This is a genomic window from Nocardia brevicatena NBRC 12119, assembly GCF_000308495.1.
GTDB lineage: Bacteria > Actinomycetota > Actinomycetes > Mycobacteriales > Mycobacteriaceae > Nocardia > Nocardia brevicatena.
Window position 1 is genome coordinate 1 of sequence record NZ_BAFU01000072.1, and the last position, 57,436, is coordinate 57,436.

57 protein-coding genes, 1 tRNA gene and 1 pseudogene (1 of these 59 cut by a window edge) are annotated in these 57,436 nt (G+C 66.6%); 26 read left to right on the forward strand and 33 right to left on the reverse strand.

What is annotated here, in order from left to right; genetic code table 11:
* On the forward strand, positions 1–886 hold an 886-nt coding region (locus ON20_RS20700; RefSeq protein ID WP_040837852.1), incomplete at its 5' end, for an RNA polymerase sigma-70 factor.
* Positions 887–1,080: 194 nt separating this feature from the next.
* Here the strand turns inward: ON20_RS20700 and ON20_RS20705 are convergent.
* Positions 1,081–2,013 (reverse strand): alpha/beta fold hydrolase, encoded by a 933-nt coding sequence (locus ON20_RS20705; RefSeq protein ID WP_083865106.1) that lies wholly within the window; start codon positions 2,011–2,013, stop codon positions 1,081–1,083.
* 113 nt (positions 2,014–2,126) lie between these two features.
* Between ON20_RS20705 and ON20_RS20710 the strand changes: the two genes are divergently transcribed.
* Positions 2,127–2,978, forward strand: a complete 852-nt coding sequence (locus tag ON20_RS20710) for an AraC family transcriptional regulator (protein WP_218002579.1) — start codon at positions 2,127–2,129, stop codon at positions 2,976–2,978.
* Between the two features lie 176 nt (positions 2,979–3,154).
* Positions 3,155–3,367 (forward strand): annotated as a pseudogene (locus tag ON20_RS20715) (MFS transporter); the annotation flags it as partial.
* 175 nt (positions 3,368–3,542) lie between these two features.
* Here ON20_RS20715 and ON20_RS20720 read toward each other — a convergent pair.
* The 11 genes from ON20_RS20720 to ON20_RS36620 all read right to left on the reverse strand — a co-directional run bounded on the left by ON20_RS20720 (position 3,543) and on the right by ON20_RS36620 (position 10,769).
* Complete coding sequence (locus ON20_RS20720) at positions 3,543–4,715, reverse strand: phage tail tip lysozyme (protein WP_040837855.1); 1,173 nt, start codon at positions 4,713–4,715, stop codon at positions 3,543–3,545.
* A 231-nt stretch (positions 4,716–4,946) separates the two neighbouring features.
* On the reverse strand, positions 4,947–5,360 hold the full coding sequence (locus ON20_RS20725; RefSeq protein WP_040837857.1) for a PIN domain-containing protein: 414 nt from the start codon (positions 5,358–5,360) through the stop codon (positions 4,947–4,949).
* Positions 5,357–5,575 (reverse strand): type II toxin-antitoxin system VapB family antitoxin, encoded by a 219-nt coding sequence (locus tag ON20_RS20730; protein ID WP_040837858.1) that lies wholly within the window; start codon positions 5,573–5,575, stop codon positions 5,357–5,359. The genes ON20_RS20725 and ON20_RS20730 overlap by 4 nt, the downstream gene beginning before the upstream one ends.
* Positions 5,576–6,098: 523 nt before the next feature.
* On the reverse strand, positions 6,099–6,515 hold the full coding sequence (locus tag ON20_RS20740; protein WP_040837859.1) for a PIN domain nuclease: 417 nt from the start codon (positions 6,513–6,515) through the stop codon (positions 6,099–6,101).
* A complete protein-coding gene (locus ON20_RS20745) occupies positions 6,512–6,763 on the reverse strand; it encodes a type II toxin-antitoxin system VapB family antitoxin (RefSeq protein ID WP_040837861.1) in 252 nt (83 codons plus the stop codon). The genes ON20_RS20740 and ON20_RS20745 overlap by 4 nt, the downstream gene beginning before the upstream one ends.
* Before the next feature lie 218 nt (positions 6,764–6,981).
* Positions 6,982–7,368, reverse strand: coding sequence for an Imm53 family immunity protein (locus ON20_RS20750; RefSeq protein ID WP_040837863.1), 387 nt, complete (start codon positions 7,366–7,368; stop codon positions 6,982–6,984).
* Positions 7,368–7,583, reverse strand: a complete 216-nt coding sequence (locus ON20_RS20755) for a hypothetical protein (protein ID WP_040837864.1) — start codon at positions 7,581–7,583, stop codon at positions 7,368–7,370. The genes ON20_RS20750 and ON20_RS20755 overlap by 1 nt, the downstream gene beginning before the upstream one ends.
* A gap of 302 nt (positions 7,584–7,885) precedes the next feature.
* The gene (locus ON20_RS36610) at positions 7,886–8,725 is read right to left on the reverse strand and encodes a hypothetical protein (RefSeq protein ID WP_157228924.1); all 840 of its coding nucleotides are present in this window, start codon (positions 8,723–8,725) and stop codon (positions 7,886–7,888) included.
* A 586-nt stretch (positions 8,726–9,311) separates the two neighbouring features.
* A complete protein-coding gene (ychF, locus tag ON20_RS20760) occupies positions 9,312–10,391 on the reverse strand; it encodes a redox-regulated ATPase YchF (protein ID WP_040837865.1) in 1,080 nt (359 codons plus the stop codon).
* Between the two features lie 12 nt (positions 10,392–10,403).
* On the reverse strand, positions 10,404–10,565 hold the full coding sequence (locus ON20_RS36615; RefSeq protein WP_157228925.1) for a hypothetical protein: 162 nt from the start codon (positions 10,563–10,565) through the stop codon (positions 10,404–10,406).
* A gap of 30 nt (positions 10,566–10,595) precedes the next feature.
* Complete coding sequence (locus ON20_RS36620) at positions 10,596–10,769, reverse strand: hypothetical protein (protein WP_157228926.1); 174 nt, start codon at positions 10,767–10,769, stop codon at positions 10,596–10,598.
* Between the two features lie 118 nt (positions 10,770–10,887).
* Here ON20_RS36620 and ON20_RS20765 point away from each other — a divergent pair, with 118 nt between their 5' ends.
* Both ON20_RS20765 and ON20_RS20770 read left to right on the forward strand, forming a co-directional pair.
* Entirely contained in the window at positions 10,888–11,730 is an 843-nt protein-coding gene (locus ON20_RS20765) for an AraC family transcriptional regulator (RefSeq protein ID WP_040837866.1), read from the forward strand.
* A gap of 4 nt (positions 11,731–11,734) precedes the next feature.
* Positions 11,735–12,163 (forward strand): VOC family protein, encoded by a 429-nt coding sequence (locus ON20_RS20770; protein WP_040837867.1) that lies wholly within the window; start codon positions 11,735–11,737, stop codon positions 12,161–12,163.
* Positions 12,164–12,185: 22 nt separating this feature from the next.
* Here the strand turns inward: ON20_RS20770 and ON20_RS33330 are convergent, their stop codons facing one another.
* The gene (locus ON20_RS33330) at positions 12,186–12,692 is read right to left on the reverse strand and encodes a DUF1648 domain-containing protein (protein WP_157228927.1); all 507 of its coding nucleotides are present in this window, start codon (positions 12,690–12,692) and stop codon (positions 12,186–12,188) included.
* Between the two features lie 371 nt (positions 12,693–13,063).
* On the opposite strand from ON20_RS33330, the gene ON20_RS20780 reads away from it, so the two are divergent.
* The gene (locus ON20_RS20780) at positions 13,064–14,524 is read left to right on the forward strand and encodes a class I adenylate-forming enzyme family protein (protein WP_040837869.1); all 1,461 of its coding nucleotides are present in this window, start codon (positions 13,064–13,066) and stop codon (positions 14,522–14,524) included.
* Here the strand turns inward: ON20_RS20780 and ON20_RS20785 are convergent.
* Positions 14,521–14,775, reverse strand: a complete 255-nt coding sequence (locus ON20_RS20785) for an acyl carrier protein (protein ID WP_051162965.1) — start codon at positions 14,773–14,775, stop codon at positions 14,521–14,523. The two genes, ON20_RS20780 and ON20_RS20785, sit on opposite strands and share 4 nt — an antisense overlap.
* 82 nt (positions 14,776–14,857) lie before the next feature.
* Here ON20_RS20785 and ON20_RS20790 point away from each other — a divergent pair, with 82 nt between their 5' ends.
* The gene (locus ON20_RS20790; RefSeq protein ID WP_040837871.1) at positions 14,858–16,120 is read left to right on the forward strand and encodes a hypothetical protein; all 1,263 of its coding nucleotides are present in this window, start codon (positions 14,858–14,860) and stop codon (positions 16,118–16,120) included.
* A 227-nt stretch (positions 16,121–16,347) separates the two neighbouring features.
* On the opposite strand, the gene menD is transcribed toward ON20_RS20790, so the two are convergent.
* Entirely contained in the window at positions 16,348–17,991 is a 1,644-nt protein-coding gene (gene menD, locus ON20_RS20795; RefSeq protein WP_040837873.1) for a 2-succinyl-5-enolpyruvyl-6-hydroxy-3-cyclohexene-1-carboxylic-acid synthase, read from the reverse strand.
* A 194-nt stretch (positions 17,992–18,185) separates the two neighbouring features.
* Between menD and ON20_RS20800 the strand changes: the two genes are divergently transcribed.
* The 7 genes from ON20_RS20800 (at position 18,186) to ON20_RS20830 (ending at position 24,776) form a co-directional block, all read left to right on the forward strand.
* Positions 18,186–18,258 (forward strand) — tRNA-Lys (locus ON20_RS20800).
* Between the two features lie 216 nt (positions 18,259–18,474).
* Positions 18,475–19,563, forward strand: coding sequence for a DNA polymerase III subunit beta family protein (locus ON20_RS20805; protein WP_051162967.1), 1,089 nt, complete (start codon positions 18,475–18,477; stop codon positions 19,561–19,563).
* Positions 19,560–20,072 (forward strand): hypothetical protein, encoded by a 513-nt coding sequence (locus tag ON20_RS20810; protein WP_040837874.1) that lies wholly within the window; start codon positions 19,560–19,562, stop codon positions 20,070–20,072. The genes ON20_RS20805 and ON20_RS20810 overlap by 4 nt, the downstream gene beginning before the upstream one ends.
* Positions 20,073–20,208: 136 nt before the next feature.
* Positions 20,209–22,473, forward strand: a complete 2,265-nt coding sequence (locus ON20_RS20815) for a carbon starvation CstA family protein (protein WP_040837876.1) — start codon at positions 20,209–20,211, stop codon at positions 22,471–22,473.
* Positions 22,466–22,675 (forward strand): YbdD/YjiX family protein, encoded by a 210-nt coding sequence (locus ON20_RS20820; protein WP_245547360.1) that lies wholly within the window; start codon positions 22,466–22,468, stop codon positions 22,673–22,675. Before ON20_RS20815 ends, ON20_RS20820 begins: the two co-directional genes overlap by 8 nt.
* 74 nt (positions 22,676–22,749) lie before the next feature.
* On the forward strand, positions 22,750–24,234 hold the full coding sequence (locus ON20_RS20825; protein WP_040837880.1) for an Ada metal-binding domain-containing protein: 1,485 nt from the start codon (positions 22,750–22,752) through the stop codon (positions 24,232–24,234).
* Positions 24,234–24,776, forward strand: coding sequence for a methylated-DNA--[protein]-cysteine S-methyltransferase (locus tag ON20_RS20830; protein WP_438803425.1), 543 nt, complete (start codon positions 24,234–24,236; stop codon positions 24,774–24,776). Before ON20_RS20825 ends, ON20_RS20830 begins: the two co-directional genes overlap by 1 nt.
* A gap of 99 nt (positions 24,777–24,875) precedes the next feature.
* Here ON20_RS20830 and ON20_RS35795 read toward each other — a convergent pair whose 3' ends face one another.
* From ON20_RS35795 to ON20_RS20840, 3 genes are read right to left on the reverse strand one after another with little or no spacing between them, the layout of a single operon-like run.
* The gene (locus ON20_RS35795; RefSeq protein ID WP_086009041.1) at positions 24,876–25,025 is read right to left on the reverse strand and encodes a DUF2191 domain-containing protein; all 150 of its coding nucleotides are present in this window, start codon (positions 25,023–25,025) and stop codon (positions 24,876–24,878) included.
* Positions 25,026–25,073: 48 nt separating this feature from the next.
* A complete protein-coding gene (locus tag ON20_RS20835; RefSeq protein WP_040837882.1) occupies positions 25,074–28,439 on the reverse strand; it encodes an AAA family ATPase in 3,366 nt (1,121 codons plus the stop codon).
* Positions 28,436–29,641 (reverse strand): exonuclease SbcCD subunit D, encoded by a 1,206-nt coding sequence (locus ON20_RS20840; RefSeq protein ID WP_040837884.1) that lies wholly within the window; start codon positions 29,639–29,641, stop codon positions 28,436–28,438. Before ON20_RS20840 ends, ON20_RS20835 begins: the two co-directional genes overlap by 4 nt.
* A gap of 200 nt (positions 29,642–29,841) precedes the next feature.
* On the opposite strand from ON20_RS20840, the gene ON20_RS20845 reads away from it, so the two are divergent.
* Positions 29,842–30,681 carry a DUF6542 domain-containing protein gene (locus ON20_RS20845; RefSeq protein ID WP_040837974.1) on the forward strand — a complete coding sequence of 280 codons (840 nt, stop codon included), beginning with the start codon at positions 29,842–29,844 and terminating at the stop codon, positions 30,679–30,681.
* An 87-nt stretch (positions 30,682–30,768) separates the two neighbouring features.
* On the opposite strand, the gene ON20_RS20850 is transcribed toward ON20_RS20845, so the two are convergent.
* Positions 30,769–31,776 (reverse strand): 4-hydroxy-3-methylbut-2-enyl diphosphate reductase, encoded by a 1,008-nt coding sequence (locus ON20_RS20850; RefSeq protein WP_040837886.1) that lies wholly within the window; start codon positions 31,774–31,776, stop codon positions 30,769–30,771.
* An 86-nt stretch (positions 31,777–31,862) separates the two neighbouring features.
* On the opposite strand from ON20_RS20850, the gene ON20_RS20855 reads away from it, so the two are divergent.
* From ON20_RS20855 to ON20_RS20865, 3 genes are all read left to right on the forward strand, one after another.
* Positions 31,863–32,582, forward strand: coding sequence for a lipid droplet-associated protein (locus ON20_RS20855; RefSeq protein WP_040837887.1), 720 nt, complete (start codon positions 31,863–31,865; stop codon positions 32,580–32,582).
* 101 nt (positions 32,583–32,683) lie between these two features.
* The gene (gene xseA / locus ON20_RS20860) at positions 32,684–33,904 is read left to right on the forward strand and encodes an exodeoxyribonuclease VII large subunit (RefSeq protein WP_051162997.1); all 1,221 of its coding nucleotides are present in this window, start codon (positions 32,684–32,686) and stop codon (positions 33,902–33,904) included.
* Between the two features lies 1 nt (position 33,905).
* Entirely contained in the window at positions 33,906–34,160 is a 255-nt protein-coding gene (locus ON20_RS20865) for an exodeoxyribonuclease VII small subunit (RefSeq protein ID WP_040837888.1), read from the forward strand.
* Positions 34,161–34,193: 33 nt separating this feature from the next.
* Here the strand turns inward: ON20_RS20865 and ON20_RS20870 are convergent, their stop codons facing one another.
* Positions 34,194–34,760 (reverse strand): DUF4245 domain-containing protein, encoded by a 567-nt coding sequence (locus ON20_RS20870; RefSeq protein WP_040837889.1) that lies wholly within the window; start codon positions 34,758–34,760, stop codon positions 34,194–34,196.
* A 131-nt stretch (positions 34,761–34,891) separates the two neighbouring features.
* Between ON20_RS20870 and glpX the strand changes: the two genes are divergently transcribed.
* From glpX to ON20_RS20885, 3 genes are all read left to right on the forward strand, one after another.
* Positions 34,892–35,935, forward strand: a complete 1,044-nt coding sequence (gene glpX / locus ON20_RS20875) for a class II fructose-bisphosphatase (protein WP_040837890.1) — start codon at positions 34,892–34,894, stop codon at positions 35,933–35,935.
* 224 nt (positions 35,936–36,159) lie between these two features.
* A complete protein-coding gene (locus tag ON20_RS20880) occupies positions 36,160–36,780 on the forward strand; it encodes an LGFP repeat-containing protein (protein WP_051162969.1) in 621 nt (206 codons plus the stop codon).
* 155 nt (positions 36,781–36,935) lie between these two features.
* Positions 36,936–37,820 carry an acyl-ACP desaturase gene (locus tag ON20_RS20885; RefSeq protein WP_040837891.1) on the forward strand — a complete coding sequence of 295 codons (885 nt, stop codon included), beginning with the start codon at positions 36,936–36,938 and terminating at the stop codon, positions 37,818–37,820.
* 118 nt (positions 37,821–37,938) lie between these two features.
* Here the strand turns inward: ON20_RS20885 and ON20_RS20890 are convergent, their stop codons facing one another.
* The 5 genes from ON20_RS20890 to ON20_RS20910 all read right to left on the reverse strand — a co-directional run bounded on the left by ON20_RS20890 (position 37,939) and on the right by ON20_RS20910 (position 43,030).
* Positions 37,939–39,339 (reverse strand): class II fumarate hydratase, encoded by a 1,401-nt coding sequence (locus tag ON20_RS20890; protein WP_040837893.1) that lies wholly within the window; start codon positions 39,337–39,339, stop codon positions 37,939–37,941.
* Positions 39,340–39,444: 105 nt separating this feature from the next.
* The gene (locus ON20_RS20895) at positions 39,445–40,317 is read right to left on the reverse strand and encodes a protein kinase family protein (protein WP_157228928.1); all 873 of its coding nucleotides are present in this window, start codon (positions 40,315–40,317) and stop codon (positions 39,445–39,447) included.
* Positions 40,318–40,424: 107 nt separating this feature from the next.
* Entirely contained in the window at positions 40,425–40,703 is a 279-nt protein-coding gene (locus ON20_RS20900) for a hypothetical protein (protein ID WP_040837895.1), read from the reverse strand.
* A 244-nt stretch (positions 40,704–40,947) separates the two neighbouring features.
* Complete coding sequence (gene phoH2, locus ON20_RS20905) at positions 40,948–42,297, reverse strand: RNA 5'-3' helicase PhoH2 (protein ID WP_083865110.1); 1,350 nt, start codon at positions 42,295–42,297, stop codon at positions 40,948–40,950.
* Positions 42,298–42,760: 463 nt separating this feature from the next.
* Positions 42,761–43,030 carry a DUF488 domain-containing protein gene (locus ON20_RS20910; RefSeq protein WP_438803426.1) on the reverse strand — a complete coding sequence of 90 codons (270 nt, stop codon included), beginning with the start codon at positions 43,028–43,030 and terminating at the stop codon, positions 42,761–42,763.
* An 899-nt stretch (positions 43,031–43,929) separates the two neighbouring features.
* Here ON20_RS20910 and ON20_RS20915 point away from each other — a divergent pair.
* Positions 43,930–44,202 (forward strand): hypothetical protein, encoded by a 273-nt coding sequence (locus tag ON20_RS20915; RefSeq protein ID WP_040837896.1) that lies wholly within the window; start codon positions 43,930–43,932, stop codon positions 44,200–44,202.
* A gap of 96 nt (positions 44,203–44,298) precedes the next feature.
* Here ON20_RS20915 and ON20_RS20920 read toward each other — a convergent pair whose 3' ends face one another.
* The 4 genes from ON20_RS20920 to ON20_RS20935 form a co-directional block, all read right to left on the reverse strand.
* On the reverse strand, positions 44,299–44,712 hold the full coding sequence (locus tag ON20_RS20920; protein ID WP_040837898.1) for a DUF779 domain-containing protein: 414 nt from the start codon (positions 44,710–44,712) through the stop codon (positions 44,299–44,301).
* Positions 44,712–46,229, reverse strand: coding sequence for an aldehyde dehydrogenase (adh, locus tag ON20_RS20925; RefSeq protein ID WP_040837900.1), 1,518 nt, complete (start codon positions 46,227–46,229; stop codon positions 44,712–44,714). Before adh ends, ON20_RS20920 begins: the two co-directional genes overlap by 1 nt.
* A gap of 138 nt (positions 46,230–46,367) precedes the next feature.
* Positions 46,368–46,784, reverse strand: coding sequence for a limonene-1,2-epoxide hydrolase family protein (locus ON20_RS20930; protein WP_040837902.1), 417 nt, complete (start codon positions 46,782–46,784; stop codon positions 46,368–46,370).
* Positions 46,785–46,835: 51 nt separating this feature from the next.
* Positions 46,836–47,561 carry a TetR/AcrR family transcriptional regulator gene (locus tag ON20_RS20935; RefSeq protein WP_040837904.1) on the reverse strand — a complete coding sequence of 242 codons (726 nt, stop codon included), beginning with the start codon at positions 47,559–47,561 and terminating at the stop codon, positions 46,836–46,838.
* Positions 47,562–47,673: 112 nt separating this feature from the next.
* On the opposite strand from ON20_RS20935, the gene ON20_RS20940 reads away from it, so the two are divergent.
* Entirely contained in the window at positions 47,674–48,879 is a 1,206-nt protein-coding gene (locus ON20_RS20940; RefSeq protein ID WP_040837905.1) for an FAD-dependent monooxygenase, read from the forward strand.
* 113 nt (positions 48,880–48,992) lie between these two features.
* Here ON20_RS20940 and glyA read toward each other — a convergent pair whose 3' ends face one another.
* Positions 48,993–50,288, reverse strand: a complete 1,296-nt coding sequence (gene glyA, locus ON20_RS20945; RefSeq protein WP_040837906.1) for a serine hydroxymethyltransferase — start codon at positions 50,286–50,288, stop codon at positions 48,993–48,995.
* 338 nt (positions 50,289–50,626) lie between these two features.
* On the reverse strand, positions 50,627–51,826 hold the full coding sequence (locus tag ON20_RS20950; protein ID WP_040837907.1) for a hypothetical protein: 1,200 nt from the start codon (positions 51,824–51,826) through the stop codon (positions 50,627–50,629).
* 718 nt (positions 51,827–52,544) lie between these two features.
* On the opposite strand from ON20_RS20950, the gene coaA reads away from it, so the two are divergent.
* Positions 52,545–53,477 carry a type I pantothenate kinase gene (coaA, locus tag ON20_RS20960; RefSeq protein WP_040837910.1) on the forward strand — a complete coding sequence of 311 codons (933 nt, stop codon included), beginning with the start codon at positions 52,545–52,547 and terminating at the stop codon, positions 53,475–53,477.
* Between the two features lie 609 nt (positions 53,478–54,086).
* Here coaA and ON20_RS20965 read toward each other — a convergent pair.
* Positions 54,087–54,875: an isoprenyl transferase gene (locus ON20_RS20965; RefSeq protein WP_086009042.1), complete on the reverse strand. Its 789-nt coding sequence runs from the start codon at positions 54,873–54,875 to the stop codon at positions 54,087–54,089.
* Between the two features lie 153 nt (positions 54,876–55,028).
* On the opposite strand from ON20_RS20965, the gene trhA reads away from it, so the two are divergent.
* On the forward strand, positions 55,029–55,700 hold the full coding sequence (gene trhA, locus ON20_RS20970) for a PAQR family membrane homeostasis protein TrhA (RefSeq protein ID WP_368853935.1): 672 nt from the start codon (positions 55,029–55,031) through the stop codon (positions 55,698–55,700).
* A gap of 106 nt (positions 55,701–55,806) precedes the next feature.
* On the forward strand, positions 55,807–57,315 hold the full coding sequence (locus ON20_RS20975) for an adenylate/guanylate cyclase domain-containing protein (protein ID WP_040837980.1): 1,509 nt from the start codon (positions 55,807–55,809) through the stop codon (positions 57,313–57,315).
* Positions 57,316–57,358: 43 nt separating this feature from the next.
* Here ON20_RS20975 and ON20_RS20980 read toward each other — a convergent pair whose 3' ends face one another.
* Positions 57,359–57,436, reverse strand: partial view of a thioredoxin domain-containing protein gene (locus ON20_RS20980; protein WP_051163000.1) — the end only. The gene runs 2,013 nt beyond the window's last position; the window shows 78 of its 2,091 coding nt (coding positions 2,014–2,091); its start codon lies beyond the right edge, outside the window — the gene reads right to left on this strand; its stop codon occupies positions 57,359–57,361.

Sequence of the window (57,436 nt, forward strand, 5' to 3'; positions counted from 1 at the left end):
GGACCGCCGCCCCGACCTCGCCACCGAGGCATTCGTCACCCACCGCAACCTACTGTTCACCGTCGCCTACGAGATGCTCGGCTCGGCCGCCGACGCCGAGGATGTCCTGCAGGAGACCTGGTTGCGGTGGAGCGACGTCGACCTCGACACCGTGCGGGACCAGCGCGCATACCTGGTCCGGATCGCCACCCGCCAGGCACTGGGCCGGCTGCGTACGCTCGGCCGCCGCAAGGAGTCCTACGTCGGCCCCTGGCTACCCGAACCGCTGCTGACCACACCCGACGTGGCCGAGGACGTCGAACTGGCCGAGAACGTCTCGATGGCGATGCTGCTGGTGCTGGAGACGCTCGCCCCGACGGAGCGGGCGGTGTTCGTGCTCCGCGAGGTGTTCGATCTGCCCTACGACGAGATCGCCGAAGCCGTCGGCAAAACCCCGGCCGCGGTCCGCCAGATCGCTCACCGGGCCCGAACCCATGTCGCCGCACGCCGACCGCGCGGAGTGGTCTCCCAGGCCGAGACCCGAGGCGCGCTCGAGGCGTTCCAACGGGCGGTCGAGACCGGCGATATGCGGGAGCTGCTCGATATCCTCGCCCCGGATGTCGTCTTCCTGGGTGACGGTGGCGGAATCAAACAGGCGGTGCTGCGGCCCGTCGCCGGAGCCGACAAGGTGGCCCGCATACTGGCCGCCGGCCTGAGCACGATCGCGACCATGTCGCTGCAGCCGGCCCACGTCAACGGCTATCCCGCGCTGATTCTCCGATCCGACGGCGAAATCGACACGGTCATGGCGCTGCGCATCGACGACGGTCTCCTCACCGGCGTCTACGCCGTACGCAACCCCGAGAAGCTGTCACATATGCAGCGTGAAACCGCCCTGTGCCGCTGAATCAGGTCAGCGGAGGTGAGGCGCCGGAGTCGGTGATGTGCCGGCACCTCGGCCTCCATCCGGGGCAGCCCCTGCCGGACGAGGAGAGCGGTGAAGGATTCCGTGATTTCCTGGACCGCCTGGGGTCGCGCCCATGGCCGCCATCGGGCATGGGCGCCCCTCCCCTCGCCCAGGCGTCCTTCCTTCGCGTGTATTCAGTGATGTTCGGCGAAGTCGCGGATGAGGGTGCCGGTGGTGTCCGGCTCCTCGATCATCGGCGTGTGGCCACAGTCGAGGGTCTCGATCCGAACGTGTGGGACTCGGCGGTAGTCCTGGAAGGAGGCCGGCTGCCATCGCCGATCCCGGGAGCCGTAGAGCACCATGACGGGCAGGCCGAGGTCGGCGAGTCGGTCCGGTACGGGCCGTTCCCGCAGGTAGGTATCCGATGCGTCCGATGTCGCGGTGAGGCTGCGATATGTCATGCCTCGGACGTCGGTGACGATCTGCTCGGGAACTTGGATCTCGCGGGCGAACGCGGTGCTCAGGGAGCTCCGAATGGCGGCGTCGGGCAGCAGCGGCCACAGGGGTTGTCCTATCGCCGGGATCATCAACACATTGCCGACCGGCCCGTTGTCGGTGAATGCGTCCGACCGGGGACCGGTGTCGACCAGCGCCACCGCTGTCACCAGGTCCTGGCGCTGTTCGGCCAGTGAGGTGGCCACGTAGCCGCCGGTGGAGTGCCCGACGACTATCGCGTGGCGCACGCCGAGTCGGTCTAGTACGGCCCCGACTCGGCGCGCCTGTTCGGCCATACCGTAACCACTGTCCGGTTTATCCGATTTGCCGTGACCGAGCAGGTCGATCCGCACCACGTACCTATTTCGCAATGCGGGCATCACCGGGTCCCACCATGCGGTCGATCCGGCCAACCCGTGCAACAGCACCAGCGCGCGTGTGTTGGGTGCACCGCTGGAGACAACGTGGATGTCTCCGTCCGGAAGATGCACCATGCGCTCCTGGGAATCGTTCGGCGTGGCGGTCGAGACACCTGTCGTGCCGCCCACGATCAGGGCGGCCAACACACCGACGATTATCCGCCCGATGTGTCGCCGCCGACTCGATATTGCGTCGGCGCCGGTCGCAACCATGGGTCCTCCTTCGGTCGATCTGCGATGACACCACCTTGCCGGGCGACCATGAGATATGTCTTGAAGAAATGTCGGCGTCCGCGGCCGATATGCGATACCCATACAATCGGTGCGTGGCCTGGGAGATCGCGCGACCATCGCGGACACCCGCACTGCGCGGAGTCGATATGGCCGGATTCCGTATTCACGGTGACGGCCCGGAGCAGCTGCGCGCCATCCCCCACCCGGCCGTCACGGTCATCGTCGAGTTCGGTGACCGTTGCTTCGATGTCCGCGACTCGACAGGCCGAAAGCACTCGGGCAGCCTGGCTCTCGGTCTCACCGGCAGCGCGGCCCCGGTGCGCGTCGAAGCCATCGAGTGTGTCCAGGTGCGCCTGTCGCCGGTCGTCGCGAACACCATCCTCGGATGTCCGCTTGCCGAGTTGGGCGAGGAAATCGTCGGTCTCGAGGACCTTTGGGGCCGCGACGTAACGCGGCTGCGTGAGCGCCTACACGATACGCACAGCTGGCAGGAACGATTCGCACTGGTGGATGCGATGCTGTCGGCGCGGTTCCGAGACGACCTCCGGGTCGACCCGGAGATTGCCTGGGCATGGCGCCAAATCACCGTCGGCCGGGGTCGGCTCCGAGTCGGGCACCTCGCCGCTCGACTCGGGTGGAGCCGCCAACGGCTGTGGTCGCGTTTCGGCACCCAGATCGGCCTGACACCCAAACGCGCCGCCATGCTGGTTCGTTTCGACCATGCCGTGCATCGGCTGGTCCGGGGGCATTCGCCTGCGCACGTGGCAGCCGACAGCGGTTACGCGGACCAGTCCCATCTCTACCGCGACGTCCGCGGCTTCACCGGCGCGCCCCTCACATCGGCGGTCGGCGAGCCATGGCTCGCCGTGGACGACAGGGCCTGGCCGTCGAGCACTGTCGGCCGAACGAGCGTTGCCGGCACCCGGACGCCACACCGGTCCTGAGCCGCCCCGGCCGTTCTCACGGAATGCCGTGTCGACGTCGCGACGGGCTGCCGGCCATCGGCAGCTCCATGCCGGCGGCCCGCCATCGATTGCCGGGAATCCCGCTCGGTCCACGACGCCGCTTCTCACCCCAGCCGTCGGCGGCGGGGTTTCCGAGGGTCTGCCAGGATGGCCGCATGAGAACCATGGCTCGGCCCGGCATGATCCCCGCCGGGACTCTGGTTCTGTTGACCGCGCTCTATTTCGCGCAGGGACTGCCGTACGGGTTCTTCACCCAGGCGCTGCCCGTGGTGCTCCGCGAATCCGGTTTCTCGCTGATCGAGATCAGCGCCACCGGAATCCTGTTCGCGCCGTGGGCACTGAAATTCCTGTGGGCGCCCTACGTGGACCACTGACGATCCCGGGCCTGGCCCATATCCGCGGCCGAGGCCGCGACCTGGGCGTGGAAGCGAAAACGTACCTGGGCACCGTTGTGGCCGGGTTTCCCACGGCGCCGGTCGGTCGCCGTCGGTACAGAGCAGATGCCACTGGTGCGGTCCTCGGTGCGCGCTAACATATCCGGCTTCAGACGGCGAGAGCCGTCTGGGACTGGTTCCACTCCTCCAGAAGGCCGGCTGCGTAACTGCGCCGCTTCTCGATCGTGCTTCCGGAGCTTTTCTCGTAATACCGGTCGAAGTACTCCGCCACCGCGCGGGGATCGTCCTTGGTCGCGTAGACAAGCTGTCTGCCCTGCATAATTTTTGGGTCTTTGCTGTGGTTCAGTTCATCGACCATGTAATCGACGTGAGTCCTCCAGTCGCCGAGACTCTCGCCTGGCTTTTTCGCGTAAGCCAGGAGATTATCCTGCCGGTCGAAACGCCATTGGAACAGGCCGCGGGCCGTTTCTCCGTCACCTGTTGCCCCGACCTTGAAACCTGACTCGAACTTCGCGTTGGCGACGATCCCCGCTGCCTGCGCCGGGGTGAAATGGTGTTCCTTGATGAGGTACTCCATCATGGCCTTGGCGGTGGGTATGTCTCCGGTGGGAATTATCGCGGTGCCCGTCGTATCCGAGACGGGGGTCCACGGGGTGTTTCCGCTGTACTCCGAGGGCGAGTACGACACCGGTTGAATGCCGCCGCCGTTGTTATTATGTGTGGGGGTAAATTTCGGCTCGTCCTCGCGGATTTTGATCGCCTCGGCCGCTACCCGGTCGGAAACACTGCTGACCTGGGTGTATGTCGTGTTCAACGTATCCCAGACACCTTCGAACAGACCGTCGACTATGTCTTTCGGCATCATCTTCTTGATATGGCCTTGCTCGTCCTTCACCGGCCGGCAGGTCTTCGGATCGATCACGGGCTGCAACGCACCGTAGGAGGCGGTTATCTTCTCGTTGAGTTCCCCCACCGAGGTGTCGATGGCATCGTAGGCATTCGTCACAGCCTTGCCGATCCCGGCGGTCCTCTTGACGATGCCATCGTCCTTGCGATGAATACCCGATATGACCTTCTCTACCCCCTTTTGGTGCTCGGTATATCGCTCGATCATTATCGATTGGTCCTCGGGTTGAGCGATCCCCTTATCGCGCAGCAACTTGTGCAGATCAGGGGCCTCGGACGGCTTTCCCGACCCCAGCTTGTCGATCTGGGTTTGGATAACCCCCTCGGCCAGGGTGAACAGAGCTTTCAGTCCCGGTGGCGCGCAAGGCGGAAGCTCCTTCAAATCGCCCAGCCGCTTGGTGCCCTTGGTGCTCATCGACGCCTCGCTTTCACCCGGGCAGACACCGTCGCCACATGTCGATTATCGGATGTTCCCGGACGTGGGAACGACTGTCGAGTCGAGGACAGTTGAGCACTTCGATGGTCGGTATCGCCCGAACACCGGACTCCTCGACGAGGTGGCCACCCCTATCCCTATCGAGCAGTCCGCGAACAGCAGGCTCAGACGTTGAAGCGGTACTCGACCACATTCCGGCACCAAGCAACGTCATGGCGAAGGTGCGATGTACTCGCACTGCAGGTCGGATACCCTCGCGATGTGCTCGAAGTCGTGGTCCGCGGCAAGCACCGTCGCATCGTTGACGATGGCGTAGCCGGCGATGAGGATGTCGAGCGAGCCGGCCGCACGGACGAGCCCCGCATTCCACAGTGCTGCCTGAATATCGAGCACGAGCGATTCGTCGGGCGCGTGCTCAAGCGGGAATCCGAGGGAAATCTGTTCTCGGTAGTGTGCGTACTTCTCGGGCGTCCGGGCGCTGTGGCAGAACTCGAGCACCTGCGGCGGGCAGGTGACGAATAGGTCGGCCGGCGCTCGCTCGATGCGCCGCAGCCGCGCAGTGATGCCCGCGTCTCCAGTGGCCAGCCTTGCCCAGACCGAATTGTCGACCAGGTAGTCGGTCACGCAGACTCGGACTCGCTCGGAGAGACCACCGGCGCGCCGAGCTCGCTCTCGAGGTCGGTCAGCCCTGCGATGCCGTCGATCATCGCGCCCTTCTGCTTCGAGGCGATGAGCCTGCGCAACGCGAGGTCAAGAACGGCTCGGTTCGATCGCTCGCCCGTGAGCGCCCTGGCACGCTCGATCAGCCGCGGATCCAGGTCGACGCTGGTAATCGCCATTATTTACCCCTTACGTTGGCTATATAACTGATTATATAGCCAACGGCGTCAGGAGACCACCCATTCGTGCCGGGGACTCCTGCTCGCGGGCGGACCGCGCTATCGGACGTTGAATCGGAACTCGACTAGACGTTGAACCTGAATTCCACCGCGTTCCGGCACCAAGCAATGTCATGGCGAAGGTGCGATGTACTCGCACTCCAGGTCGGATACCCTCGCGGTGTCTCGAAGTCGTGGTCCACGGCAAGCACGGTCGTATCGTTCACGATGGCGGAGCCGACGACGAGTACTAGGACTTGCTCCGAGAGAGCGTTGATGCGCCGAGCTCATTATCGAGGTCGGTCAGTCCTGCGATACCGCGGATCGTCGCGCCCTTCTGCTTCGAGGGGGATGAGCCGGCGCAACGCGAGGTCGAGGACGGCTCGTTCGACCGCTCGCCCGTCAGCGCTCCGGCACGCTCGAGGAGCTGCGGATCCATGCTTCGTGCCGCTGTGGACATGCGGAACGACTCGGTCGACGTCGCTCAGTCGGCGGTGCCGGGTTCGACGACCCATTCGGCTTGTAACCCGCTCACCGAGGAGATCATGTCGAAGTCGCCGTCGTAGTGCAGAACCGTGGCCCGGTGCCGCTCGGCCGTTGCCGCGATAAGGACGTCGGCCAGCGACAGTGCCCGGTGAAAACCGGCGTTCAATGCCAGCCCCTGGATCTCAAGCGCGCGCTCGAATTCCTCGTCATTACAGGGCAGGTAGTCGAAACCGCGGAGCAGGGTACGCAGGCGCAGCGCCTCGGGCTTGCCGCGCGCCGAGTACAGCACCTCATACTCGGTCGGGGCACACACCGCGAGGAGCCCCGCGTGGTCCAGCACATCCAGTCGCTGCCGCACTGCGGGCGTGCTCCGGCGGGCCAGCGCAGACTTGTCGATCAGGTAGCGCCCCTTCACGCCACCGAGGCTCCCTTTCCACGCTCGAGGGAGCCGTCCGGCTTTCGCGGCCCGGTCTGTGACCGGATCTCCGCGAACGCGTCCTCGAACTCACCCTCGTCGATGGCGTCGAAGAGCTCCCGACGTAGCCGCAGCTTCACCCCCTCCTCCATCGCCGCCCGTACTGCCGCCGCCTTGGTCGTCACCCCGTATACCCGCATCGCCTGCTCGACGATCTCCTCGTCCAGATCGATGACAGTCCTGGCCATTAGTCATCCCTCCTCAGCTCACCCCCTCATCCACGATATCAATTCGATCCATGAAATGATATCGCATAGCATCTAGCTTTCGTTCACCGACTGATCACCGCCACCAGCCTGAACCAGGTCGTCGCCTGATCTGTCGCGGGCGCCCGTAGAAGCCACTGCTCGGGACCCGACCAGCGTTCCGAAGCCAAATAACCTCTGCCCGCAACCTGCGGATGCCCCTACTCCCGGCTATCACTTGTCCAGGCGCGGAACAGCATGAGTGACTCGGTCAGGTTTTCCGGACCGCACGCGAGATGGAATGACCGCTCGTCGGTCCATGCGTGTACCCAGTCGTGCTCACCCCGAGCGACCTGTTTCCGGCGAAACTCCCGGTGCGCCGGCCCCGAGCCGACGGTGAACGGAGCGCCGGTGAGGGCAGCGCCGACAGGCCCGAGATCACAGATGATGGCATCGCCGGATAACAGTTCGCTGACCACCTCGACAATGATGTACTGGCGCCGGATGCGGTGGTAGTCGTCGGAACTGACGATCAGACACAGCATCCCACCGGGCAGGACCGAACCGGACCGGGCGTTCCTCACCTCGCCGAATCGGGGTGAGGCCATCAGCTAACGGTTCGACGCTGCGCGATCAGGCTCGCGGTCAGCGCGGACGCACGGTCAGGGGTGTACCCGGCGGCGTTCAGGGTGGCACTGTCGGCTGCGATTCGGCGCCGCAGGTCGTCACGGGGGACCCACTGAGCCAGGTACGCGGAGCGGTCCAGGTTCACCTCCGCCGCACGACGCGCGAGGATCTCCAGAGTCTCATCAAGTCTCATCATCGAACGATACCGATGTCTTCCGTCCAGCCATGCACATAAGCATACCGCCGATGGCGGTATGCTCACCGTGTGTAGCCGGTTATCCGCCCCGTGACCGGCGCTGTCCTGGTTGTCACCGTCCCCGCTGTCCGGCTGGTTATCCGCGGCACGGATTGGCCGAACAAGCCATTATTCTGAGCCCACATCGGGCAAGTGCCGGTAAGTTCGTTGAATACTGCCGGCTATCGCAGACGACGAGCCAGAGCATCCATCATCCACCACGCCGTACGGCGTAACCACTTCCGTCCATATGAGACGACCTCTTACCGTTCGACTACTACAGCCGTGCGGTTCAGAATTACCCAGTCCCCCACGCTACGGACATAGTAGGCGTCACACTCGCCTGTGACAGCGGCAAACCGCCCCTCGTCCCCCAGTACTTTTTTGCGCACTTTTAATTCCTCTGTCCTTCTGACTACTTCGCTATCCTGTGGAAACTTGCCCAGGCTCCGCAATTCTCTGTCGATGGCTCTCAACGCTTTTTGTTGCTTAGAACACAGCTTCGAGTAGGATATTATTCGAGCATCGGGTCGCAGCGCCATCCGGAGTATTCCACCCGGCCCCGCATAGTCCGATGCCACGGATCTATCTCTCGATGCGTAGGTTCCATTGCCGAATACTCCTAGTCCCGGAAAGAATCGACCCGACTTGAACTCCGTAATATGAGAATCGATCTGAACCCCTCGGAACAACTCGATGCCACCTGCGGCGACCACCTCGCGGATACCCTCCGGCCCGACTACCTTTGGCGGGCCATCGAATCCTTGTCGTTGGACGATATGCAGTAGCCCCCCATCACCCTGAAAATCGCCCGGAGCCCCGTAGATGGTCAAGTTGTGCAGCTCATGATAATCGAGATCATCGGTCAGATCACGGCCATGAACAATGTGACCTAATTCCGAAGAACCGGCAGCCCGTGGTCCGTCTCCATCGAAATCGAACCCGTCTTCAAGGTGCCGGTTGCGAGCGTCCTCGTGATCGAGAATTCGAGCTGATTCTTTTGCACCGCCGCTGGGCCCCTTGATTCCTTCCGATAGGACATTGCCGACCTTTTTGATAGCCCCATTCAATTTTTCTCGAGCAGCGGATATCGCTTCGATCACTTGTCTACTGATCACAATAATCTGTACCGCCTCGACCCGGATCCACCGGCCAGTGTATCGAGAGGGCGAGCATACAGAAAGAAGATGTTTGCTACCAGAACCTTGCCGCTGATGGCCGCACCTCGGATCGTGAGTCTCCCCAAGGTTCGTGTCAATGCCATTAACTTTGGCTGTTTGCCCAGGTCGATGTATGTAGTCGGCGCTTGTATGCTGTGTTATGAGAGTTGCTGTGCGGCAGTTGTTTTCAAGATACGGTGCCGGTTCGTGGCGCAGGTGGATGCAGCGGGCCGGTTGACCGATCGGACCGGGCTAGGTGTGGTCGATGAGGCGCCGGCCGAGACCGGGTGGACCGTGCAGCGGCGGGGTGGCTTCCCTCAGCCGCCGCTCCACATCCGGTATCCGCAGTCTGGACGGCTGCGCACAAGGCGTCGCCCCGGACCCCACCGCGCGCCGCGAAGGCAGGCACTCCCAGAGAGCTCGGGGACGCAAGATCCCATACGGCACGTAAGGTCCGCCCAGCCGAAATCCGATGGTAAGCCGGATCTAACCACCCGATCAAGGCGCTTTCCGCCGGACAGATGAACGATCAAATGCTAAACCTGAACCCGACTACGTCGCCGTCGGCCATAACATAGTCCTTGCCCTCCATCCGGACCTTCCCCGCCGCCTTCGCCGCGGCCATGGAACCGGCCTCGATCAGGTCGTCGTAGGCAACCACTTCGGCCTTGATGAAGCCGCGCTCGAAGTCGGTGTGGATGACGCCGGCTGCCTTCGGTGCGGTATCGCCCTGGTGGATGGTCCAGGCGCGGGCTTCCTTCGGACCGGCGGTGAGATAGGTTTGCAGGCCGAGCGTGTGGAAGCCGGCGCGAGCCAAAGCGTGCAGACCGGGCTCGGACTGGCCGATGGACTCCAGGAGCTCGGCCGCGGATTCGGCGTCGAGTTCGAGGAGTTCGGCCTCCACCTTGGCGTCGAGGAAGACCGCGTCGGCGGGCGCGACCGAGGCTTCGAGCTCGGTGATCTTTGCCTCGTCGCCGAGGACGGTTTCGTCGGCGTTGAACACGTAGAGGAACGGTTTGGTGGTGAGCAGCGACAGCTCTTTGAGCAGTTCGGTGTCGACCTCGCCGGCCGCGGCGAAAAGGGTGCGGCCCTCGTTGAGGATTTCCTGGGCCTTCTTGGCCGCCTCGGCGACGGGTTTGCGGTCCTTTTTGACCTTGGCTTCCTTCTCCAGGCGGACCACCGCCTTCTCCAGGGTCTGCAGGTCGGCGAGGATCAGTTCGGTTTCGATGATCTCGATATCGGCGGCCGGGTCGACCCGGCCGTCCACATGTACCACATCGTCGTCGGAGAAAACCCGGACGACCTGGCAGATGGCGTCGGCTTCGCGGATGTTGGCGAGGAATTTGTTGCCGAGCCCGGCGCCTTCGGAGGCGCCCTTGACGATGCCGGCGATATCGACGAACGAGACCGTGGCGGGCACGATGCGGGCGGAGCCGAAGATCCCCGCGAGCTCGTCCAGACGGGGGTCGGGCAGCGGGACCACCCCGACGTTCGGCTCGATGGTCGCGAACGGGTAGTTCGCGGCGAGTACGTCGTTGCGGGTCAGCGCGTTGAACAGCGTGGACTTTCCGACGTTGGGCAGGCCGACGATTCCGAGGGTGAGACTCACGAGGATAGAAGTCTACGCGCGCGACGGCTCGGCTCGGCCGGCGCCCGGGCCGCGCCTACCTGCGAGCGCACGCGGGCCCGCTCGTAGTCCGGCGGCGTATACCGCGAAGGCCGTCCGGTCGCCCGGGCGCTCGGTGATCTCCAGGAGTTCCCCGGCCCGTTCGTGCTGGACCATCCGGTCCACCGTACGCTGTTTGCGCGCCCGCTAACCCGTATACACGTGCTCGGTGAAGGATGCGGCGATCATGGGGTGCAGGGTCTGCAGCGTCACCGCTCGCGGGAGCACGATCAGAAAGCGGCGGTCTCCGAGGTAGCGCCGCAGCAAGGAGTCCGGATCCGGTGCGAGCACTGTTTTCCCGCTGGTCGATCGCATACGCACCCACAGGTTCCGGTCGCGACCTATACTTGCGACGTCATGAGAGTAATTTATTATCTTCTCTCAAGGCGGTCCGGGATTCCGAAAGATAACCGGCCGGGAGCCGGCGTAGCGTGACGCTATGAAGTCGACCTCGCAGGCGGTGGCGGCCCAACCGGCGCCGCCACTGGCCGCCTTCATCGACCGGTACATGGGCTACCACCTGTCCGGATTCGCACCGGGGCTACATCGCGGCCTTCCCTCCCGGCATATGACCTTCATCGTCGCCATCGGCCCGTCCATCGATGTGGTGACCCAGGCCGATACCCGCCAGGGACCGGACAGCTACCGCTGCGTCCTGAGCGGACTCCAGGACGGCCCGGCGCTGATCGCCCACCACGGCATCCAAGAAGGCGTCGGCATCGAACTCACCCCATTGGGCAGCCGCGCGCTGTTCGGTATGCCCGCGAGCGAACTGTGGAACACCTCGGTCGAGTTCGCCGAGGTGGCCGGGCCGATAGGACGACAGCTGTGGGAAGAACTGCACGAGCACAGCTCCTGGCCCGAACGCTTCGCCGCGTGCGACCGGGTGCTGACCCAACTCCTGGTCCCCGAGCGAACGGTCGCTCCCGAGCTCGCCTGGGCATGGCGGGCGGTGGTGGACTCCGACGGCGCGGTGGCGGTCGGTCCGCTCGCCGAACGCATCGGCTGGAGCCGGCAGCACCTGACCCGGCGGTTCAGCGTCGAATTCGGGTTGAGCCCGAAGCTCGCGGCACGGATCGCCCGGTTCGAGCGCGCCAAACGAATGCTGTCGCACACCCCGTCGTTCGTCTCCGTCGCCCAGGTCGCGGCGGCCTGCGGCTACTACGACCAGCCGCATCTGAACCGGGACTTCGCCCAGCTCGCCGGCTGCAGCCCGACGACCTGGCTGGCCGAGGAGCTTCCATCCGTACAAGACCCGGCCGGGGGCCGCGAGCGACACTGAGTTCATGACCGCAGTGAACGAAACATCCACGAAAACGACACCCGCCCCGACCGTCTGGCCCTGCCTGGCCTTCCGCGATGCCCGCGGCACCGCGGACTTCCTGGTCAAGGCATTCGGTTTCGAACTGACCGCCGTATACGCCCGGGACGACGATCCGTCGGTGGTCGAACACGGTGAGCTGCGTTGGCCACTCGGCGGCGGCGTCATGTTCGGGACGGCCGATAAGGCCACCGGCCTGCCCGACCGCCGCCAACCCGGCGCCGAATCCGTATACGTGGTCTGCAGCGACCCGGACGCCCTCTACGAACGGGCCACGGCGGCCGGCGCGGAAACGGTGCGCGGGCTTCGCGACGAGGACTACGGCTCGCGCGGATTCACCGTGGCCGACCCGGAAGGCAACCAGTGGAGTTTCGGAACATACCGGGGACACTGAGCCGGGACACCGGCCGGTCGGATCACACGGTCGGTGACTCGTCCGGTCGGTATCGCCGGAGCATCATCCACAGACCGTGACCGAGTATCACGACGACCGCTACCACGGTCCCGGCGATGCCGAACACCGGCATCCTCGGCTCGGCCTGTTCCGCGGCCCAGACCAGCGAGAACTCGACCACGGTCAGCAACCCCATGACAAGGGCGCCAACGGCGTGCAGATCCTGTCGAAGCATCCGCCGTGCCCGCGCCTCTCGTTCCGGAGTGGCGGTCCACCACTGTTTATGCGGCAGATTCACCCACTGCGAGGACAGCGATATCCGGACCGTCCACCACGCCACCGCCGCGAGCAGGACCGCCATGACAAGTCCGATCAGCGCCGAACCGGTCAGCACCTCGGCCCGGGTACCCCAACTGTCCACATCACCATCGGCTCCGAAATGCAAGGGCGCCCGCTCGGGTAGCGCGCTGACGGCCCATATCCAGGCCGCAGCGTAGGCCCCCGTGGACAGTAGAAAGAGAAAAAACACCACGTCAGTTTGCCATCGGTGGCGGTGATGATCGATAGGCCCGGGGGACTCGAACCCCGAATCCCCGGATCAAAGCTCCGTGTGATCATTCCGGCACCAAACCCTTGGACATATGTCAACTTTTCGCTGTCGCTCGCGGTGAGCTCGCTCGGTCAGCGCCAACATTGCTGCTGCGGCGTGATCCGGGCCTTTCGGCGGCACCCGGCTGTTCAATGGCAACCACGATAAGCTCGGTCCGAAACCGACAGAAGCCTTGATGTTCGATACCGGCATTCTCCGCCCGACCTACAGGCGTTATCGCCGACACCTTGTAGATGCCGCATCCCACTCCTATCCTTACGGGCAGAGGGGGCGGACCCCGCGGAGTAGAGATGATCTACGACAATCTGCTAGCGCTGACAGCTCAGGCACCGATCACCAGCGGATTGCGGCAGGGCGAAGTATTTACGCCCTACGCCGCTTTGGTCGAGCGGATCGACCGACTCGCCGCCGGCTTTATCGAACGCGGCATCGAGAGCGGCGATCCCGTTGCCCTGCTGATTCCGAACTCACCCGATCTTTTCGTGACCGCCTACGCGCTCTTCGCCATCGGCGCCATCGCGATGCCGATGGGCGAGACGGCCACGCGATCCGAACGCGCCACGCTCGCCCAGAAGACCGGACCCAAGGCCGTCGTCTCGACTCCCGGTCTCGCCGCTGCTGCCGAGATGCTGATCACGGATGCAGCCCCCGGCATTCCCTCGTTGCTGACGAGTACCTTGCCCGAAGGAAGCGCAACCACCCGGCTGCCGAAACTGCCGGGCGACACAATGGCGCTCTACCTCTTCTCGTCCGGCTCGACCGGGTTGCCCAAGGTGGTGCCGCACACCCATGCCGAGCTCATCGCCGACGGTGAACGAGCCAGCACAGCCTGGGACCTTCAGCCCGACGATATCGTCCTCAACATTCTGCCGGGCAACTTCTCGTTGGGCTTCATACTGGGCGCTACGGATGCCGTCGCCGGCGGTGCGACGACGCTCTACTGGAGCGATCCCCTGCCGCTGGTGCTTTCGCGCAAGAAGCTGCTCGACACCATGGTCCGCGAGCGCGTCACCGTCATGGGTGCCGTTCCGGCAATGTACGAAATCCTCGCCGGTCAGACCGGCAGTTTCGATCTCAGGCTGCGCCTGGCCTTCTCGGGCGGCGTCGCACTGAAGCGGCCGACCTTCGAAGCGGTGCGCGAGCGCCTCGGTATCACACTTCGTCAGGATTACGGCTCGGCCGAGGCGAGCATGGTCTCGCACAATAACTCCGCCGATCCCGATTCGAGCTGGGCCTCGGCGGGCAAGCCGGCGGGCGACGCCAGGGTCCGCATCGTTCCGTTCGACACCGAATTCGGACCGTCCGTCGGCGAAATGGAACTGAGATCATCCTCGCTCATGGGGGGCTATCTCGGCGACGCCGTGGCCAATGCTCAGGCGTTCGATGAGGGCTGGTTCAGGACCGGCGATCTTGCCTCGCTCGATGAAGAAGGTCGCATCTTCATCCGTGGCCGCAGCAAGCTGCTGATCGAGGTATCCGGCTACAAGATCGACCCTATCGAGGTGGAGGAGACGCTCATGACCTTGCCCGCCGTCGCCGAAGCCGCAGTGGCGGGTCTCCCGGACCGGCGCAACGGCAATCGGCTGATCGCGTTTGTCGTCAAAGGGGCGGATGTGTCGGCCGATGAGTTGATCCGCTATGCCCGCGAAAGGCTGTCGGTTCAGAAGGTCCCGGCCGAGATCGCGTTCATCGACGCACTGCCGCGGAGCCCGGCCGGCAAGGTGCTCCGCGCGCGACTGCGCGAACTTTAGTCGGGCGGAGCCGCTCGCTGCGAAACATAGGCTGCTATGTTCGCAGGCGATTCGAACAGGTCTGCCCGTATCTCCGTGTCAGGGATGCTGATCTCGAATCGCTCCTCGAGGAACCGCAGCAGTTCTACCAGTTTGATCGAGTCCAGCAGGCCGGCCTCGAGCAAAGGGGTCTCGCGCTTGACCGGCGCTCCGCCGGTTTCGGCCACCATGGCGGAGATATACTCGATTATCGGTTGTTCGATATCGCTCATCACTCGAGTTCCTTATGTAGTCGGCATACTGGCCAATTTCATCGCAATCCGAATTGGTACTCGAAAACCATGGGAGGACGGTTTGGGTGAAACGCGTCCGCTGGGCGAACGGGAACTACTGCTCAACCATATGATCGCCATACAGGTGCTGCATGTACGCGGCCGCCTCGATCCGGCGCTGGTGAAGCGTGCGCTCGCCTGGCTACAGGCTCAGCAGCCTATCCTCCGCGCTCATATCCGCTACGGCAAGGTTGTCTGGCGGCACCTGCCGCCCTTCTTCTACCGCCGGCCCTGGTTCGACACCGAGGGCACAACGGAGATCCCGTTGAAGGTGCTCGACGACACCGACCCAGACGCTTGGCGCAAGGTTTTTACCTCTGACATCCGCGCACTGATCCCGAAGGGCAATCATCCGCGCCTGCGGGTAACGCTGGTGCGGCAGTCGCCCGACGCCGACCTCAACCACATCGTCATCTGCGTCGACCACGCGACGCTCGACGCCCAGTCCGCCAACATGCTCGCTCACCGGCTTCTCGAATTCCTCGCCGATCCGGCCATGGCGCAACTGAAACCGCCGCTCCACACCACCCTGCCCCCGCCGATCGAGGCCGGACTGCCCAACAAGTCCGACAGTGGCAAGAAGACCACCTACACGCCGGCCATTCGGCTGCCCAAGCAGACGGTACCTGACCCGAAGAAAGAAACGCGCGTACTGGCGCGTCACCTCGAGCCCGTCATAACGGCAGCGCTCGAGGATGCCATCAAAGCCAACAGAACAACGCTCCACGGTGCGTTGACGGCAGCCTTCCTGCTTGCCATACGCGAGCGGTACGGGCTTGACGTCATGACCGTGTTGACCACGGTCGACCTCCGTCGTCTCAGTAAACTCGCGCTGCCGCACGAGACCTACGGTTGCTACGTCGACATCCTGCGTACCCAGCACTCGATAACCGACGACTTCTGGGCAACCGCACGTGACGCCTCGTTCAAGCTGATCGCCGCGCTGGCCAAGGACCACGAGTCCGCCTCGATCATGAAGCTTCCCGAATGGGAAGTGTATCGGCGCGAAGTCGGCCCAACGATCCGGAACAAACGGCGCATCGACGGACTTGCGGTTACCACGGCGGGCGAGTCCGGCCTTCAAGCCGGCTACGGCGCCTACACGCTCGAGGACGTCACCAGGGCCGTTTCGCTCGACGCGTTCGGCCCGTCACTGTTCGTGATCGCCAACGGGCGGCTTGGTGGCCTCGACCTCAGCGTCGGGTACGCGGCAATCGCGATGAGCGAGGATGAGGTGCGGTGGCTCACCGACAACGCGGTGGACCGGCTCGAAAGTGCTGGATAAGGACGCCGCGCCGATCGCAGCACGCCCCGCGTCGTGGACGAGGTTCCGGGGCCGACCTCGCCGAACAATCCATTCCGGCGTATCCGGACGCCGACACCGATATCGAATCGAGCAGGAGATCGGCGTCGCGGTCGACCGGGACGCCGTGGAGACCAACGCTGCCAACGTCGCCGAACAGCCCATCCCGGTACCACCGCGCCCATCCGGACACGGCGAAGTAGCTCGAATCAGGACGCGATCTTGGCGCGCACCGTCGCGTGCAGCTCGCGCAGGCGCGACCGGTCGGTGACCACCTCGAGCACCCGCGTGCCGTGTGCGTGCCCGGTCAACTCGACGACCAGCTGCTCCGGACCGACCTGGCTGTGCGGAATGCGGTAGGCGGCGCACAGCGCGGCAAGGTCCATGCCGTGCGGGGTGCCGAACACCCGCTCGAATACTCCGGCATATTGCGGATCACCCTGTTCCAGCAGCTCGAAGATGCCGCCGCCGTCGTCATTGGCGACCACGATGGTCAGATCGGCCGGGCGGGGTTCGCCGGGCCCGATCAGCAGGCCGGACGCGTCGTGAAGGAAGGTCAGATCACCCAGCAGCGCGACGGTGCGGCCGTGGTGGTGCAATGCCGCGCCGACAGCCGTGGACACGGTGCCGTCGATGCCCGCGACACCACGGTTGGACAGCACCGTGATACCCGGCCGCGGGTACGACACCAGGGCCGCGTCGCGCACCGGATTGGACGCGCCGAGTAGCAGCTGGTCGCCCTCGCGCAGCGAGTCCATCACCACCGCTGCAACATGCAGGCCGGTCGGCTTCGGCTGCACGGCGAGCTCGGCCCGGACAACCTCGGTCGCCCTCGCGCTGAGTTCACGGCAGTGCGCCAACCACTCCGGGCGCGATGCGCCGGTGACAATCGCCCGAGTGCCGGTGCCGACCACATTGCCGGAGACATCGAGCCAGCGCGGCCCGGTGGTGACCGCGTAGACGGTGACATTCGGATCGGCCAGCACCTTGGCCACCGGACGGTGCAGGGTCGGACGGCCGGTGATGATGACCTGGCGCGGCTTCAGCAGCGGCAGCGCCAATGGGTGCAGCGCGGGGCCGTGCATGGGGGCCGTGGGTTCGGCGACGGTTGGCAGCTCGGACAGTTCCGGCCGGAGCCCGGCACCGTGGCCGGAAATAACGACCGTATCAGGGGTCAAGTCGATGTCGAGCGGCACATCGAGCGTTACGTACTGGGTAGGCGTCCAGGCCCGTCCGCCCTCGCGTCCCTCGGGCGCGCACTCGCAGGGGGCCAGGTCGGGCACCAGCGGCTCGCGCAGCGGGATATCGAAGTGCACCGGGCCCGCGTTGCCGGAGCGGGTGCCGCAGGCCGCGGCGAGCACCCGGCAGACCGCCGAGCGCCACAGGCTGTTCTGGCGCCTGTACGACGCACAGTCGGCGGACGCGGACTCTTCGTCGGCGGGGTCGAGGCTGATGGTGGTGCGGACCTGACTGCCGAACAGACCGAGCTGCTCCACGGTCTGGTCGGCGCCGGAGCCGAGCATCTCGTAGAGCCGATTGGCGCTGAGCACCACCAGCGGCACCCGCGCGTAGTTGGCCTCCAGCACCGCGGGACCGAGGTTGGCCACCGCGGTCCCCGAGGTCATTACGACCGGTACCGGTAGCCCACTGGCTACCGCCAGCCCCACCGCGAGGAAGCCCGCGGTCCGTTCGTCGATGCGCATGTGCAGCCGCAGTCGGCCCACAGCATCCGCCGCCTGCACAGCGAAGGCCAGCGGCGCGTTCCGCGAGCCGGGACACAGAACAACGTCCCGGACGCCCCCACGCGCGAGTTCGTCGACGACCACCTGCGCCTGTGCTGTGGACGGGTCCACGACTCCAGCCTCTCAGAGAGCCACCTCGGCGTCCACGTCATTCCTCTGTCGTGGTCGCCCTGAAGCCCCCGCGTCCGCGGCGGGCGGTCAGGCACCGACGAATGCACGAAACTTGCATGGCCGTATGTGATCACGAAGCCGTCCGGCTTGATGCAGCTCAGGGCGCCGGACGTGCGGTAGGCTGACGAACCACGGCCCCTATAGCTCAGTTGGTAGAGCAGCTGACTTTTAATCAGTGGGTCCTGGGTTCGAGTCCTAGTGGGGGCACCTTCCCGGGTGCGGCCTGACGCACCATCGCCTGTCATCCGTGCCCGTGATCCGATCTCCACCCCGCTCCGCCCTACCCATCGAACCGGCGGCCCATGCCTTCACGTCATCTCCTCCGGCAACCGTTTTCCCCGACCGACCGGCACGGCTCCGACATGTGATCGGCCTGCCGCTTCGGCTTGACCTTCATGTTGCTCGAAGCTCGATGATGGGCGGGTGTCCGGTTCCGAGCTGATAACAATCGGTGCTTTCGCCCGCTCGAGCGGTCTGACCTCGAGCGCGCTGCGGTTCTACGCGGATTCGGGTCTGCTGTCGCCCGCCGAAGTCGACCAGGTCTCCGGGTACCGCTATTACGCCGTTGCCCAGGTCGACCGAGCGGTCACCATCCGGCGGCTGCGGGAGATCGGTATGCCGTTGGACGCGATCGCGCAGGTCCTCGACTCCGATGCCGCTACCGCGGCCGATCTGATCGACGGTCATGTGGCGGAGCTCGCAGGCCGCGCCCACCGGGCGCGGCGGACTGCCGAGGTTGTCAAGGCGGCTCTCGGTGAGCCGTCGGGGTGGCCGGTAGCGACGGTCAACGGGCCGGTTTTCGTCTCGGCGGTCGAGCAGATTCTCGCCGCCACCGTGCACGAACCGAGTCTCCCCGTATTGGGCGGGGTGCATCTCGAGGTGTCCCCCGAGTCGCTGACGCTCACCGCCACCGACCGCTATCGGTTGTCCACCCGCACGGTGGTTCCCGACGAACCGGGTCCGATCGAATGGGCCGCCACGGTCGACGGCGACGATCTGCGGTTCGCGCTCCCGGAAATCCGGCGTGGGCACTTCGTGCACCTGGAAGCGGACACTCACGGTGTCCGGTTCCGGACAACGGACGGCGCCGCGCCCACCTGCCGGATCCTGTCCGAGCCCTTCCCCGACCACCGGACGCTCCTGGCCTCCCTGCCCCCGGCCCGTACGCGTGTGGTGACCTCGAAGAACACGCTGACACGGGCCTTGGAAGTACAGCGCGAGCCCTACCTGCGGCTGCGCGTCTCGGACGGGTCGATCACCGTCTCGGCGCGGTGCACCGACGGACACACCCGTGTCCCGGCCGTGGTCACCGGCCCGGACACGGAGCTGACGTTCGGTTTCACCATCCTGCATCCGGCCGTGGGAACCGCTCTCGGCCCCGACGTGATGATCGATATCAGCGATGCCGCCCACCCGATCGTCATCCGGTCCGCGGACAACGGCGACCTCACCACCTTGGCCATGCCGGCCGACCCCGCCACCATCGATTCGGAGAACGGAGCACACGAATGACCGCCGACGGACAGGTCTCCCCCGACGCCACCATGAACGCCATCACCGATGCCGTCATGCTCGGGCACGGGGGTGACACCGATACCGCCCGGGCACGACTCCTCGCCCTGTGGGACGAGATCGGCGTGCTGGGCGACCCGCTGCACCGCTGTACTCTCGCGCATTACCTGGCCGATCTCTACGACGACCCCGCCCGGGCCCTCACGTGGGATATCCGCGCCCTCGACGCCGCCGACGCCGTCACCGAGGACCGGGTCCAACGCCACCACGCGAGCCTGCACATCGCCGGCTTCTACCCCTCCTTGCACCTGAACCTCGCCGACAACTATCGGCGCCTCGGTTCCTGGGATGCCGCGGGCGAACAGATCACCGCTGCCCGGCAGTGCATCCACGCTCTACCGGACGATGGATACGGAACCATGATCCGGCATGCTGTCGAGGAGGTCGCCGCTGCGATCGTGGACCGTTCCGCCGCGCGCCGGGGGAGCGCGCCGGGACCGGCGCGATAACGCTGACGACGGCCCCCGGCCGGACTCCCGGCACCTTCACGTCACCCTCTCGCTACCCGATCCCTGCCGGTGAAACGGACCGATCGGTTACGTTCATGTATACGCATGACCTTGCTCGCTTCACAGGAGTAGCCCGATGGCGACAATCGAACACCTGCGGACCGACCCCGACCTGCCGCCCGTCGGCGTGGTCGACCGGTCCCCGATAACTCCCGCCAAGAAGGCGCTCTTCGCCCTGATCGCGATACTCGGCGGCGTCGCATGGGCGGTTCTGGCCGTGGCGCGCGGCGAATCGGTGAACGCGGTGTGGATCGTGATCGCCGCGGTGTGCACCTACATCATCGCCTACCGGTTCTATGCGCGGCTCATCGAATACAAGGTGGTCAAACCGCGCGACGATATCGCAACGCCGGCGGAGATCCTGGACAACGGCAAGGACTTCATGCCGATGGACCGGCGGGTGCTCTTCGGGCATCATTTCGCGGCCATCGCGGGGGCGGGGCCGCTGGTGGGTCCGGTACTGGCGGCGCAGATGGGCTACCTGCCGGGCACGCTGTGGATCGTGCTCGGCGTGGTGTTCGCCGGGGCAGTGCAGGACTACCTGGTGCTGTGGGTGTCGATGAAACGGCGGGGGCGCAGTCTCGGGCAGATGGCGCGGGATGAACTGGGTGCCTTCGGCGGTATCGCGGCGATCATCGCCGTGCTGGTTATCATGGTGATCCTGTTGGCGGTGCTGGCGCTGGTGGTGGTGAACGCGCTGGCGCACAGCCCGTGGGGTGTGTTCTCCATCGGTATGACCATTCCGATCGCGCTGTTCATGGGCGTGTACCTGCGTTACCTGCGGCCGGGTACGGTCGGCGAGGTGTCGGTGATCGGGTTCGTGCTGCTGATCCTGGCGATCATCGCGGGCGGCCGGGTCTCGGAGAACGAGACGTGGGCGGGCTGGTTCACCTTCCATCCGGTGGCCATCTCCTGGATGCTGATCGCCTACGGCTTCGTCGCGTCGGTACTGCCGGTGTGGCTGCTGCTGGCGCCGCGCGACTATCTGTCGACGTTCATGAAGGTCGGCACCATCGGGCTGCTGGCCGTCGGCATCCTGGTCACCCTGCCGACGCTGAAGGCGCCCGCGGTCTCGGACTTCGCCACCACCGGCACCGGCCCGGCGTTCGCGGGCAGCCTGTTCCCGTTCCTGTTCATCACCATCGCCTGCGGTGCGCTCTCCGGATTCCACGCGCTGGTCGCCTCGGGAACCACCCCGAAGCTGCTGGAGAAGGAATCGCATACCCGGATGATCGGGTACGGCGGGATGCTGATGGAGTCGTTCGTGGCGGTGATGGCGATCATCACCGCGTCGATCATCGACCAGCACCTGTACTTCGCCATGAACGCGCCCATCGGCGCGACAGGCGGCACGCCGGAAACGGCCGCCGCCTACACCAACGGCCTCGGCCTGTCCGGTCCGTCGGCGACCCCGGCCGATTTCGCCCGGGCCGCGGAAGCGGTCGGCGAGGAGAGCGTTATCTCCCGCACCGGCGGCGCGCCGACCCTGGCCGTGGGGATCTCCGAGGTGTTCGGCCAGTTCCTCGGCGGCGCGAGCATGAAGTCGTTCTGGTACCACTTCGCGATCATGTTCGAGGCGCTGTTCATCCTCACCACCATCGACGCGGGCACCCGGGTGGCACGGTTCATGCTGTCCGATTCGCTGGGTAACCTCGGTGGGCCGATGCGGCGGTTCAAGGAGCCGTCGTGGCGGGTGGGTGCGTGGATCTGCTCGGCGCTGATGGTGGCGGGCTGGGGGTCCATTCTGCTGATGGGCGTCACCGATCCGTTGGGCGGTATCAACGCGCTGTTCCCGCTGTTCGGGATCGCCAACCAGCTGTTGGCGGCGATCGCGCTGGTCGTGGTGTTGACCATTCTGGTGAAAAAGGGCCTCACCGGATGGACGTGGATTCCGGGGATCGGCCTCGTGTGGGACCTCATGGTGACGATGACGGCGTCGTGGCAGAAGATCTTCTCCGCCGATCCGTCGCTCGGGTACTGGAAACAGCACAGCATCTGCCGCGCGGCCCGCGACGCGGGCGAACTGTGTCTGACGGCGAAGACACCCGACGATGTGGACGCGGTGATCCGCAATACCTTCATTCAGGGCACGCTGTCGATCGTGTTCGCGGTACTGGTGCTGATCGTGGCGCTCACCGGCGCCGTCGTCTGCTACCGGGCCTGGCGCTCGGGCAGCGTGGGGACCACGGAATCGCCGGAGGAGCCGTCGAAGATCTTCGCCCCGAGCGGGTTCGTCGCCACCGCCGCGGAGCGGGAGGTGCAGCGGCAGTGGGACGAACTGATCGCCGAGGGGAAGGCGACGGTACCCGGCGAGGCGCGGGCCGAGGTGCACGGTGGTTGAGTTACACCGGCCTGCGGGGTTGCGCCGAGCCGCGCGGTCGGTGCTGTGGTGGTTCAACGGCGTTCTCGGGGGGCAGGACTACCAGCGGTATATCGCGCACATGCGGCGAGCGCACCCGGGCTCCCCGGTGGCGAGCGAACGGGAGTACTGGCGGGAGCGCTACGCCGAGGCGGAACGCAACCCGTCGAGCCGGTGCTGTTGACCGGGTAGACGTCCCCGCCACGATGTCCGATTTCCGCTGGCTTCGGGGGGCCGGCGGCTGACATCGTAGATGAGGTGACCACCACGGCACTGGACTTCGAACGCTGTTATCGTGCGGTATCCACCAGGGACTCCCGCTTCGACGGACAGTTCTTCACCGCCGTCCGGACCACGGGGATCTACTGTCGTCCGTCGTGTCCGGCGATCACGCCGAAACGCGCGAACGTCACGTTCCTCCCCACGGCGGCAGCCGCGCAGCAGGCCGGGTACCGGGCCTGCCGACGTTGTCTGCCCGACGCCGCACCCGGCTCGCCGCTGTGGAACACCCGCGCGGATCTGGCAGCCCGCGCCATGCGGTTGATCGGCGACGGCGTGATCGAGCGCGGCGGTGTTCCCGCGCTCGCCGCCACGCTCGGCTATTCCCAGCGGCAACTGGCCCGGGTTCTCACCAGCGAACTGGGAGCCGGACCGCTCGCCCTGGCCCGGGCGCACCGGGCACATACCGCGCGGCTGCTGATCCAGACCACCGGTATGCCGATGTCGGATATCGCGTTCGCGGCCGGATTCGCCAGTATCCGGCAGTTCAACGATACGGTCCGCGAGGTGTTCGCGATCAGTCCCACCGCCATGCGCGACGAGGCCCGGCGGGCGAACGGCCGCGCGATACCGAGCGGCAACGGCGTCCTGACGCTGCGGCTGCCCTACCGTGCTCCCCTGGACCGGCGCTGGCTGGAGTGGTTCCTGTCCGCGCATTCGGCACCGGGCACGGAGCTGTGGGAGGGCAACGCCTATCGGCGGAACCTGCGCACCCCGCACGGGCACGCGACGGTGCGGCTCGCCATCCGGGACGAATACGTCGGCGCCGAACTATCACTGCGCGATATGCGCGATCTTGCTCCGACGGTGGCACGGCTGCGGCATCTGCTCGACCTGGACGCCGATCCGGTCGGAATCGACGAGGCACTGGGGATCGGGTCCGCGGACGGACCGCCGTTCACTGCCGGTATCCGGGTGCCGGGCTGTGTCGACGGCGCGGAACTACTGTTGCGCACCATGATCGGCCAGCAGATCTCGGTATCGGCAGCCGTCACACATACCGCTCGGCTGGTCGCCGCGCTCGGCGACACCGTCGGCGGCCCGGTTCCGCGGCTGTTCCCGACGCCGGAGGTCATCGCCGAACGTGGCGCGGAGGTGTTGACCGGTCCCGCGCGGCGGGTCCGGGCGATCGTCGCCGCCGCGGCCGCGCTGGCCTCCGGGGATCTGGTGCTGCACTCGGCTCGCCCCGCCGACGATCTGCGTCGCGATCTGCTGGCACTCGACGGTGTGGGTCCGTGGACCGCCGACTATGTGACCATGCGGCTTCTGGCCGACCCCGACATCCTGCTGAACACCGATCTCGTCGTCCGACAGGGCGCCGCCCGACACGGTATCGACCTCACCGACACCCGGCGCTGGGCGCCGTGGCGTTCGTATCTGTCCATGCAGCTGTGGCAGTGCGAACTCACCGCCCGAGCCGTTCCCGCGGCGGCCGCCACCATAACGAAAGCGAGTAGCGAATAATGTCCGCTCCCAACGTATTCACCGCCATGACCACCGTAACCCCCTCTAGCACAGCAGATTTCGCGACGGTCGACACCCACATAGGACCGTTCACCGTGCTGGTGGACACCGACGGTGCGGTACTGGCCTCGGGTTGGACCGCCGACGCGGAACAGCTGCGCGGCCTGATCCACCCCACGCTCCGGCCGGATGATCTGCGCCCCAGGGAATCGCTCGGCGTGGTGACCGATGCCGTCGTGGACTACCACCGCGGTGATCTCACCGCCATCGATACCGTGCCGGTGCGCCAGCATTCCGGTGAATTCCTGCGACATGCCTGGGAAGTTCTGCGCACCGTCCCCGCCGGCTCACCCATGACCTACACCGCCTTCGCCGCCCACGCGGGGCGTCCGGCCGCCACCCGCGCCGCCGCCAATGCCTGTGCACGCAATGCGGCCGCGCTGTTCGTGCCGTGCCATCGGGTGGTACGCACCGACGGTTCGCTCGGCGGGTTCCGCTGGGGTCTGCCGGTCAAACGCCGACTGCTCGACCACGAAGCATGAGCAACCAACGGCCACAGTCCGCCTACAGACTGCCGCGCGGGACGATCCAACGCTGATTCGGATCGATATCCGCCATTTCGGCAATTCCCCTTCGATCAGCTATTCGATCTCCTGGGCGCGGGCCACCGCGGCAACCGAATTGTACAGTGCCACACGGACGGTGCCCGATATCCCGGTGGTGCCCAAAGCATCTCGGGCAGAATCCAATAGTTCGTCGTCGATCTCGATCAACCGTTTCGTCTTCGCCATGACACCAGCACCTTTTATACAAAGGTCAATAACGATATACGCCATTTGCTAGGCGACCGTGGTGCGCAGATGGGAACCATTGCGGCCCCGGACCACGTGGAGGCGGCTGGGAATGCGCTGGCGCATTTCGTCGACATGGCTGACGATGCCGACCACGCGGCCGCCGGCGCGGAGATCGTCGAGAACGCCCATGACCGCGTCGAGGGTGTCGGTGTCCAGGCTGCCGAAGCCCTCGTCGATGAAGAGGGTGTCCAGGGCCACTCCGCCCGACTCGGCGGTGACGGTGTCGGCGAGGCCGAGGGCCAGGGAGAGCGAGGCCATGAAGGTCTCGCCGCCGGAGAGGGTTTTGGCGGGGCGAATGGCACCGGTGTAGTCGTCACGGATATCGAGGCCGAGACCGCCACGGCGTCCGCGTGGGCCGGCCTTGTCGCTGTGCACGAATTCGTAGCGGCCGCCGGACATGCGACGCAACCGGACCGAACCCGCCAGCGCGACCTCCTCCAACCGGGCGGCCAGAACGTAGGAGCGCAGCGACATGCGGCGGTTGTTCGCGCCCCGACCGGCGACCACCTCGGCCAGTGCCGCCAACTCTTCGTGCACCCGCTGAGCGGGCGCTATCAGACCCACCGCCGCCCAGAGTTGGCCGCTCAGTCCTTCGAGGCCGATCACCCGTTCGGCCGCCGCCGCCTGGGCGGCGACCGCCTCGTCCAACGCCGCCCGCGCCGAACGCACGGCACCTTCCAATTCCGGGAGGTCGGCGGGGTCGGTGGCCGCGGCCGCTTCGATCTCCGGCTCGGCCAACACCGCCTCCGCGTGGGCACGTTCCCGATCGGCGGCGAGCAGGGCGGCCTCGATATCGTCACACCGCCGCTTCGACCGGGTCGCCTCGGCGATCACCGGGGCGTAGGAGCGGAAAACGGCCAGTACGTGTTCCGGACCGACGCTGACTCGCCTCTCCTCGCGCTCGGGTGCGGCAGCCGGGGCGAAACCCCCCGCCAAGGCGAGCTTTTCGACACGGTCGGCTATGGCGCCGACCTGCTCCCAAGCGGTCCGGGCGGCGGTACGGGCATCGCGCCAGGCGGTGGCCACGGTGATGAGGGTGTTCAGGCGGGCGATACGGCGTTCGATCGCGCCATCGGCTCCGGCGGCCTTGCGCAGGCGTTCGTCCAGTTCCCGCAACCGGGTCTCGGTCGCGGCGATCCGAGTGGCGACCGAACCCCGCCGGGCCTCGCAGTCGCGCAGTTCGTCGTGAAGGCGGTTCTCGTCGGTCCGCAGCCGAGACAGTTCGGTGTTCAACTCGTCGGCGCGGGCGGCCAGGTCGTCGGCATCGTCATAGCGGTCGGTGGCCTCCCGCAGGACGGCGGCCAGCTCGACACGGTCGGTATCGCCCCCGCGGGCGGTCAGGGCCTCGATATCGCGTTCGAGTTCGGCGATACGAGCCAGCACCCGGTCGCGGGCCGTTTCGGCGGTCTGTTCCTCGGCGGCGGCCGCGTCCTCGGCTTCCTTGGCCACCGCGTTCTCCGTCGCCCGAGCCGGAGCCGGGTGGTCGAGCGAACCGCAGACGCTGCACGGTCGGCCGTCGGCGAGCCGGCCGGCCAGTTCGGCCGCCATACCGGCCAGCCGGCGTTCGCGCAGCTGCAGTACACGTTCCCTGGCGTCGAGGTGCGTGGCTCGCGCGGAATCCAGCTCGATTCGCGCCCGGTCGAGTTCGGTCCGGCGTCCGGCGAGTTCCACGGCCGCCGCGGCGGCGGCGCGCAACCGCTCGCACTCGGCCGCCAGGCCCGGCAGGGCCGCGTTGGCCTCGGTCGCCTCCCGCGTCCGTGCTTCCGCCGCGGTGATGGCCGCGGGCAGGTCCGCACGGCGGCGGCTCAGCTCTGCCGCTCGGGCGCGGAGTGCGGTGTCCTCGTCGCGCAGTCCGGCCAGCTCACCGGTCAACCGGGACGCGGTCGCCGCGTCGGAACGCACCTCCGTCACCGTGCCGAGCAGGGTGCTCCAACGTCGGATCGCCAGATCCAGGGCGGCATCCGAACCGGGTTCGGGCCCCACCGCGTCATGCCGCTCAGCGGGACCGCCCGAAGTCCCGGCGGTCCCCTGGTCGGAAACCACGTCACCGAGCGCGAACAGCGCCGGGTCATCATCGTCGGGAGGAGGCACGGAATCCCCGCGGACACCGACGCGGCGGGGTCCTCCGGCCGCCTCCACTTCTCCGGGGCGATACTCGGGGCCGGTCGACCCTGTCGATCCCGCGGCACCCGCCTCGACCGTGCCGGGGCTCCGCCCCAGCGCCCCGGGTTCGTCGGTCCTCGGGGACGCGACCCGGGAGAGAGCCGGCGACAGGACGAGTTCGACGGCCGGGATATCCGCGCTCGCGGGCTCGGCGAGCAGTTCGGTCAGTCGCGTCTCGGCGCGCGCGGCTTCGCTGTCGCGGCGCCGAGCGGTTTCGACGGCGGCGCGCGCCTCGTCGAGGGCGGTCGCCACCGGTTCGGCACGATGGGCGCGGTCGAGCTCGGCGCGGTCCGCGGCGCGCTGTTCGGCGCCGGCGGCGTAGTCGGCCAGCCGCTGTCGCGCGGCGGCCAGGCGGCGGCGGAGTTCGGCGAGCCGGCGTTCGTTCTCGGCCTGTTCGTCGGCGGCGGCCGATTCCTTGCGGCGGAGTTCGAGTTCGGCCGTGGCGGTCGCCAGCTCGCGGCGGGCGGTGGCGAGCAGGTCCTGGGACCATTCGGCGGCTTCCAACGGACCGATGGTCTCGGTGGTGCCGATACCCGCCGTCACACCGACCTGAGTGATCAGGTTCTGGACATTGCGCAGCTGGTCGGCCAGTTTGGTTTCGGAGGCACGGCGCTGATCCGCCAGCCACTGTTCGGCCGTGCCGAAGCGCTCGGTATCGAAGAGTTTCTCCAGCAGCTTCTCGCGGTCCTCGTTCTCGGCCCGCAGAAAACGCGCGAAATCGCCCTGTGGCAGCAGCACCACCTGGAAGAACTGGTCGGCGCTCATGCCGAGCAGCCGTTTGACCTCCTCACCGATATCGGGGATACGGGACAGGTTCCGGCCCCGTCCGTCCAACCACGTCAGGGTGGCCTTGGGCTGTTCGATCCGGGTGCCGGTTCCGCGCAGTTTGGGGCGTTCGAATTCCGGGCTGCGGGTCAGCCGCACCCGGCGCCCGCCCACGGTGGCCTCGAGCACCACCTGCGGCGGGGTCTGCCCGCAGGCGTGGTCGGAATGCAGGCGTTTGTCGCCACGGGCCCCGGGCACCCGCCCGTACAACGCGAAGGCGATCGCGTCGAGCACCGTGGTCTTACCCGCGCCGGTCTGCCCGTGCAGCAGGAACAGCCCGTCGGCGCCGAGCACGTCGAAATCGACGGCGGTGGGTTCGGCGAACGGGCCGAACGCGGTCATCTCCAGCCGGTGCAGCCTCATGCAGGCTGTTCCACGATGCCGGTGCGCGGGCCCGATTTCGCGGCGCGGGCACCTCCGGACACCTCGGGATCGCGGACCGAGGCGGAGATGGCGCGTTCGATCCACGCCATCTCCGCGTCGGTCGGTGTCCCGCGCACATCCGTCAGGAAACTGTGGGCGACTTCGGTGTCCCGGCGTCCCTTCACCCGCTCACGGTAGCGCAGCTCGGTATCGCCTTGGGACTGTTGCCATTCCACGTGCACCGCGTGCGGGAAACGTTCCCGCAGCCTGCGCATGGCGTCCACCGGCCGGGCGTAGTCGGTGAGGGTGGCCGAGACATAGTGCTGTTCGGCCGGTTCATGCGCCGGATCGGTGAGCAGTTCATCCAAGGTGCCGGTGATTCGGCTCAGACCGCGTACCAGCGGAAGATCGTATCGCCGCACCGCGGTGAGGCCACCGGCGTCCAAGTCCGCGATCCACACCGCCTTACGGTGTGAACTCTCCCCGAACGAATACGGAAGCGGCGAACCGGAATACCGCACCGACTCGGCGAGGATCTGCGGCGAATGCAGGTGCCCGAGCGCGACATAGTCGAAACCCATCTCGGTGAACATCCCCAACGGCACCGTCTCCACACCGCCGACCGAGATGGAACGCTCCGAGCCGGTGGCCTGGCCGCCGACGACGAAGGCATGCGCGAGCAGGACGGTCCGGGCGTGGGGCCGCCGCGCCATCTCGGCGCGGATGCGTCCGAGCACCGCCTCGAGCACCTCGGTATGCGAACGGGCCTGCGGAACACCGAGCTCGACCCGGGCCACCTCCGGCTCCAGATACGGGATACCGAAACAGGCGATCTCACCGTGTTCGTCGGCGAACAGCACCGGACGGTCGGCGTCGGCGACCGTGGTCCGCAAATGCAGTCCGCCGGCCGCCGCGAAACTCGCCCCGGCCCCCAGCCGGGCGGGCGAATCGTGGTTTCCGGAGGTCGCGACGATCCGCGCCCCGGCCGCGCGGATCGCCTCCAGTCCCCGGTTGCACACCGAGATCGCGTCCGCGCTGGGAATCGACCGGTCGTAGACGTCGCCGGGCAGCACCACCAGGTCCACCGATTCCGCGGCCACGAGCTCCGCGACGGTATCGAGGACCCGCTCCTGGTCGGCGAGCAGGTCGACCCCGTGGAAGGTTCGACCGATATGCCAGTCCGACGTATGCAGGATTCGCATGACCGCGAACTTAGGGCACCTCATCGCCGGACGCCAAGCCCCACCGTTACGACACGGCCCACCAGATTTCCCATCGATGGAGGTTCGCTACCCGTGAAGCTCACCACTGTGGGTGGTGACCACCCCGGATAGCTCCGAATCCCCGACTGACCAGCCGTGCCGTAACACCTATGCGCGTTGTGGACGATAGTGTTCACTGCGTGGCTGCTTCCCAACGTGTGCAATCCCGGGTGCCCGCGCCGCAACGTTCGGTCGTTCCGACGGTGCCGGGCATCCCGGCCGGTGCCGCGGTCGGGGTCGCGGTTGCCCTCACCTTCCTGGGATTTCTGATAGATGCCCTCGGCGGCAGCACCGAGCTCACCAACTCGTTCAGCGCGCTGTACGTACTGGGCTGTATCGCGGCCGTCTGCGCCGTGCGGTTCCGCGGGCTGTTCACCACGATGGTGTTGCCACCGCTACTGCTGTTCGTGGCGGTCCCGCTGGCCTACCGGCAACTGACCGGCAGCACCGCCTCCCTCAAGGACATCCTGCTCAACCTGGCGATTCCGCTGGTGCACCGGTTCCCGGCCATGATGATCGCCACCGCGCTGGTGCTGCTGATCGCCGGAGCGCGCATCGCGATGTACCGTTCGGAAAAGGCCGCCGAGCCCCGGCGAGGCGGCAGTCGGGGTCGTGGCCGCGACGCCGCGGAAGGACGCCCGCGGCGCACCCGCGGCGCGGCCGAGCGCCGCCCGAAGCGGCCCGAATCGGGCAAACGCGGTCGCCGTCCCGCGGACATCGAGGAACCGCCCCGACGCTCCGGCCGCCGCCGGCCCACCCCGGTCGCCGAGGCACCACCGCAGGTGGCGGCCCGTGGGCGCGATACCGCAGCGGGGCGTGGACGTGACGGGCGCGGCCGAGTCCCGCGAGGAGCCTCACTCCACTCGGACGAACCGGCGCGGGCCACGTCCGCCAAGCGGCGGGGGGAACCGCCCGTCCAATCCGCCCGGGTCCGCGAACCCGTCCGTCCGGACCGGCGCCGCAATCCCGAACCCTGGTGATCGAACGCCGCCGGACCGAGCGGGTACGGCGACGCGAAGGGACCTCGCCCCCGGAGACAATCCGGGTGGACGGCGTGGCCCGATCGCTCAGCGGCGAGCGGAGCGCAGCTCCCGGGGCAGCGCGAAAACCAGTGTCTCGTTCGCCGTGGTCACCGGCTGCACCTCGTCGAACCCGTGTTCGGCCAGCATGTCCAACACCCCGCGCACCAGGATCTCCGGCACCGAGGCGCCGGAGGTGATGCCGACCGTCCGCACCTCTTCCAGCCACGCCGGATCGACCTCGCGGGCGAAGTCGACCAGGTACGAGGCCTTGGCTCCCGCGCCGAGCGCCACCTCCACCAACCGCTTCGAATTGGAGGAGTTGCGTGAACCCACCACGATCACCAGATCGCATTCCGGGGCCATGGCCTTCACCGCGACCTGCCGGTTCTGGGTGGCATAGCAGATATCGTCGCTCGGCGGGTCCTGCAGCGCGGGGAAACGTTCCCGCAGCAGGGCCACCGTCTCCATGGTCTCGTCCACGCTCAAGGTGGTCTGGGACAGCCAGATCACCTTGTTCTCGTCACGCACGGTGACCTGGTCCACCGCGTCCGGACCATCCACCAACTGGACGTGTTCGGGCGCCTCACCGGCGGTGCCCTCGACCTCCTCGTGACCCTCGTGGCCGATCAGCAGGATGTCGTAGTCGTCGCGGGCGAATCGCTTGGCCTCCTGGTGCACCTTGGTCACCAACGGGCAGGTGGCATCGATGGTGCGCAGATTGCGCGCGGCGGCGCCGGCGTGCACGGCCGGCGACACGCCGTGCGCGGAGAACACCACCAGTTCCCCTTCGGGCACCTCGTCGGTGTCGTCGACGAAGATCACACCGCGTTCTCGCAGCGTCTCCACCACATGGCGGTTGTGCACGATCTCCTTGCGCACATAGATCGGAGCACCGTGCTTCTCCAGGGCCTTCTCCACCGTTTCCACGGCGCGGTCCACGCCCGCGCAGTACCCGCGCGGTTCGGCGAGCAGCACTCGTTTGCGGTCGGCGACGGCGGCTTCGGGACCCGCGGAGCGGGCGATTCCGACATTCAACGGTATAGCCGAGGACATGCCCACAGCTTACGTGCCGGATCGGATCGCCACCGTGTCACCGAACCTCTTTTGCACCGGAGGCCATTTCGGGCAGGCTTAGTAACATGCTTCGACCACCGTTCCTGGCCCGGGTTGCCGCCGGCGCAGCCGTCTATGTTCTGGAGGAGACCCGACGGCTACCGTCGGTGGCGGTGCGTTTCCCGGTGACCGCCATCAGCCAACTGTTGCAGACCGGTATGCACCTGCAGCAGTTCGTCACCAGCCTCGCGATCAAGGGCGATACGGTTTTCGACCGGTTCACCAACCGACCCGTCGAGCAGCCCGAGTGGGCCACCTTCGAGGAAGACCTGTCGTCCGATTCCGACAACTCGACCACCCGCGACAGCGGTTTCGACCGTTTCGTGTCCGATCCCGACGAGGTCGAGCTCGCCCTGGCCGAGACGCTCGCCGGATTACGCGCCCTGCAGAACCAGAGCAACGGCGGTACCGCCGAGGGTATCGCCGACAATCCCACCGCCGAAGCCGAAACCACCGAGACATCCGCGACAGCGGCCGCGGACCGGGACGAGAACACCGGCGTTCCCGCGGGTCCGGCGGACACCGAGGACACAGCGCCCGCTCCGGCGGAGTCCGAGCCGCGAGTGCCGGAGGTCGCCGCTCGCTTCGACTACCCGAACATGTCCCTGGCCCAGCTGCGCGGACGGCTGCGCACCCTGACCGTCGACGATCTGACCGCTCTGCTCGAGTACGAGGAGCAGACCCGCGCTCGCGCGGCATTCGTGACCATGCTCACCAACCGGATCGCCACCGTGCGAGCCCAGTGACCGAAAACCCCCGATCATCCCCGACCTCGGTCGGCCGGAGCGGCTCCGGCCAACCCCAGCGTGCCACTGCCCCGGTCAATTCCCCCGACCAGCCGTGGCCGGTGCGCTCGGTGGCGGTCAAGGTCGCCCAGTGGATCGACCGGCTCGGCAGTATCTGGGTCGAAGGGCAAATCACGCAGATGAACCTGCGTCCGGGCACGCGGACCGCGTTTCTGGTGCTGCGCGACCCGTCCGCCGATATGTCGCTGTCGGTGACCTGCGATCCGGCGCTACTGCGCGACTCCCCCGTTCCGCTGCAGGAGGGCAGCCGGGTGGTGGTCTACGGCAAACTCTCCTTCTTCACCGGCCGGGGCACCCTGTCGCTGCGGATCACCGAGATCCGTCCGGTCGGCATCGGCGAACTGCTGGCCCGCATCGAACGGCTGAAGGCGCTGCTGGCCGACGAAGGGCTGTTCGATCCGCAGCGCAAGCGACCCGTCCCCTTTCTGCCCGGCACCATCGGTCTCATCACCGGCCGCGCCAGTGCCGCCGAACGCGATGTGCTCACCGTGGCGCGTTCCCGCTGGCCGGCCGTGCGGTTCCGAGTCCGCAACACCGCCGTGCAGGGGCCTAACGCCGTACCTCGGCTCCTGACGGCCTTGGACGAACTGGACCGTGACCCGGAAGTCGACGTCATTGTGCTGGCCCGCGGGGGCGGCAGCGTCGAGGATCTGCTGCCCTTCTCCGATGAGGAACTGTGCCGGGCCATCGCGGCGGCCCGTACCCCGGTCGTGAGCGCCATCGGGCACGAACCGGACAATCCGATCAGCGATCTGGTCGCCGATCTCCGTGCCGCCACCCCCACCGATGCCGCCAAACGCCTGGTCCCCGATGCCGCCGCCGAACTCGCCCTGGTCCGTGAGCTCCGCGGACGTGCGGCCGCCGCCCTGCGCGGCTGGGTCGACCGGGAGACCCGACTCCTGAGCCAACTGCGCTCCCGCCCGATCCTGGCCGATCCGCTGCGCGAACTCGAACACCGCCACGACGAGATCGAACGCCTGCGCACAGCCGCCCGCCGCTGCGCCGAACACCTGCTCGGCACCGAGTCGACGACCGTTGCCCACCTGCGCAGTCAGTTGACCGCCGTCGGCCCGGCCGCGACGCTGGCGCGCGGCTATGCCGTGGTCCAGCGGGTGCATGGAGCCGAACGTCATGTCGTGCGCGGTATCGACGACGCGCCCGCCGGCAGTCAGTTGCGCATCCGCGTCGGCGACGGCGCGATCACCGCCGCCGCTCTCGGCACCACCCCGCGCAGCGGCACCACCGACACCGAGAGGACATAACGTGCCCGAACCCGGCACCGACCCGGCCGATGAGGCCGCCGAACTGGCCGAAATCTCCGGCTTCGGTTATGAACGTGCCCGCGACGAGCTGGTCAATGTGGTCAAGATGCTCGAACAGGGCGGCCTCGACCTGGATGATTCGCTTGCCCTGTGGGAGCGTGGTGAAGCCCTCGCCGCCCGCTGCGAGGAACATCTGGCCGGCGCCCGGCGGCGTATCGAGGAAGCCCTCTCCCACGCCGACGAGGAAGAGTCGTGAGCGTCCGCCGCGCCGTGAATACCGGTGGGCGGCCTACTTCCGCAGCGGCCGCGCCTCGGTGACGGCCCGGGCAAGGGTGGTGAAGGCGTCACCGTCGCCGGCACCGCGGATCAGAACGCGGGTATCACCGAAGTCGGTAACCCATGCGGGTTCGGTGTCCGGGTCGCCGTAGACGACCCATTTCTGTTCGCCGATCTGCTGCGTGCCGCTCGCGTAGCGGGTATCGGCGATATGCCGGACCAGCGCCTCCTCGGTGGCATTGCTCTGGCTGAGCTGCATATAGGTGCCCTGGGGAGTGATATAGCCGATGGTGCTCACCGTGCCGCCACCCGCCTCGGTGATGGTGTCGCGGCGGCCGGAGTTGGGCGCCCAGTTCGCGGGCAGTTCCGGTTCCCGGATCGGGAACGACAGATTCTCGGCGTCCGAACGCAGCGCGGCGGCGGCGTCGAAGCTGGGAACCGGGCCCTGGGTGGGGCCACCGGCGGAGAAGCTGCACTGGCTGGCCGCACCGGCGAACACCACGGCGATCAGCACCAGCGGGATCAGCGAGAGCAGCAGGTCCCGATAGTCGTGCAGGATGCGTGGCTTTTGGTACGACACGCCTCAAGTATCCACTCGGCCGCGCCGCGGGCGGCCCCGCCCCCGGTACTCGCGTACCAGGTGTGCGCCGGGAGACGGCGAAGCGATGAGACAATTGTCCGGTACGCACGACGCCAAGGAGGCACCCCGCAATGACGGCATCATCGACCGCACCGAGCCGCCGCGAGGCGCCCGATCGCAACCTCGCGCTCGAACTGGTCCGGGTGACCGAGGCGGGCGCCATGGCGGCCGGTCGCTGGGTGGGACGCGGTGACAAAGAAGGCGGCGACGGCGCTGCGGTCGATGCCATGCGGCAACTGGTCAGCTCGGTCTCCATGCGCGGCATCGTGGTGATCGGCGAGGGTGAGAAGGACGAGGCGCCCATGCTGTACAACGGCGAACTCGTCGGAGACGGCACCGGTCCCGAGGTCGATTTCGCGGTGGACCCGATCGACGGCACCACGCTCATGTCGAAGGGCTCGCCGGGGGCCATCGCGGTGCTCGCGGTGGCCGAACGCGGCGCCATGTTCGACCCGTCGGCGGTGTTCTACATGCACAAGATCGCCGTCGGCCCCGATGTCGCCGATGTCATCGATATCTCCATCCCGATCGGCGAGAACATCCGCCGCGTGGCCAAGGCCAAGAAGGCCTCGGTGTCCGACCTCACCGTGTGCATCCTGGACCGCCCTCGGCACGCCGACCTGATCCACCAGGTGCGCGAAGCCGGTGCGCGTATCCGGCTGATCACCGACGGCGATGTCGCCGGCGCCATCTCGGCCGCGCGGCCGGACTCCGGCACCGACATCCTGGTGGGTATCGGCGGCACCCCGGAGGGCATCATCGCCGCGGCGGCGATGCGGTGTATGGGTGGCGCGCTGCAGGGCAAACTGGCGCCCAAGGACGACGAGGAGCGGCAAAAGGCGATCGACGCCGGCCACGACCTCGATCGGGTGCTGTTCACCGAGGATCTGGTCTCCGGGGAGAACGTCTTCTTCTGCGCCACGGGTGTCACCGACGGTGACCTGCTGCGCGGCGTGCGCTACTTCGGCGGCGGCGCGTCCACGCAGTCCATCGTGATGCGGTCGAAGTCGGGTACGGTGCGCATGATCGACGCCTACCACCGGTTGACCAAACTGCGTGAATACTCCTCGGTCGATTTCCACGGCGACGAGCACGCCGCGCCCCCCATGCCCTGAACCGCTCCTCCCTCGCGACACTCGGCCGCCGAATTCGCTCGAATGGCAAATTCCTGGCATATGGTTCGAGGCAGGTAGTTATGCGGCAAACCCACGCGACTACCTCTTCGGCAACGCCGCGGCGAATCCTCCCAACCGTCGCGGCGTTGCCGCCACACCTCAGCCGGGCGATGAACCTGAGCTGTATCCCCCATCGCGCCGGCCATCTCGCGAGAGGACGGACAATGGATCACTTCGCTCGACGTTCGGCCGGATCCATCATCGCGCTCGCCGCCGCGGGCCTGCTCGTGGCCGGTTGCGGCGACGACGATTCATCGGTTTCCGACGCTGTCGGCTCGCTGACCTCGGCCGTTCTTCCCGGCGGCACCACACCCGGCAAGGCCGGTGAACGCACCACGGCCGAAGGCTCTCCCACGGAAACCACCGGAGCCGAGGGCACGGCCACCGGTACCGCCACCCCCAACGCCGGAGCCGGCGAAACCAAGGTCCGGATACCCGGCGGTGAGGAGATCAGCGTCTCCGGTCCGATCTACCAGAAGTACAACGAGAACGGCGGTCCCTCCGGCACCCTCGGCCTACCGGAGGGCCCCGAACAGGTCGCCCCCAACGGCGGTCGCTATCAGGACTTCACCGGCGGCAGCGTCTTCTTCAACGACGAGACCGGCACCCACATCGTCTGGGGGGATATCCGCGAAGAATGGGAGCGCAGCGGCGGCGCCGACGGCCCACTCGGCTTCCCGACCTCCGACGAGGAGAACACTCCCGAGGGTAAGAAAAGCGAATTCCAGGGCGGCACCATCACCTGGAACTCCACGGACCGTTCCACCACGGTCACCGAGAAATAGGAGCCCGCACCGGCGCCCGACACGCTCCCCCCGACACGGTCCGAGCGTCGTGGCGAACACCGCGGAGGGACGATCGACGTAACGGTGGGAATCGGCCGGACACTGCTACGGCCTGCCGACTCCCACCCCTCGCGAACACCGACTAGGTTGTGGGGGTGCAAACTCTCTTGACCGACCGTGAACTGCTGGAATCCCTCGCGGTCGAGGTGGAAATCGCTCTGCGCCGCCACGTCGACGCGGCCGTCGAGTGGCAGCCGCACGACTATGTCCCCTGGGACGACGCCCGCAACTTCGCGTTCCTCGGCGGCATCGACTGGGAACCCGAACAGTCCGAACTGAGCGAGGTCGCCAAACTGGCGCTCACCGTCAGCGTGCTGATCGCCGACAATCTGCCCTCCTACCACCGGGAACTGGGCAAACACCTGCGCACCGGCCCCTGGTGGCGCTGGGTCGGCCGGTGGACCGCCGAGGAGAACCGGCACGCGATCCTGATCCGCAACTACCTCATGGTCACCCGCGCGGTGGACCCGGTGGAATTAGAACGGCTGCGCATGGCGGAGATGACCGCCGGTTTCCGCCGAAAGCCGCTGCATCTGCTCGATATACTGGCCGCCGCCGCCCTCGAGGAGACCGCCGCGGCCATCCGGCATCGCAATACCGCGGCCCTGCGGGAAAACCCGCTGGTCACCTCGATCAGTGAGCGGATCGCGGCCGACGACGAACTCCAGGCGCGGTTCTTCGCCGAGCTCATCGGCGCCGCCTTCGAACAGGCGCCGGATCAGGCCATGCGCGCTGTCGCCGACCGGATCGCCGCCTTCCGGGTGCCGTCCTTCACCCTGCCCGACGGGCGCAGCACCGATCAGGCGTTGGCCGAGGCCGGTATCTACGATCCGGCGAAACAGGGCGAGCTGGTTTTCACGCCACTGTTGACCGAATGGAATGTGTTCACCCGCACCGACCTGGGCGAGGCCGGCGAGGCAGCCCGCGCCGAGCTGGTCTCCCATTGCGCCGCCTCCGACGGCGCGGGGTCGCGGCCCTGACGGGTCGCTGTGTTCGATTGCGCCGCCTGGCGGCTGCGCGGGGTCATGCCCGCCGGTTCGGAGACGAATGGGTGATATTCGATTGCGCTACTTCGCGGTGGGACGCGGTCGGGTGGGTTCAGTCCTGGTCTTCGACTCTGGTCATGGACAGCACGTCGAGACGTCGGTCGAGTTCCTCCTCGGTCAGCCGGTCGGAGATCAGCCCACGGTCGAGCACCGTCTGCCGGATGGTCTTCTTCTCCTTCAACGCCTCCTTCGCGACCGCCGCGGCTTCCTCGTAGCCGATGGCGGAATTCAGCGGCGTCACAATGGACGGCGACGATTCGGCCAATGCGCGCAGCCGTTCGGTCTCCGCGACCAGCCCTCGAACGCACCGGTCGGCGAACAGCCGCGCGACCGCGGCCAGCAGCCGGATGGACTCGAGCACATTGCGCGCCATCACCGGGATGTAGACGTTCAGCTCGAAATGCCCGCCCGCACCCGCGAACGCGACGGCCGCGTCGTTGCCGACCACCTGCGCGGCGACCTGGGTAACCGCCTCGGGTAGTACCGGATTCACCTTGCCGGGCATGATGGAGCTACCCGGCTGCAGGTCCGGCAGCCGCAGTTCGGCCAGCCCGGTCAGCGGTCCGGATCCCATCCAACGGATATCGTTGGCTATCTTGGTCAGGCTCACCGCCACGGTGCGCAGCGCACCCGACACTTCGACCAGACCGTCGCGCGCCGCCTGCGCCTCGAAATGGTCCTGGGCCTCACGCAGCGCATCGAGACCGGTGGCGCGCACCAATTCCGCGACGACCCTCGCCCCGAAGCCCGTCGGAGCGTTGAGGCCGGTGCCCACCGCGGTGCCGCCGATGGGCAGTTCGCCCAGTCGCGGCAGTGTCGCCATGAGGCGTTCCATACCGGCGGCGATCTGCCGGGTGTAACCGCCGAACTCCTGGCCGAGTGTCACCGGCACCGCGTCCATCAGATGGGTGCGGCCGGACTTCACCACCGTGCGCCATTCCACCGATTTGTCCAACAGCGCCAACCGCAGATGTTCCAACGCGGGAACGAGTTCGGTGATGACCGCCTCGGTGGCGGCCAGATGGGTGGCCGTGGGGAAGGTGTCGTTGGACGACTGCGACATGTTCACATCGTCGTTCGGATGCACGGTGACACCGTTGGCCGCGGCGATCGAGGCGATCACCTCGTTGGCGTTCATATTCGAGCTGGTACCCGAACCGGTCTGGAAGACATCGATCGGGAACTGGTCGTCATGGCGGCCGTCGGCGATCTCGTTCGCCGCGACGATGATCGCGTTCGCCTTGTCCCTGGGAAGCAACCCGAGGTCACGATTGACCGTGGCGCAGGCGGCCTTGAGCAGACCGAGCGCCCGGATCTGGGCGCGTTCCAGGCCGTACCCGCTGATCGGGAAGTTCTCCACCGCCCGCTGCGTCTGGGCCCGCCACAGCGCGTTCACGGGAACGCGAACCTCGCCCATGGTGTCGTATTCGATGCGGTACTGCGTCTCCTCCATAAGATCCGACCCTAATAGCGCTGTCGGGCACCTGTCTGTCGACAGACCGCACACGCTCTACGAAACCGGGGAACGTCGCCCTATATCATTGTCACGCAGAAGACATCAAGGGATCTTCTCGAGCTCCTGAAGCTCTTTCAGCCGTGCGACCGCCCCGGCGATGGCATTGGGTTGCAGACCGGCGTCTCCGAGAGCTGCCTGAAACCGAGCCATGTCCACGTTCTTCACACCCCGCAGAACTTCGGGCACAAGTGTCTGGCCCTTCTGCGCCGCGACGAAATCGGAGTAGATGGCTACCTTGAGTGGCTGTATCGATAAAGGGAACGACCTGCCATGGTCGATGGCGACGACGTCCAAGTGCGTGCCGCGATCAACCGTGCGCCAGTTCTGAGGCCCGCGGTCGAGCGCCCCGATAATATAGTCGAGAACCGCGACCTGCTGTTGTTGTTCTACAGGGTAGTCTCTCGGTTCTCTGGCGGGATCCGATTCGACGAATTGCTGAATCATTCCGGGATAGCGCTGTCTACCGTCGAGGCCGATCACACCATCGGTCCAGGCCGTCGGCGGCACCACCTTGAATCCGAGTAGTTCGCTGACTCGGTACGCCGCGATCTCCCTATTCGTGAGTGCACCGGGGGACCTCATGAAGGCGAGTGCTGGGTGGATTATTTCGCCGATGGCGGGGTTGTTTTCACCACTGATGGGTTTGAGGATATACAGCTTTCCATCATCCGAGCGGAACAATCGCACCGTGGTGGAACTCATCTCGACCCGGCCCCGAATATCGCCAGGGAATTCGGCCTGGGTGATGAGCCTGCGCGCCCGCATCGCCAACTCGACTTCGCTCGGCCGATATTTCCAGTCTCGCTCAGGGGCCGCCCGCATCGGATGCGGTGTCAGCACTGTCCTGGGCTGGTCGCGCAGACGGTCGGCCGCCATGGTATCGGTGCCATGATTACTGCGCACACCGAAACGCACGGTCTCACTGGTGCGACGGTACGTATGCCCGGCCCATCGTGTTCCCAGGTCCAACGTCCCGGTAAGACGGTGGGCAAGGTCACGCAGAACCGGTGTGACGCTGTCCCTCACTGTGGGGTTTCGTCAACCACCCGGTAGTATCCCATACCGGGCAATTGGAGCAATGCGCGCAAGAACCGCCGTCCCGTGTCGGGTCTGATCCATACAGCCGGGTCGTAAACTCTGATGCCGCGGGTGAACCACCGCTCAGCGAGCAGGCATCCGTTGGAATCGAGGACGGTGAGCGTCACGATGCCCTCGGATGTCAATTTGAACTCGGCCACCCGTCGTGGTTCCGAGGAGCCTATATCGTAAAGAGCGACCGTGGTCGGCGTGTATTCGTCCATATTCTTCGCATCCGCACGCTTTCAACCAGAATTATCCTCCACCGTTAATTATCGCAGACTCGGCGAGCTGGTGTGGCAGTTCGATAGGCCGACGGGCCGATCCGCGCAGTGGCGACTACGGGTACCGCCGATCCCGCCGACACCGGTATTCGCAGGACCGTCATATCCTGGTTCCGCTGGTGAGATACCACCGGTGGGTGGCCGACCACGGGCGAAACGCCGTGGTGGGCCACCCGGTTGTCGGTCAGACGTTGGGGCCGTATTCCTCCAGCATCTCCGTGACCAACGCGGCGATCGGCGAGCGTTCACTACGGGTCAGGGTGATATGGGCGAACAAGGGATGGCCCTTGAGTTTCTCGATCACCGCGGCGACACCGTCGTGCCTGCCGACGCGCAGGTTGTCCCGCTGGGCCACATCGTGGGTGAGTACCACCCGCGACCCGGTGCCCAACCGGCTGAGCACCGTGAGCAGCACATTGCGTTCCAGTGACTGCGCCTCGTCGACGATGACGAAGGAGTCGTGCAGGGAGCGGCCCCGGATATGGGTCAGTGGCAGCACCTCCAGCATGTCGCGGCTGAGCACTTCCTCCATCACCTCGCGGCTGGCCAGCCCGTCGAGGGTGTCGAAGACGGCCTGCGCCCACGGCCCCATCTTCTCGCTCTCGGTGCCGGGCAGATAACCCAGATCCTGGCCGCCGACGGCGTACAGCGGCCGGAACACCACCACTTTGCGCTGGGCGCGGCGTTCCAGCACCGCTTCCAGCCCGGCGGTCAACGCGAGCGCGGATTTGCCGGTGCCCGCGCGGCCGCCCATGGACACGATGCCGACACTTTCGTCGAGCAGCAGGTCCAACGCGATCCGCTGTTCGGCGGACCGCCCGTGCAGCCCGAACGCCTCCCGTTCGCGGACGAGCTGAACCCGCTTGTCCGGCGTCACCCGCCCCAACGCGCTGGAGGTCGGGCCCAGCAGGCGAATACCGGTGTGGCACGGCAGTTCTCGCGCTTCGTCCAGGTCGATCACCGATTCGCTGTAGAGCGCGTCGATGCGTTCGGACGCGACGTCGATTTCGGCCATACCGGACCAGCCGGAGGTCACCACGTCCTGGGCGTGGTATTCCTCGGCGCGCAGACCCACCGAGCTCGCCTTGACCCGCAGCGGGATGTCCTTCGACACCAACACCACATCCTCGCCTTCACCGGCGAGGTTGAGCGCGCAGGCCAGGATGCGGGAATCGTTGGTCTCGGTGCGGAAGCCCACCGGTAGCACCGCAGGATCGGTGTGGTTCAACTCCACATGCAGCGTGCCGCCTTCGGTACCGATCGGCAACGGCTGATCCAGTCGTCCGTGCTGCACCCGCAGGTCGTCGAGCATGCGTAACGCTTCCCTGGCAAACCAGCCGAGCTCGTGATGATGACGTTTGCCTTCGAGCTCGCTGATAACAACCAGCGGCAGCACCACCCGGTGCTCGCCGAACCGGGTCACCGACCACGGGTCCGATAACAGGACCGAAGTGTCGACAACGAAGGTCTTGGTGCCTTTCTCGAGGGAGCGAGAGATCGCCGTGGAAGCGGATACGGAGCGTGCAGCAGTCACGGTAGGCTCCTATCGTCTGCGCGGCACCCACACAGACAGTCTCGCTGGGCCGGTCGGTCCTGATGGTGTCGACGCGAACGTCAACCACCATGAGGGCCGGGTGCCGGCCCCTTCGTACTGAGTTGCTCAGTCACGGTCAGGACCTCCCGAACGAGCCACACCGACGCGGCCCGCCACATCGAAACTACCTGCGTTTGGGTGTGACGCGCCCGGAGACGGGAAACCGTGTCGGTGAATTCGTCGTTAACGACTCGATGTCGACCGACGTTTCCGCTGATCAGCGCCTGTTATCGAGCAGTGACCGGCAAAGTGTGAACTGGCGATATTTCAGCGAAGGATTTCGCCTCGCTCACTCGCGCAACCGGTCGAGCAGTACCGGCAGGTGGCTGCGCTCCGGTTCCTTCACCGCCGTCAGCAAGGTGACCGGCGGATCGTTCGCCGCGAGTTCCCGCAGCCGTCCCAGCTACTCCCGCGCCGCGGAACCGGACAGCTCATCGGTATACCGATCGGCGAACGCATCGCGCCGCCCGTCCGAGTCCGCATGAAACCAGCGCCGCAACTCGGTGGACGGTGTGACATCCTTCGCCCACTCCTCGATCCGGGCCTCGGACTTCTTCAACCCACGCGGCCACAACCGGTCGACCAACACTCGGTGCCCATCGTCCGTGTCGGGCTCGTCGTAGACGCGTTTCACCCGGAAGCCACGCGGTGGCGTCACCGTTTCATCACCCATACACCTATAGCAGCACAACATCACCGGACGTGGTAGTGCCGCGCAGCGGCGATTCCCAGCCCTCGGCGGATCGGACAGAACCAGCTCGAGCACCCCTTTGCGGGAAGCTTCCCACCATGCGCCGGGCCAACTCGCGCGACGCCTGGATTCTGGGGGCCAGCGTTGTTGATCGGTAGGAAATTGGCCGATGCGTGTCGGGCGGTCCGCGATCGTCTGTCCAGAAGTTCACAGCAGCCGGTGGGACCGCATCGGACAAATCCTCAGAGTTCGGTAGCGCCCGGGCACGCGACGCGGCCAACGCATTCGGAGCCGAAGACGAAGACTCCGAGAAAATAGCCGGTGCGACCTGGAAGGAGAGGACGGCGAACCGCCGGTGACGACGACCGAGGCCGACCCTCGGAGCGGCCGATATGGCGGTCTCGCATAACGTTGCTCGTGGCCGCGACCTCATCGATGAGCTCGATTATTCCCAGATCGTCCGACGATGAAACTCGGGTTTGCGAGCCGGGAAACCCGGTGCAGTGCGGAATATCCCTGGCAGAAAACAAAATCCGGTGGGGTCAACAGTCGACTCCACTGTCCGGGCCCTTCGCTCGCGCTCTCCGGACCTCGGCCGAATGAAGAATGAACTCACGTGACCCCTCCGGCGAGAGGGCACGAACGAGTTGACAAAATGGGCTACATCCGAAGAACCCGCTCCTGGGTTTTACCGATAGCCTTACGCGCATCGATCAGGCACTTGCGTCGCGTAAACGCATCATATTCATCGTGTAATGCGATCTTCGAGTGCATCCGGCTGCCCTGCGAAGGTCTGTACCTGGAGCCCTGAAGTGATGAAGCACACGGCTTTCGACCGGAAGTACCCTGGACACCGAGCCCGTACAGATTAGAGTCACGCTATGGGCGGTAACGCAGAGCTCGAGAAACTCTCCTCCAAGGAGCTGCACGACCGGGCGGTCAAGCAGGCCGTGCGCCACGCCGATATCAAGTTCCTCTGGGAACTCCTCACCCGTATCCCCGCCGCCGAGGCGACCGCGGGGCGGGTGGGTGAGAGTGAAGCCGATATCAAATGGGTCGTCCCGCTCATCGACGACTACATCCACGCCGGTGACGGGGAGCTCGCGGATGCGCTGCGTCCGTTCTACCTCGACTACCTGACCGGCCGCTCCTGAGCCGCCGCACGGCCTACAGCCGGTGCGCCGATTCGGCGGGCCGATATGACAGCCGGGGGTGGTGCCTGCCGCGCTCGTCATGCGGCAGGCACCCGCTCATTCGGCGACCGCGGCCCCGGTCGGCGGGGGCGGCGCCGCATCCAATACGGCGGACTCCTCGTCGGTGAACAGCCGGGAACGGATGAGGAACCGGACCCCTTCCGGCGCCTCCAACGAGAACCCGCTACCCCGGCCGGGCACTACATCCACCGTGAGATGGGTGTGTTTCCAGTATTCGTACTGGTCGGCATTCATCCAGAACGGCGTATCGGCGTCGACCCGACCCAACAGCACATCCGAGGCACCCACCCGGAACTCACCGCGCGGGTAGCACATGGGGGAGCTGCCGTCGCAGCACCCGCCGGATTGGTGGAACATCACCGCTCCGTGCCGTTCGATCAGTTCGCGCAGCAGCCGCGCCGCCGATTCGGTGAGTTCCACCCGGTTCGGTCCGGAGGACGGTTCCGTCATCAGAAGAAACCGAGCTTCTGGGGCGAGTAGCTGACCAGAAGGTTCTTGGTCTGCTGATAGTGGTCGAGCATCTTGGCGTGGTTCTCCCGCCCGATACCGGACTTCTTGTATCCGCCGAACGCCGCGTGCGCCGGATAGGCGTGATAGCAGTTGGTCCACACCCGGCCCGCCTTGATTCCGCGACCCAGCCGGTAGGCGGTGTTGCCGTCCCGGGTCCAGACACCGGCGCCGAGACCGTAGAGGGTGTCGTTGGCGATCTTCAGCGCCTCTTCCGGGGAGTCGAACCTGGTCACCGCGACGACCGGGCCGAAGATCTCCTCCTGGAAGATCCGCATGTCATTGCTGCCGGAGAACACGGTGGGCTGGATGTAGTAGCCGTTCGGGAAGACTTCCACCTTGCGCGGGCCGCCGCCGGTGAGCACCTCGGCGCCCTCCTGCACACCGATATCGATGTAGGACAGGATCTTCTCGTACTGATCGTTACTGGCCTGCGCGCCGATCATGGTCTCGTCGTCGAGCGGGTTGCCGCCCTTGATGGCCTCGGTCCGCGCGATACAGCGTGCCATGAACTCGTCGTAGATGGACGAGTGGATGAGCGCGCGCGACGGGCAGGTGCACACCTCGCCCTGGTTCAGCGCGAACATCACGAACCCTTCGACCGCCTTGTCGAGGAATTCGTCGTCGGCGGCCATGACATCGGGCAGGAAGATATTCGGGCTCTTACCGCCCAGTTCCAGGGTGACCGGGATGATGTTCTCGCTGGCGTACTGCATGATCAGCCGCCCGGTGGTGGTCTCGCCGGTGAATGCCACCTTGGCCACCCGCGGGCTCGAGGCCAGTGGTTTACCGGTTTCCACGCCGAACCCATTGACCACGTTCAGCACGCCCGGCGGCAGCAGATCGGCGATCAGCTCCACCACCTTCATGATGGAGGCCGGGGTCTGTTCGGCGGGTTTGAGCACCACCGCGTTGCCGGCCGCCAGCGCGGGCGCCAGCTTCCAGGTGGCCATCAGGATGGGGAAGTTCCACGGGATGATCTGCCCGACCACGCCGAGGGGTTCGTGGAAGTGGTAGGCGACGGTGTCGGAGTCGATCTCACTGATCCCGCCCTCCTGGGCGCGAATGGCGCCGGCGAAATAGCGGAAGTGGTCGACGGCCAGCGGCAGGTCGGCGGCCTTGGCCTCCCGGACGGGTTTGCCGTTTTCCCAGGTCTCGGCCACCGCAAGGGCCTCGAGGTTCTCCTCGATCCGATCGGCGATCTTATTGAGGATATTGGCGCGCTCGGTGGTCGAGGTGGCACCCCAGGCGTCGGCGGCGGCATGCGCGGCGTCCAGGGCGAGATCGACGTCGGCGGCGGAGGAACGGGCCACTTCACAGAATTTCTCCCCGTCGATCGGGGACGGGTTGTCGAAGTACCGGCCTTCGACCGGGGCGGTCCATTCACCACCGATGAAATTGTCGTATCGGTCGGCGTAGCTCACGATGCTGCCGTCGGCTCCTGGCTTTGCATAGGTCATAGCGCTTGCTCCTGGCGAATCGAAGACTGATACCCACACTCCGTTATAGGTGATGTGGATCACTTCGATAATGCCCCACCGGACAACTACTCGAAGAAGAACGCCCGATCGCGCCGGGCGGGCGACCGTACCGTCACCTCATCGGCCCAGCACCGCCCGCACCAGACCGACCACCGTACCGCGCAGGAAGTTCTCCCAGCTGAAATGGTCGTGCCACAAGATGATTCGGCCGTCCCGCAATTCGAAGGTGCCGGCGACCCAGAAGGAGATACGGACCGGGCCGAAGCGCAGGATATCGGTGCGGTCGGTGAGCACGATATCGCCCTGAGCGGCGATATGATGCATTTCGGCGGCGAATCCGAACCGATCGCGATTGAGACCGCGCAGCAGTTTGGCGACCCGGTCGAAGCCGCGCACATCCGGCAGCGAGGTGTTCTTCCAGACGATATCCGGATGCACCAGCTCCAGCGCCTCGGAGACCGCGCCCAGTTCCATGGCGTTGAAGAACTCCCGCACCGTGGTGCTCGCGTCCTGATCCACGTCCTTTTCGGTCATGAACCGAGGGTAGGCCAATCTCGACCGACCGGGTGTCCGATCGCCGGGCGGCTAATGCCCACGACGATCGATGAGCGCCTCCAGACCGTCGAGGATGCGGTCGATACCGAAGTTCAGTGCGTCGTCACGAGCCGATTCACCGGCGGATTGTTCCCGCATGGCCGCGGTCACCTCGGGATAGCGGTCCCCGGCGGCCACCATCACCTCCGCCATCTGCCCGACCAGACGTTCCTCCAGTCCATCGGTGCCACCGACCCTCATCTGCTGCACCAGACTCCGCACATGGCCGTTGAGTACGACGACGGTGTCCAGCCGCTCCGGGCCGGTGAGCGGCGTCGCGGCCAGCGCACCGAGCGCTGCCTCCAGCCATCCGAGTTCGTGCGGGCCCATGGGGCGGACACCGGTGGATAGTTCCAGCGTCCACGGGTGGGCGCGGTAGCGCCGGAAGATCTCCTCGGCCCAGGCGCGCAACCCGGCCCGCCACGGCGCCTCCTCGGAAACCGGTTGCGCCGCGGTCAGGTCCGGTGGCGCCCCCATCGCCGCCTCCAGCATCAGCGCGGCGAGTTCGGCCTTGCCGGGGACATACCGATACAGCGACATCTTGGTGTAGCCGAGACGTTCGGCCACCCGTTGCATCGATACCCCGCCCATGCCTTCCGCGTCGGCCAGTTCGATGGCCGCGCCGACGATGGCTTCCGTCGACAGCGAGGGTTTCGGCCCGCGCCGCGGCTGCCGCCCGGTACCCCACAGCAGCTCGACAACGCTCGGAGCAGGCATCGCAGCTCCCTTCCGACCAAATGGGTTGACGTCGAAACTGTGTCTACCATACGCTCTTCTGCGTCCGCTGGAAACAGATACTGATGGACGCAGTTTTCGGAATGGAGCGACCATGCGTAACAAGACCGTCCTGATCTCCGGCGCGAGCATCGCCGGCCCCGCCCTCGCCTACTGGCTGAACCGCTACGGATTCGATGTCACCGTCGTCGAACGCGCACCCGCGCCACGCCCCGGCGGCCAGGCTGTCGACTTCAAAGGCCAGACCCACCGCACGGTGCTGGAGCGCATGGGCATCCTCGACACGGTCCTGGCGCGACAAACCGGTGGCGCCGATATGGTGTTCGTGGACGAAGCGGGCAACCGCCGCGCGACCCTGTCCGGCGATTTCACCGGCGGAGACATCGAGATACTGCGCGGCGACCTGGCCGAGATCATGTATGACCGGACCGCCGAGAACTGCGCCTATGTCTTCGGCGACTCGATCAGCGCGCTCACCCGAACCGCCGAAGGTGTCGCGGTGGAGTTCGAACAGGGGCCGGCCCGAACCTTCGACCTCGTATTCGGCGCCGACGGCATCCACTCACGGGTACGCGCATCGGCATTCGGGCCCGAACGGGATTTTGTCCGTCACCGCGGTTACTACTACTGCATCGCCACCCCGGAGACCCGAAGCCAGAACACGGACGGCCCCGGCCACGCGGTCGCCCATGCGCACAACGCCCCCGGCAGACTCGCGATCAGCGGCGGACCGGCGGCCGAGCAGATGTACATGTTCGCCGCACCCGAACTCTCCTATGCCCGCGACGACGAAACCGCGCAGCGACGCATCCTCACCGAGGCCTTCGCCGACGTCGGGTGGAAGGTACCGGAGATGCTCGCGGAGATGGCGCACTACGAGAACTTCTACCTGGCCGCCCTCGCCCAGGTGCGCATGCGCACCTACGTCTCCGGGCGGGTGGCGCTGGTCGGCGACGCGGCGTACGGGAACACCCTGGCCGGTTTCGGAACCGGGCTCGCGATCGTCGGAGCCTACGTCCTCGCCGGCGAACTCGCCGTCACCGGCGGCGACCACACCGTGGCCTTCGCCCGCTACGAGGAGATCATGCGCGACTACGCCAAACTCGCGGGCAACAGCAACCCCGGCCGGTTCCTCGCCCCCAAAACCCGCTACGGCATCCACCTCCGCGACCGGTTCCTCGGCTCACGCCTATTCGACCTGATGGACCGGTACGCGGCGGACGCCAAGGACAATATCGACCTGCGCGACTATCCGGCCCTGCTCGCGGGCGATATCGACACCCCGTCTCCCCGGCAGTAACGGACCCGCGGCGACCCCGCTCTCATGAGACCACGCTCGTCGAATCGACGCCGCCCCGCATAGACCGAAGCGGCGTCGACGACAGCGGAACGTGGCGAGCGAGCGGACACGGGTCAGCCGAGCAGGTTCCAGTCCTCCAGCCCCTGGTAGAGCGGGAAGTCGGCGGCCAATTTGCGGACCCGACCGCGCAGGGCATCAGCGTCGGCCCTACCCGTCAGAGCGCCGGCGATGATATCCGCCACCTCGGTGAACTCCTCGTCACCGAAACCACGGGTGGCCAGTGCCGCCGTACCGATACGCAGGCCCGAAGTGACCATCGGGGGACGCGGATCGAATGGAACGGCATTGCGGTTGACCGTGATACCGATCTCGTGCAGCAGGTCCTCGCCCTGCCGGCCATCGATATCGGAGTTACGAAGGTCGACCAGTACCAGGTGCACGTCGGTGCCTCCGGTGAGCACACTGACGCCCTTGTCGACCACGTCGGCACCGGTGAGTCGTTCGGCGAGAATCTTCGCGCCGGAGAGGGTGCGCTGTTGCCGTTCGGCGAACTCGGCGCTGCCCGCGATCTTGAATGCGACCGCCTTGGCCGCGATGACGTGCATGAGCGGGCCGCCCTGCTGGCCCGGGAACACCGAGCTGTTGAGTTTCTTCGCGAAATCCTCTTTGGCCAGGATCAGACCGGAGCGGGGACCGCCGAGAGTCTTGTGCACGGTGGAGGAGACGACATCTGCGTAGGGCACCGGCGACGGGTGCACACCGGCCGCGACCAGCCCGGCGAAATGCGCCATATCCACCCACAGATAGGCGCCCACCTCGTCGGCGATCTCGCGGAACGCCGCGAAATCCTGATGCCGCGGATAGGCCGACCACCCGGCCACGATCACCTTCGGCCGAGCTTCCCGTGCGGTCTCGCGCACCTCGTCCATATCGATCCGGTGGTCTTCCTTGGAGACCCCGTACGAATGCACCTCGTACAGCTTGCCGGAGAAGTTCAACCGCATCCCGTGGGTGAGATGGCCACCATGTGCCAGATCCAGACCCAGCAGCCGATCGCCCGGGTCCATCAGCGCCATCAGCACCGCCGCATTGGCCTGAGCCCCCGAATGCGGCTGGACATTGGCGAACTCCGCGCCGAACAGTTCCTCGGCGCGCTCGCGGGCGAGTGTCTCGACCACATCGACGTGCTCGCAGCCGCCGTAGTAGCGCCGGCCCGGATAGCCCTCGGCATACTTGTTGGTGAGCACGCTGCCCTGCGCCTGCAGCACCGCTCGCGGGACGAAATTCTCCGAGGCGATCATCTCCAGGGTGTCGCGCTCGCGAGCGAGCTCTCCTGCCATCGCGGCAGCGACCTCGGGGTCGAGTTCACCGAGAGACTGGGTATTGACAGAAGCGGTCGTCTGCGTCACCCGGCCAGTCTATGAGCTTCGAATGAACGGGCCGGCATCGGGTTGGGCCGGTTTCGACAGGCGGAGAGGCGCATCGCACCGTATTGTTCGTCACACCCGGTTATGCCTACCGGTTCCCAGTTCCCCCCACTACAGAAGTGATCATGATTTCGTTTCTTCCAATGCTCGCCCAGCTCCTGTACACGCTGTCCCGTAGGGCGGTCACCTTCTCCGCCGAACTCCCGCACGAGCTACTCGGCTGATCAGGGCGTTCGGCACGGCCCCGGCGGACCGCGGGCCCGGATACCGCGGTCCGGTCGGCCGACGGGGCACACCGTTTCGACGACGCCCCGCAGACGTCAGCACATGGCGCGGACAGCGCCCGGGGTGAGCGGTTCATCGAGCAGCCGGCGGAACCGCTCCGCGCGGTCGTCGGCGTCGGTGGCCCGGGCCAGCCACCCGCCGAGCAGCCGGTAGCCCTCCACGTAGGTGCTGATGTAGGCCCGCCACAGCGGGGAGGACAGGAAACGCAGCGACTGGCGGGCGCGATTGGGCGAGGCCAGGTTCCAGCGCTGCAGGAACTCCGCCACCTCGTCGGGGTCACGGCCCTGATCGTGCAGCATCAGCGCGGCGTCCTGCCGCACGCCGAGCAACTGCGCCGACGCCTCCGCCAGCCGTTCGGCGCGTTCCCCGTCGAACCGCAGGCCCAGATCGGCGTAGATCTCCTGGGCCCACACACCCCAGCCCGGACCGACGATCGAACGCAACGCCAGATCCGCCAAACCCTCCGCCATCAGACACTGGGGGGTGTTGACCAGGAACAGTGTCTGTTCGGCCTGTCCCGCCGTGACCAAACCGGCCTCCTTGCGGCAGTGCTCGGTGTGATGACCCGGATACGCCTCGTGCGCGATCAACCGCGGCAGATTCGCCATATGCTGGCGCAGATCGGAGTTGATCGCCACCGTCGAGCGGTAATTGCCCTGGTAGTAGTTGAACCCGGACCAGGGCTTGTCGCCGACCACCTCGTAGGTGACGTGCTCGTGGTCCGGCAGCGGGTACCGTGCACGCACCAATTCCCGCAGCGCACCGGAGAACGCCTCCACACAGGCCGACAACCGTTCCGGCGGTATCTCGTCGGCGCGGCGGTGCGCCGCCATCCGCTCCGGCAACGAGCCGTCACCGGCGAGCACCTCGTCCATTTTGCGGTGCGCGTCACGGTAGTCCTCGGGATCGCCCGCGCTGATCTCCACATCGAAATAGGCGTGGACCTCGTCCACGAAACCGATCTCATCACCGGCGAACTTACGACCCGAGCACTCCAGGGCCCGCAGATGCACGTCCAGGAACTCGGCCCGCTGCGGGGGAAGCCCGGCGGAGGGCAGTTCCGAGCGCAGCGCAGCCGCCCGGCGGGCCAGCTCGCGCGGTTCCGGTGCGGGCGCGTCCTCCACCTCGCGGCGCAACCGCGGGTCACCGGTGTAGGCGTCGACGAAACCCTCTTCGAGACGGTCGAAGGCCAGGCCGAGCCGCAGATATTCGATCACGAGGGGATGCGCTTCCATGCAGCGGAGTCTATGTTCGATGGCGCCGCCTCCGGCGGCGCGGGTCAGGGCCCTCGTGGCCCGGGTCTTCCCTCCCTCCGCGCCGCCGCCGACGCGACGGCGCTCCGGTCGGCCCAGACCAGGGCGGGCCCCGACCGCCGGAGTGAGGTGTCCGAGAAGGTGCCTACCGGACCTGTCGACGGGCTCTATCCCCGCGTGCCGCCGCTGCGCGATATCGCTCTGGACGAACCGCACCCGGGACAGGCCCGACCACCGGGGTGGCACGTCCGAGAAGCGTCATCGGGCTGATCCCGGCTCTGCTTCACTCGCGTGATCTGGGCATTCATTCCAGTGCGGGTACCACTGGTCATGAGGTCGCTCCGATCGGTGCGGACGCGGGGCAGGCCTCCACCACTGGGGGACAGTCCATGAAAGCGGTATCGACGCCCCCCACGGCGCGGGGTCGGGATCTTGTGGCCCAGCCACCCGGATAGAGCCTTTCGAACCGGAGTTCGGCGGTGTGGGAGCGGGGGGATTGGATATGGAAAGGGGAGGTGGACGGGTGTTTCGGGCGAGGTAGAGAGGTGGTGGGGTTACGGGTGATCAGCGGATAATGGACCCCCTTTTACGGGCGAATCCGCACGGGGCGCAGAATTCAGCCATGAGGGCACAGACGGACCGCATCTCACAACAACAGCACGGCCACTGTGCATGTTCGGCGGAGCGGAGCGCTGGGTAAATGGCGAAAGCGAACGAGCCGAGCCCGTATGTGGAATTCGACCGGAAACAGTGGCGCACGCTGCGCAAATCGACTCCCCTTGTGCTCACCGAAGAAGAACTGATCGGCCTGCGCGGGCTGGGTGAGCAGATCGACCTGGAAGAGGTCGCCGAGGTCTACCTTCCGCTCGCCCGACTCATTCACCTGCAGGTCGCCGCGAAACAGCGGTTGTTCGCCGCGACCGCCACCTTCTTGGGAGAGACACACCCCGACAAACAGGTTCCCTTCGTGATCGGGGTCGCGGGCAGCGTCGCGGTGGGCAAATCCACCACCGCGCGCGTCCTGCAGGCGCTGTTGGCCCGCTGGGACCACCATCCCCGGGTGGACCTGGTCACCACCGACGGATTCCTCCACCCCACGGCCGAACTCACCCGACGCGGCATCATGCACCGCAAGGGTTTTCCGGAAAGCTACGATCGGCGCAAACTGCTGCGTTTCGTCACGGAGGTGAAATCGGGCGCCCCAGAGGTGTGCGCACCGATGTATTCACATATCTCCTACGATATCGTTCCCAACGAATTCCACTGTGTACGTCAGCCGGATATCCTCATCGTCGAAGGGCTGAACGTGTTGCAGACCGGCCCGCGGCTGATGGTCTCGGACCTGTTCGACTTCTCCATCTATGTCGACGCCCGTATCGAGGATATCGAGAACTGGTACGTACAGCGGTTTCTCAGCCTGCGCAAGACCGGCTTCGCCGACCCCAAAGCCCATTTCCACCACTACGCCCGCTTCACCGATTCCGAGGCAACATCGGCCGCCAAGGACATCTGGAACTCGACCAACCGTCCCAATCTGGTGGAGAACATTCTCCCCACCCGCCCCCGCGCCACTCTGGTCCTCCGCAAGGATTCCGACCACAGCATCAACAGAATCCGCCTCCGTAAACTCTGAGCGACGCCTGCGCCCCGATCGGCCGAGCCGCCCCACCGACTACAAAGAAGCACGATCCCGCACCATAGGATTCGAACCCACCCTGCGAGGATGGCACCGGCCCACCTTCTCGGACACTCACCCCGACGGTCGGGGCCTTCCCGGATCCGAACCGGCCGAAGCGATGCCACACAGCGGCGGCACACAGAGAGAAAGCCCGAGTAACCAGCCCCGGCCGCCACCTTCTCGGACGCCTCACCCCGATGATCGGGACCCGCCCCGGATCCGGCCCAACCAGATCAACGTTGCGCCCACGACACCACGCAAGGAAAGCCCGCGCCACCAAGCCCCCCACCACTTCCGCGGATATCCCACTCCGGTGGTCGGGACCCGCCCCGGATGCGGCCCCCGTCCGGAACGACAACACGTCGACAGCAACACACGAGGACAAAGCCCGTCGCCAGGCCCGGCAGACACCTTCTCGAACGCCTCACCCCGGCGGTCGGGACCCGCCCCGGGTCTGGACCGACCGGAGCGCCGTCGCGTCGGCGGCGGCGCGGAGGAAGGGAAGACCCGGGGACATGAGGGCCCCGACCCGCGCCGCCGAAGGCGGCGCCATCGAACACAGCATCAAGCGCCATAACGACGGTGGCGCGCGGCGTAATCGCGTAAGGCGCGCAGGAAGTCGACGCGGCGGAACTCGGGCCAGTACGCCTCGGTGAACCAGATCTCGGAATAGGCGCTCTGCCAGAGCAGGAAACCGGAGAGCCGTTGTTCGCCGGAGGTGCGGATGACGAGGTCCGGGTCCGGCTGCCCGGAGGTGTAGAGGTGCTGGTCGATCGCGTTCACGGTGATCGACTGGACCAGGTCTTCGCCGGTCTCGCCGGCTGCGATCTCTTGGCGGACCAGTTTGCGCACCGCGTCGGCGATCTCCTGCCGGCCGCCGTAGCCGACGGCGACGTTGACGTGGGTTCCGGTGCGTCCGCTGGTACGTTCGGCCGCCGCGCGTAGTCGTTTGGCGACCAGGTCCGGTAACCCGTCCAGCGAGCCGACGATGCGCATGCTCCAGTTCTGCTCGGGCGCCGACAGTTCTTCGGCGACGTCGGTGATGACCTCGAACAGTGTTTCCACTTCCTCGGGGGCGCGGCGCAGATTTTCGGTGGACAGCAGGTAGACGGTGACGAGTTCGATGCCTTCGGCCTCGCACCAGCTCACCAGTTCGGCGATTTTCAACGCACCGACCCGGTGCCCGTGGTTGGCGTCTGTGAATCCGTTCTCCCTGGCCCAGCGCCTATTGCCGTCGCAGATCACCGCGACGTGCCGGGGATGCTGTTTACCCGTCAGCTGCTTGGCCAGCCGGGCCTCGTATATGCGATACGGAAGGCTGCGCACCCGACTACGAATTTCCACGACGTCCAACAGTACGCCCTGTCGGCATTGGATCCTCGGTTACGGCGGGTACCGGTACAGTAGGCATTCCAAGCCAACCTACGGGATCGTAGGTTACTGACGGGTTAACCCAGGAGGTACGCCGTGCCCGACCCGGCAACCGATGTCACGTACGACGCTGTCATCGGTACCAATCCGGCCGAATCACTGACTGCGCTGGTCAAACCGCGAATGCGCGGCTGGATCCACACCTGGGCGACCGCAGTCGCCGCCCTGGCCGTTGTCGCCCTGGTCGTCACCGCCGCCGGTGTCTCCACCACCGCGGTATGGGCGACCCTCGTCTACGGACTCACCGTCTGCGCGCTGTTCGGCACCAGCGCCGTCTACCACCGGGTGACCTGGTCCACCACCCGGGCCCGTATCCGGATGAAACGCCTGGACCATTCGATGATCTTCCTGTTCATCGCCGGCAGTTATACGCCGTTCGCGCTCCTGGGCCTCCCCGACCGCACCGGACGCCTACTGCTCACCGTGGTGTGGGCGGGTGCGCTGACGGGGGTGGCGTTGAAACTGCTGTGGCCGATGGCGCCGCGCTGGGTGGGCGTCCCGCTCTATCTGCTGCTCGGCTGGGCGATCGTGCCGGTGATCGGACAACTGCTCGACGCGGTGGGCGTCGCGCCGATGCTGCTCCTGCTGGTCGGCGGACTCGCCTACAGCGCGGGCGCCGTTCTCTACGCCACCCGATGGCCGAACCCCTGGCCCACGGTCTTCGGTCACCACGAGTTCTTCCACGCCGCGACCGTGCTCGCCGCTCTGTGCCACTACCTCGCCATATGGCCGGTGCTGCTGCGCTGACCGGGGCAACCGCTCTATGCTGCTCGATCGTGTTCCCCCTCACCGTCGCCGGCGGTAGTCGATCGGCCGGCCGCGGCCCCGCGCCCACCCGATCGGAGTGGATCCGATGATCTCCCGACTGGTGGTCCGGGCGCTGCGGGCACCGTGGGGACTGGCGGCGATGGTCGTCACGGGAAACCTCGCCGGACTGGCGGTTATCGTCATGCAGCTGTGGCTGAGCGGATTCACCGCACGCCTCGGCTCCGGCAATGCGAACGACCTGATCCTGGTGTCGATCTACCCCGTGATCGGGTTCGCCATCGGCGTCGGACTGGCCATTCGGGATCGGATCGTCTACTTCGGCTGGCTCGACCGGACCCGCGGACCGACACCGCGGGAAGCCCGGCGTCTGCTCCGGCTGCCCTTCGCCATCACCTTCCGGGCGATGGCCCTGTGGCTGCCGGGGATCATTCTGGCCGCGGTGCTCTTGGCGCGTATCACTCCCGAGAACGACCTCCTCGTCATGGGGGCCATGTTCACCATCGGTGGACTGGAGACGGCCGGGCTGACCTATCTGATCGTCGACCGGGTGATCCAACCGGCGATTCCGCTCATGGCCAAGGTGCTCGGCCCCACCATGCACTGGAGTTCCACCGTGTTCGCTCGGGTGGTGCTGGCCTGGGCGCTTTCCGGGGCCATGCCGCTGAGCGCGCTGATCGTCGTCCTCGCCGATCCGGTGGCGCACACCCAGGACCGTATTCGCACCGGCATCTATGTCGCCGTGCTCGGCCTCGTGGTGGGCGCCCTGGCCACCGCCACCCTGGCCCGGGCGGTGGCCGCGCCGCTGCGGATACTGCATCTGGCGCTGGATCGGATAACCCACGGTGAACTGGAGGTGCGGGTACCGGTGGGCAGCGCCAACGAGATCGGCCGATTGGAGCATTCGGTCAACGAACTGGCCGCCACGCTGCGGGAGCGGCTGCGGATGCGGGACCTTTTCGGCCGCCACGTGGGCGACGAGGTCGCCGAGCGGGCGCTGGCCGGCGGAGTGGACCTGGCCGGTGACGTGCGCGAGGTCACCGCGCTGTTCGTGGATGTCACCGGATCGGTGGCGATCTCCACCGGATTACCGCCGCAGGAGTTCGTCGCCAAACTCAACCGGCTCATGTCCATCGTGGTGGCCGCGACCGAGGAGAACGACGGACTGGTCAACAAGTTCGAAGGCGATGCGGCGCTGTGCATCTTCGGCGCACCCATCGCGGTACCCGATAACGCCACCCCCGCCTTGCGGGTGGCGCGGCGGATTCGCGACGAGGTTTTCGCGGTCGGCGAGCTGGACATCGGTATCGGGGTGGCGCGCGGTCGGGTGTTCGCCGGTGACGTGGGCACCGACACGCGGCGCGAATACACCGTGATCGGCGACGCGGTCAATGCTGCGGCCCGCCTCACCGCCCAGGCCAAGAAGGTTCCGCGCCGCATTCTGGTGAGCCAGAGCGTCATCGATGCCGCGGAACCGCGCGAACAGGCCAACTGGGCGCCCTACGGCACCATCGAACTGCGCGGGATGACCGAACCCACCCCTTCCTGGAGCGATATCGAACCCGATCCGGAACCAGCCGGGCAGACACGCTTGTAGCGCCGCGCCCTCGGCGACCGGAGCCCGGCGGCGGAGGCCGCGATCATCGACCTCGCAGCAGGGATGCCCGCAGACCGTCCGCCGTGGTCACCGGCAGATCGCAGACCGAACCGCGACAGAC

Bases quoted from the DNA above. Each gene is read 5' to 3' on its own strand.
- ON20_RS20705 (WP_083865106.1), bottom strand. From the start codon at position 2,013: ATGGTTGCGACCGGCGCCGACGCAATATCGAGTCGGCGGCGACACATC.
- ON20_RS20720 (WP_040837855.1), bottom strand. From the start codon at position 4,715: ATGAGCACCAAGGGCACCAAGCGGCTGGGCGATTTGAAGGAGCTTCCG.
- ON20_RS20730 (WP_040837858.1), bottom strand. From the start codon at position 5,575: ATGGCGATTACCAGCGTCGACCTGGATCCGCGGCTGATCGAGCGTGCC.
- ON20_RS20745 (WP_040837861.1), bottom strand. From the start codon at position 6,763: ATGGCCAGGACTGTCATCGATCTGGACGAGGAGATCGTCGAGCAGGCG.
- ON20_RS20750 (WP_040837863.1), bottom strand. From the start codon at position 7,368: ATGGCCTCACCCCGATTCGGCGAGGTGAGGAACGCCCGGTCCGGTTCG.
- ON20_RS20755 (WP_040837864.1), bottom strand. From the start codon at position 7,583: ATGATGAGACTTGATGAGACTCTGGAGATCCTCGCGCGTCGTGCGGCG.
- ON20_RS36615 (WP_157228925.1), bottom strand. From the start codon at position 10,565: ATGGTCCAGCACGAACGGGCCGGGGAACTCCTGGAGATCACCGAGCGC.
- ON20_RS20765 (WP_040837866.1), top strand. From the start codon at position 10,888: ATGAAGTCGACCTCGCAGGCGGTGGCGGCCCAACCGGCGCCGCCACTG.
- ON20_RS20770 (WP_040837867.1), top strand. From the start codon at position 11,735: ATGACCGCAGTGAACGAAACATCCACGAAAACGACACCCGCCCCGACC.
- ON20_RS20780 (WP_040837869.1), top strand. From the start codon at position 13,064: ATGATCTACGACAATCTGCTAGCGCTGACAGCTCAGGCACCGATCACC.
- ON20_RS20785 (WP_051162965.1), bottom strand. From the start codon at position 14,775: ATGAGCGATATCGAACAACCGATAATCGAGTATATCTCCGCCATGGTG.
- ON20_RS20810 (WP_040837874.1), top strand. From the start codon at position 19,560: ATGACCGCCGACGGACAGGTCTCCCCCGACGCCACCATGAACGCCATC.
- ON20_RS20815 (WP_040837876.1), top strand. From the start codon at position 20,209: ATGGCGACAATCGAACACCTGCGGACCGACCCCGACCTGCCGCCCGTC.
- ON20_RS20830 (WP_438803425.1), top strand. From the start codon at position 24,234: ATGTCCGCTCCCAACGTATTCACCGCCATGACCACCGTAACCCCCTCT.
- ON20_RS35795 (WP_086009041.1), bottom strand. From the start codon at position 25,025: ATGGCGAAGACGAAACGGTTGATCGAGATCGACGACGAACTATTGGAT.
- ON20_RS20835 (WP_040837882.1), bottom strand. From the start codon at position 28,439: ATGAGGCTGCACCGGCTGGAGATGACCGCGTTCGGCCCGTTCGCCGAA.
- ON20_RS20840 (WP_040837884.1), bottom strand. From the start codon at position 29,641: ATGCGAATCCTGCATACGTCGGACTGGCATATCGGTCGAACCTTCCAC.
- ON20_RS20850 (WP_040837886.1), bottom strand. From the start codon at position 31,776: ATGTCCTCGGCTATACCGTTGAATGTCGGAATCGCCCGCTCCGCGGGT.
- ON20_RS20855 (WP_040837887.1), top strand. From the start codon at position 31,863: ATGCTTCGACCACCGTTCCTGGCCCGGGTTGCCGCCGGCGCAGCCGTC.
- glpX (WP_040837890.1), top strand. From the start codon at position 34,892: ATGACGGCATCATCGACCGCACCGAGCCGCCGCGAGGCGCCCGATCGC.
- ON20_RS20880 (WP_051162969.1), top strand. From the start codon at position 36,160: ATGGATCACTTCGCTCGACGTTCGGCCGGATCCATCATCGCGCTCGCC.
- ON20_RS20890 (WP_040837893.1), bottom strand. From the start codon at position 39,339: ATGGAGGAGACGCAGTACCGCATCGAATACGACACCATGGGCGAGGTT.
- ON20_RS20900 (WP_040837895.1), bottom strand. From the start codon at position 40,703: ATGGACGAATACACGCCGACCACGGTCGCTCTTTACGATATAGGCTCC.
- ON20_RS20910 (WP_438803426.1), bottom strand. From the start codon at position 43,030: ATGGGTGATGAAACGGTGACGCCACCGCGTGGCTTCCGGGTGAAACGC.
- ON20_RS20915 (WP_040837896.1), top strand. From the start codon at position 43,930: ATGGGCGGTAACGCAGAGCTCGAGAAACTCTCCTCCAAGGAGCTGCAC.
- ON20_RS20920 (WP_040837898.1), bottom strand. From the start codon at position 44,712: ATGACGGAACCGTCCTCCGGACCGAACCGGGTGGAACTCACCGAATCG.
- adh (WP_040837900.1), bottom strand. From the start codon at position 46,229: ATGACCTATGCAAAGCCAGGAGCCGACGGCAGCATCGTGAGCTACGCC.
- ON20_RS20930 (WP_040837902.1), bottom strand. From the start codon at position 46,784: ATGACCGAAAAGGACGTGGATCAGGACGCGAGCACCACGGTGCGGGAG.
- ON20_RS20935 (WP_040837904.1), bottom strand. From the start codon at position 47,561: ATGCCTGCTCCGAGCGTTGTCGAGCTGCTGTGGGGTACCGGGCGGCAG.
- ON20_RS20940 (WP_040837905.1), top strand. From the start codon at position 47,674: ATGCGTAACAAGACCGTCCTGATCTCCGGCGCGAGCATCGCCGGCCCC.
- ON20_RS20950 (WP_040837907.1), bottom strand. From the start codon at position 51,826: ATGGAAGCGCATCCCCTCGTGATCGAATATCTGCGGCTCGGCCTGGCC.
- coaA (WP_040837910.1), top strand. From the start codon at position 52,545: ATGGCGAAAGCGAACGAGCCGAGCCCGTATGTGGAATTCGACCGGAAA.
- ON20_RS20975 (WP_040837980.1), top strand. From the start codon at position 55,807: ATGATCTCCCGACTGGTGGTCCGGGCGCTGCGGGCACCGTGGGGACTG.